Origin of the sequence: Geodermatophilus sp. TF02-6, from assembly GCF_003319115.1 — a bacterium.
Taxonomy (GTDB): domain Bacteria; phylum Actinomycetota; class Actinomycetes; order Mycobacteriales; family Geodermatophilaceae; genus Geodermatophilus.
Map to the genome: position 1 here is coordinate 1 of NZ_QOHF01000025.1, position 56525 is coordinate 56525.

Consider the following 56525-nt stretch of genomic DNA (forward strand, 5'->3'; position numbering starts at 1 on the left):
GCTTGCGCGGGTCGGGCACCGCGGCCAGGGCCTGCAGCAGGCTGATCGACTCGGGCGCCGACAGCGGCCGGGCCGGCACTCCGGCGGCGGTGGCGGCATCGGCCAGGGCGGTCGGGGAAGATGAGCTTGCGGGCACGGGCCTTCTCGCTGGTGGTCAAGGATTTCGACACCCTCAGATCACCACACGGCCCGTGCCCGCCCTAACACCGCAGGTCAGCGACGCGCTTCACGACTTTGCCTCGACCCTGGGGACCTAGCACCTAGATGGACCGCTCCGGGACGCAGACGGCAGTGCTACCGCACAAGATCCGCAGGACAGGCCCCAGCAGGTCGCGTCGCCGTGTGGACGAGGGCGCTCGCCGAGGTGCTCCACGCCGGACCCGGCGCCCTGACGGTGTCCTCCAGTACTTCGTCGGTACCTCTCCGGTGCCTCGCCCGGCCGGCTCCGGCGTACCGCAGGAGCACTGCAGGCTCGTGTCGGCTACGGGAGCAGGGTGAGGGCGGGCGTGTGCCGGGGGCGGACGACGGAGAAGTCCCGGTGGTTGAGGATGGCGACCTCAGGCAGCTCAAGCCGTTCGATGGGCGCGACGACCGAGGCATCCACCGTGCCCAGCGGCAGGTCGGCGTAGCGCTCGACGAGCTTGGCGATGCGCTCGAGGTCTGGCTCGACGTCCACCAACCGGAACCGCCTGGCCCGGACGTCGGGGAGGAAGGCCAGTTCCGCCCGCGTGCCGCGCCGGCGTTCCAGCAGCAGGCGCACCTCGGTGAGGACCGTGGCGGGGAGCAGGGGACCCGGGATGGGTCTCCAGGCACTCCCGGCAACGCTGGTGGTGGTCGTCGCGGTCGTTGACGAGGGCGACGACCGGACCGGTGTCGACGACGATCACGCGCTGGACGCGTCGCGCCCGCCGACGGAGTCGGGATCTCCATCGCTGCGCAGGACGTCCTCCGACCGCTCGGCCAGGTCGTGCTCGGCCGACAGGGTGCCGGTGCTGGCGAAGCAACGCCGTTCGGTCGGGTCGGTGTCCGCGAGGCTGGCCCGGAGCAGTCGTTCGACCGCCGGCAGGCGCGCCGCGGGCAGCGCGTCCACCAGGCGGTGGAGGTCCTCGCGGCTGGTCATGGGCGGAGTGCGGCAGAGCCGCCGGGCCTCGACCGCCACCGCCGGGGCGCCGGCTCGGCGTGCCCGTGGGGCCGTTTCCGGAATGGCCGGCCGCGCACTGCTGCGGACTGTCTGCGGACAGCTGGCCGGCCCGACACGCGGACGATCTTGCGGATGCGTACGAAACCGCAGGTCAGCGGCCTACTGTTGGGTGCGCCATCAGGGACTCGAACCCCGAACCCGCTGATTAAGAGTCAGCTGCTCTGCCAATTGAGCTAATGGCGCGCGTCGTCCGGCTCGGCCGGGCGACGGGAGACAACGATACCAGCGCCGTCCGGCCTCCCGGCGGGGAGGTCCTCGAACCCCCACGGGGCACCGTCTCCCTGCGTCCGGTGCGGACGCCGGGCGTTGCGGGTGGCTGTCATGGGGACGGCTGCCGATGAAGAGGGACGTGGAGACCACCGTTCGGCGGATGTCCGCGCTGCTCACGGCCGGGGCGCTGGCCCTGCTGGCCGGGTGCCAGGGGCACGGCGGGGACGGGAGGGCGGCCGGCTTCGCGACCGGGCAGGGCGCCGCGGCTTCGATGACCGTCGCGCCGGCCGACGGGTCGACCGACGTCTCGCCGACCGTGCCGCTGGAGATCTCCGTCACGGACGGCGAGCTGGCCGGCGTCACCGTCGTCGACGGCGCCGGCACCCCGGTGGCCGGGACGGTGGCCGACTCGCCCGACGACCCGGCCACCGACGTCTGGACGCCGGACACCCCGCTCGCCTACGGCACCAGCTACACGCTCACCGCGACCGCCGAGGGCGCCGACGAGCAGCCGGCCGAGGCCTCGACCACGTTCACCACGCTCACCCCGACCACGCTCGGCGCGCCGTCCATCGGCCCGCTCGACGGCACGACCGTTGGGGTCGGCATGCCGATCCGGGTGTACTTCGACCAGCCGGTGACCGACCGGGCCGCCGTCGAGAGCCACCTCGAGGTCACCAGCTCGGCGCCCACCGACGGTGTCTGGAGCTGGCTGTCCGACACCGAGGTGCACTTCCGCCCGTCCACGTACTGGCCGGCGCACACCGACGTCACCCTCCACGCCGACCTCTACGGCGTCGACCTCGGCGACGGCGTGTGGGGCGAGGAGGACCGCGCGGTCTCCTTCTCCATCGGTGACCGGCACGTCTCCGTCGCCGACGCCGCCACCCACACCCTCGAGGTCCACGACGGCGACCAGGTGGTGCAGACCTACCCGATGAGCGCCGGCAGCGACGCGAACCCCACGCGCAACGGCCCGCACGTGGTCACCGAGTCCCACCGGGACATCACGATGGACTCGAGCACCTTCGGCCTGGCCGTCGACGCCCCCGGCGGCTACCGCACCGACGTGGAGTACGCCGTCCGCATCTCGAACAACGGCGAGTTCGTCCACGCCGCGCCCTGGTCGGTGGCCCAGCAGGGCCGGGCGAACGTCTCGCACGGCTGCATCAACCTGTCCACCGAGCGGGCCGCCTGGTTCTTCGACTTCTCCCGGCCCGGCGACGTCGTGGAGGTCCGCAACTCGGTCGGCCCGCAGCTGTCGGCTGCCGACGGCGACGTCCACGACTGGGCGATCCCGTGGGAGCAGTGGCGGGCCGGCAGCGCCCTGAAGTGACCCGGCGGCGCAACCCGCCACTGAGTTCCGCGCCTCCTGAGAGTCTCCTCCCCGAGGGGCGCGCCCGCGCCCACCCGACCAGAGGGGGCCGCCATGACCGACCTGCTCGCCATCGGCACGCGCAAGGGCCTGTGGCTGGCCCGCAGCGACGACGACCGCCGCACCTGGACCCTCGGGGAGCCGCACCTGCTCGCCCAGGAGGTCGCCGCGGTCTCGGTCGACACCCGCCGCGGGCGGCCGCGCGTCCTGGCCGGCGTCCAGTACGGGCACTGGGGGCCGACCGTGGTGCGGTCCGACGACCTCGGCGCCAGCTGGCAGGAGACCGACTCCGGCGCCGTCCGCTTCCCCGCGGACACCGGTGCCGCCCTGGCCCGCGTCTGGCAGCTGCGGCCCGACACCACCGACCGTCCGGACGTCGTCTGGGCCGGGTGCGAGCCGCACTCGCTGTGGCGCAGCACCGACGGCGGGTGCCGCTTCGAGCTCGTCCGCGGCCTGTGGGACCACCCGCACCGCCCCACGTGGGCCCCCGGCGGCGGGGGCGGGGCAGTGCACACCGTGGTACCCGACCCGGCGTCCGACCGCGTCGTGGTCGCGATGAGCACCGGCGGCGTCTACGTCAGCGAGGACGGCGGCCGCGAGTGGGCGCCGCACAACACCGGGATCAGCGCGGTCTTCCTGCCCGAGCCGCCGCCGGAGTACGGGCAGTGCGTGCACAAGGTCGCCGTCGACGCCGCCGGCCCGGACCGGATGTACGCCCAGAACCACTTCGGCGTCTTCCGCACCGACGACGGCGGGCAGGCGTGGACGTCGATCGCCGAAGGCCTGCCCGCGGACTTCGGCTTCCCGGTCGTGGCCTCGCCGTCGACGCCCGGCACCGCCTGGGTGGTGCCGCTCGTCGCTGACGTGCAACGGGTGCCACCGCAGGGCCGGCTGCGGGTGCAGCGCACCCGGGACGCCGGGGCCAGCTGGACCGAGCTGGGCGCCGGGTTGCCCGACGCCGCCTGGACGGCGGTGCTGCGCGACGCGTGCTGCGCCGACGACGCCGACCCGACCGGGCTCTACGTGGGCACCCGCGACGGCTGCGTCTACGCCAGCGCCGACGAGGGCGAGACCTTCACCCTCGTCGCCGAGCACCTGCCCGACGTGCTCGTCGTCCGCGCCGCCCGGGTCGACTGATGGCCGTCCGGGTGGTGCTGCCGGGCGTGCTGGCCGACCTGACCGGCGGGAGCAGGCACCTGGAGGTCGACCCCGGCGGCGGCACGCTCGGCGACCTGCTCGACGCGCTGGCCGCCGTCCACCCCCGGCTGGACCGCCGGATCCGCGACGAGGCCGGAGCGCTGCGGCGGTTCGTCAACGTCTACGTCGACGGTGACGACGTCCGCCACGCCGGTGGGCTGGGCACCGTGGTGCCCGACGGCGCCGTCGTCCAGGTGCTGCCGTCGGTGGCCGGCGGGTGAGGGGCTACAGGGTCGCCAGGGTGGCGCACTCCGCGCACAGCTGCGAGCTGTCGTAGCCCTCCGGCGGCCAGAGCGTCTCCTCGTCCACGGCGACGTAGGCGCCGCACAGCGCCTTGCGGCTGCGGCCGGTGACCTTGCCGATCGTCGCGTGCGCCGGGCCGATCTGTCGCGGCGTCAGGCCCTCGGCGCTGCCCACCGACCCGACCATCACGACGGCGCGGGCGGTCCCGTAGGAGTAGGCGACAGTCATGGGGGAAGCGTCGCCAGCCCGGTCCCCAAGCGGCCAGCACCGCACCCTGCGTGTCCGTCCCAGGGGCCACTGGTGTCCCAGCCGGCCGGCCCCGTCGGCGCGGTCGGGGTCACCGAGCGCCCCGGCGGGGCCGGGCCGGGGGTGCGCCGAGGGAGTCGAGGGCGCGGCGGTAGGCCTCGACGTCGGCCGGCTGCTGGTCGTGCAGCGCCTGCCGCAGGAACTCGGCCGCCACGCGCATGAGCTCGTGGAGGACGTCGTGCCGGTCCGCGCCCGCGGCGAGCAGGCGCCGGGCGGCCTGCCAGGCTTCCGGCGGGTCGTCGTCCCAGAGCTGATTGGTCACCACCTCGTGCAGCGCGACGTGCAGGCGCGGATCGACCCCGTCGACGGTCCCGATCGAGGGGTCGGCGATCGCCGCGCCGTACTCGGGGTGTTCTGCGACGACGAGCAGGTGCCGGTCGTCGGGATCGCCCGGGTCCAGGTGCGCGAGGTCGTCGTTGCCGGTGCGGCCGGGGGAGCGAGGGACGGCGAAGACCCGGCGCAGGACCGCCTCCGCCAGGTCCCGCGGGTCGAGGTCGCCGTCTTCGAGCAGGTCCCCGGCGTAGGACGCCACCAGCTCCTCGCCGGCCTCTCCGGTGAGGTCGCCGGACGCGGTGCGCAAGGCCGTCCCGAGATCCTCGGCGGCGGCGACCAGCTCGTCGGCCGCCTCCGGCGGCAGGTCGGCCCACCGGCCCGCGACGCGCGCCCAGGCGACCACCACGTCGGGGACGACGGCGACCTCGTCGTCGTCCAGGTCCTCCTCGGGCAGCCGGTCCAGGACCAGCCGGGTCAGCCGGCCCGGGCCGGTGCCCACCCGTCCGTCGGGGGAGCGGACGGCGGTGCTGCCGACGACGAGGCGGGCGATCCGCTCGACGCCGGGTCCTCCCCGCAGGGCCGCGGCCTCGGCCGAGGCGAGGAACTCCGCGGTGACGGTGGCCACCGCCTGCTCGTCGAGGAGCTCGGCCCCGGTGACCGGCGGCCCCGGCGGCAGCGTGCGCAGGCGTGCCAGCGCCAGCCCGTGCGTGGGCCCGTAGTCCTCCCCGACCTCGGCCCGCGAGTCGGCGTCGGTGGCCGCGAACGCCGCCGCGAGGAGCGCCTGGGCGTCTGCCAGGTCGACGTCCTCGAGGACGTCGAGCGGTCCGGCCGTGTCGTCGTCCTGGTCGGCGCGCAGCTCGTCGGGGTCGTCGGTGACGAAGGCGTCGGCGGCGATCCCGCCGGAGGTGTGGTCGACGAGGACCACCAGGGCGTGCCGGTGCCCGGCACGCTCGAACTCGACCGCCACCGTCGACGCGTCGCCGAAGACGTCCCGGCTCCGCCACGCCCGGACCGGGCGGACCGCGCCCAGGTCGCGGGCCCACGGCGGCGCCGCGACGCCCGCGGTGTCCAGCCGTCGGGCGGTCCGGTCGGCGAGGGCCCGCTGCTGCGGGCTGCCCAGGAGCCCGATGCACCGGAGCAAGCCGAGCACCTCCGGCGAGCGGATCGTGCCCAGGGCGGTCACCAGGTCGAGGACGGGGTCGCCGGGTGCAGAACCCGGGGAGTCCGCGCCGCTCTGCTCGGACAGGTCGTGCAGGAGCGCGGAGACGAGGAGCTCGGCGTCCAGCGGAGCGGCGCCCCGGAGCTCGCGGGCGACCTCGCGGAGCAGCCCGGCCGTCGGCGACTCCGGCTGTGCGGCCGGTCGGCGTCCGTCGTGCCGCCGCTTGGTGGTCTTCGGCTTGCGACCGCGGCTCTTCGGGCTCACGGGTCCACGGTGCCAGGAGCGGCGGGTCGGCGTCAGGGGGACCGTCCGGCGCGGGGTCACCGTGCGTCCGCTCGTCCGGCTCGGGCCGACGGGTCGAGATCGGCCGGCCACCACCGGATCGGCGGGGAACCTCCCGCGAGGGGGCCGGAACGGCAGAGGCCCTGGTCGCGAACCTGACCAGGGCCTCTGCCGCGGAGGGTGAGTGACGGGACTTGAACCCGCGACACCCAGGACCACAACCTGGTGCTCTACCAGCTGAGCTACACCCACCACGTCTCCCGGCCGGCCGCTCTCGGAGCGGGACGGCGGGGGACCGGGTCAAGGATACCGGAGGGCCTCAGGCGTCCGACGCGGCCGGGGGTGCCTCGCCCGGGGAGCCGGCGTCCTCGGCCGCGAACACCGCGGCGAAGGAGTCGGTCACGCGGGCCGCGGCCGCCTGCGCCGCCGGGGTGGACGGGCCGGGGGCGTCGACGAAGAGGGTCTGGCGGTAGTAGGTCAGCTCCCGCACCGACTCGATGATGTCGGCCAGCGCCCGGTGGGCCAGGCCCTTGACCGGCTGGGCGAAGTAGACCCGCGGGAACCAGCGGCGGGCCAGCTCCTTGATCGAGGAGACGTCGATCATCCGGTAGTGCAGGTGGTCGTCGAGCTCCGGCATGTCCCGGGCGAGGAAGCCCCGGTCGGTGCCGATCGAGTTGCCGCACAGCGGGGCCGTGCGCCGATCGGGCACGAACCGCTTGACGTAGGCGAGCAGCTGCTCTTCGGCCTCGGCGACGGTGAGGGTCGAGGCCCGCACGGCGGCGGTGAGCCCCGACCGGGCGTGCATCTCGGTGACGACGTCGACCATGGCGTCGAGGTCGGCGTCGTCGGCGGAGATCACCAGGTCCAGCCCCGGGTCGAGCACGGTGAGCTCGGAGTCGGTGACCAGGACCGCCACCTCGATGAGCTTGTCCCGGGTGAGGTCCAGGCCGGTCATCTCGCAGTCGATCCAGACCAGGTGCCCTGCACTGTCCGCCACGACCGACGACCCTACGTCGCGGCCGCCCCGTCCGCCCCGGGTGTGCAGCCCTCTCCGCCGCGCCACTCCGCCGCCCCTCGACGGCCCGCACCGGGCCGGTCCACCGCTACTCTCGCCCGGACCCCCGCGAGACCAGGAGTCCTCCCGTGTCCCACGCCGCCCCCGTCGGAGCCGACCGAGCGGCCCCTCCGGCACCCGGGTCGCTGACCGCGGCGCTCCGGGACCCCTCGGCCACCCTGCGCTGGCTGCGGCTGGTCCACCTGACCCCGGGGCGTCCGGGCCGGCCCACCGGCCAGCGGGAGCTGCGCTGGGTCTACACCGCCTGGCTGGGCGCGTTCCTGCTCAAGGTGCTCGGCTCCTCCTGGGACGTCTCCTGGCACTTCCGCTGGCTGCGCGACGACCTGGCCCCGCCGCACCTGCTCAACTCCGCGGGCACCGCGGTGGTGGTCGCGCTGGTCGTGTTCCACAGCTACACCGGCTCCGGCGTCGACCGGCGCGCCCTGCGCCTGGTGCAGGTCGGCATCACGACCTTCCTCGTCGCGATCCCGGTCGACATCGTCAACCACCGCATCAACGGGCTGGACATCACCAGCTGGAGCCCCAGCCACGCGCTGCTCTACCTGGGGACGGCGGTGGTGCTGGTCGGGGTTCTCCGCGGCTGGTGGCTCTACGCCGCGCCCGGCCGGGTCCGCGACCTGGTGTCGCTGGGCCTGTGGCTGGCCTTCCTGGAGAACGTGCTCTTCCCCAACCTGCACCAGGAGTACGGCGTCCTGTCGCTGTCGGCCTACGAGGCCGGGCGGACGACGGCCGAGACGCAGCTGCTGGACTTCGCCATCGCCCAGGGGCGGTCGCCGACGGCCTTCATGCTGCCGGTGCCCTCCTGGGTGCACCCGGCCTGGCTGCTGTGCGCGGGGGTGCTGACCCTGGTGGTGGCCCGCCGGGTGATCGGCCTGCGCTGGACCGCGACCGCGCTCGCCGCCGCCTACCTGGCCTACCGGGGGCTGGCCTGGCTCGGCCTGGTGGCCCTGGGCTTCCCGCCGTCGGTCCTGCCGCTGGTCCTGCTCGCCGGCGCGGTCGCTGTCGACGTCGCCGTCACCCTGCGCCTGCCCGGCGGGCTGGCCGGGCCGCTGGTGGCGGCGGTCACCTACGCGGCGGGCGCGCTGCAGGGCGCCGCCGGGCTGCTGCCGCCGTGGGACTGGCGGCCGGCGGTGGTCCTGGCGACCGGGGCGGCGTTCACCGTCCTGTGGACGGCGGTCGACCGGGTCGCCCGCGGCCGCTGGTGGGCCTCGTGGCGGGAGCCGGTGGGCGGCGCGCCGACGTCCTGAGCGTCCGGACCCGACCCGGTGCATGACGTAGCGTCGGGCTCCCGCCCCGGCCGGGAGGGCGCCGGCCCCCCGCCCCCGGCCGGTGCGAGCGCGGCCGCCGCGCCGCCTCCCGCTCCCTGCGACTCCGCCCGGAGGACGACGTGCTGGCCCTCACCCCCGTGCCGCTGCAGACGGCAGGGGAGCGCGCGCTGTTCGCCGAGCTGACCCGCTGGGACACCGGCGGGTCGGTCCGGGGCGCGGTCGTCGCCTCCCTCCCGGTGGTCGACGGGCCGAGGGAGCGGCGGCTCTGCGACGCGGTGCTCTTCGTCCCCGAGGGGCTGGTCGTCCGCGTGGTCGAGGTGGTGCGCCAGAGCGGCGTGGTCACCGCGCTGCCGGAGGGCGCCTGGACCATCGGTCCGGACGCGGGCCGGCCCGGTGACGTGCTGCAGCTGGCCGGCGGCGGCTCCACCCCGCTGGCCGGGCTCGTGCGCGCCGGCACGGACGCCGCCGTCCGGCTGCGCGACGCCGGCCTGGAGCCCGGCCGCATCGCCCGGCTCACCGTGCTGGTCGGCGACCTCACCGGCCTGGTGCCGGCCGACGGCGACCTCGGGGAGGGCGACCAGGTGGCGCTCCTCGACCCCCGCTCGCTGCTCCTGGGCATCGCCCGCACGGCCCGCCACACCGCCGTCGACGACCCCCGGCTGTGGACGACGGCCGACGTGCGCACCGCGCTCGAGGCGCTGGGGCTGGCCGGCCGGGTCCCGACGGTCCAGCAGCTCAACGGCGAGGGCTTCCCCTACTCGCCCTACGTCCTGCGCACGCCCGAGCTGCTGGCGCCGGCGGCGATGGCGGCCGCGCCGCGCTCCGCCGTCCCCGAGCCGGCCGTCGCCAGGCTCCCGACCCCGCACCACCCGACGCCGTCCGCCGCGCCGCCGGAGGCCCCGCACCACCCGGTGCGGCCCGAGCCGGGAGCCGGTGCCGACGCCGGCCCCCGCGACACCCTCGTCGGGCCGACGGTGGGTGTGCCGGCCGACGAGACCGGGGGCACCGGCGGCCTGTTCGCCGGCGCCGGACCCGCCGACCCCGAGCCGTCCGCTCCACTCCCGCCGGCTGCCGACCGGGTGTTCCGGCCCGACGGCGCCCCGCTGGCGGGACGGCGCCGGCCCGGCTCGTCGCGGCGGATCCCGCTGGTCCTGCTCGCGGCGCTCCTGGCGGTCGCCGTCCTCGGCACCGCCGGGGCGCTGCTGCTCGGCCGGGACGACGGGCGGGCGACCCCCGCTCCGTCGGCGGCCGGGGGCACCGCGGTGCCCGGCGCGGTCGGCGGCCCGCAGCCCGGCGACCGCGAGGAGGTCGACGGGCGGACCTTCGTCGCCCAGCAGGTGCAGGTCGACCCCACCTGTGTGGGCAACGCCTACGGCGCGGTGGCCGACTTCTTCACCGACACCGACTGCCGGGGCCTGGCCCGGGCGCTGTACTCCACCGATGTCGGCGGCCGGCCGGTGGTCGTCTCGGTGTCGGCCGTGGACACCGGCGACCCGGCCGGCGCCCGGGCGCTGCGCGCGCTGGCCGACCGCAACGGCAGCGGCAACGTCAGCGACCTGTTGCGCGAGGGCGTCCGCTACGCCGGGGGCCCCGAGCGGCTCGCGGACGCCGAGTACGCCAGCGCCGTCTCCGGGAGCACCGTGACCATCGTCGAGACCGCCTGGGCTGCCTCCGGGTCGACCGGCGGCGCCGCCGACCTCGACGTCCTCGCCTCGAGCGCGCTGGTCCTGCCGATGCCCCACCCCACCGCCGGCTGACCCCGGGCATGGGAAGCGATACACCCGTTCTCGGCGCCGGAACGCAGGTATCGCTTCCCATGCCCGGGGCGCTCAGGCGGTGGCGGCGGCCTCGGCCATCGCGGCGAGCAGCCGGGCGGTCTGCGCGCGCGGCAGCCGCCCGGCGCTGTGCGGCGTGGAGTTGACCAGCCCGAACACCGCGTGCGCCCGGGCCCGGTTGGTCGCGACGTCGGCCTGCGCGTGCAGCCGACCCAGGACGCCGACCCACACCTCGACGTAGCGGCGCTGCAGCCGGCGCACCTGGGCGGCGTCGGCCTCGGCCAGCGAGCCCAGGTCGCGGTCGTGCACGGTGATCAGCGCCGGGTTGTCGAGGGCGAAGTCGACCTGGAAGGCGATGAGCGTGCGCAGCTGGGCCAGCGGGTCGTCCCCGGCGGCGGCCACCCGCGTCGTCCCCCCGGCCAGCAGCCGCTCGCTGATCCGCAGCAGCATCTCGGCCAGCATCGCGTCCTTGCTGGCGAAGTGCCGGTAGATCGCCGGACCGGTCACGCCCACGGCCGCGCCGACGTCGTCCACGCCCACCGCCCGCGACCCGCGCTCGGCGAACAGCTGCGCCGCCGCCCGCAGGATCTGCTCGCGGCGCGAGGGCCGGGCCGCGTCGGCGTGCAGGGCGGTGTCGACGTCGGTCACGGTGCGGATGTTAACGGTCGTTGACCCAGCGGGTGAACCATCGTTAACATGCCGGCTGTGGACGCTCCCGTGCTGGACCGCAGGCCGACGACCGACGCCGCAGCCACCGCGCGCAACGCCGAGGTCCACGCCGGGCTCGCCGCCGACCTGGCCGAGCAGCTGCGCCGGGTGGCTCTCGGCGGCGGGGAGCGGGCGCGGGCCCGGCACGTCGAGCGCGGCAAGCTGCTGCCGCGCGAGCGGGTCGACGCCCTGCTGGATCCGGGCAGCCCGTTCCTCGAGCTGTCGCCGCTGGCGGCGCACGGCATGTACGGCGGCGAGGCCCCGGCCGCCGGGATCATCACCGGCATCGGCCGCATCGCCGGCCGCGAGTGCGTCGTGGTGGCCAACGACGCCACCGTCAAGGGCGGCACCTATTACCCGATGACGGTGAAGAAGCACCTGCGCGCCCAGGAGGTGGCCCTGGCCAACCGGCTGCCGTGCGTCTACCTGGTCGACTCCGGCGGGGCGTTCCTGCCGATGCAGGACGAGGTCTTCCCCGACCGGGAGCACTTCGGGCGGATCTTCTACAACCAGGCGACGATGTCCAAGGCCGGTATCGCGCAGATCGCCGCCGTGCTGGGCTCGTGCACCGCCGGTGGGGCGTACGTGCCGGCGATGAGCGACGAGTGCGTGATCGTGCGCGAGCAGGGCACCATCTTCCTCGGCGGCCCGCCGCTGGTGAAGGCGGCGACCGGCGAGGAGGTCAGCGCCGAGGAGCTCGGCGGGGGTGACCTGCACTCCCGGGTCAGCGGGGTGACCGACCACCTGGCCGAGGACGACGCGCACGCGCTGGCACTGGTCCGCCGGATCGTGGCCACCCTGGGGCCGCGCAGCCCCCGCCCGTGGGACGTCGAACCGAGCGAGGAGCCGCTGTTCGACCCGGCGTCGCTCTACGAGGTGGTGCCGCCGGACCCGCGCACCCCCTACGACGTGCGCGAGGTGATCGCCCGGCTGGTCGACGGGTCCCGGTTCACCGAGTTCAAACCGCTCTACGGGCCCACGCTGGTCACCGGGTTCGCCCGGCTGCACGGCCATCCGGTCGGCATCGTGGCCAACAACGGCGTGCTGTTCGCCGAGTCGGCGCTCAAGGGCGCGCACTTCATCGAGCTGTGCGACCGGCGGGCCATCCCGCTGCTGTTCCTGCAGAACATCACCGGGTTCATGGTGGGCCGCGACTACGAGGCCGGGGGCATCGCCAAGCACGGCGCCAAGATGGTCACCGCGGTGGCCTGCGCCCGGGTACCGAAGCTGACCGTGGTCATCGGCGGCTCGTTCGGCGCGGGCAACTACTCGATGTGCGGGCGGGCGTACTCGCCCCGGTTCCTGTTCACCTGGCCCAACGCGCGCATCTCGGTGATGGGCGGGGAGCAGGCGGCCAGCGTGCTGGCCCAGGTGCGCCGGGACGGCTACGAGGCCCGCGGCGAGCAGTGGCCGGCCGCGGCCGAGGAGGCGTTCAAGGCGCCGATCCGCGAGCAGTACGAGACCCAGGGGCACCCCTACTACGCCACCGCCCGGCTGTGGGACGACGGCGTGATCGACCCCGCCCAGACCCGCACCGTGCTCGGCCTGGCCCTGTCCGCCTGCGCGAACGCCCCGTTGGAGGAGGTTGGCTATGGCGTCTTCCGCATGTGAAGAGGGCCTTTGTGGCCACGATGGCCCCTTGTGGGGCGCGGGGGACCGGTGAGCGGCGTGTTCGAGACAGTCCTGGTCGCCAACCGCGGGGAGATCGCCGTCCGGGTGATCCGCACCCTGCGGTCGATGGGCATCCGCTCGGTCGCCGTCTACTCCGCGGCGGACGTCGGGGCGCTGCACACCCGCCTCGCCGACGTCGCCGTCCCCATCGGCCCGGCGCCCGCCGTCGACAGCTACCTGTCCATCGACCGGGTGCTCGACGCCGCCGCCCGCACCGGCGCGCAGGCGGTGCACCCCGGCTACGGGTTCCTGTCGGAGAACGTCGAGTTCGCCCGCGCCTGCGACAAGGCGGGCGTCGTCTTCATCGGCCCGCCGGTGGCCGCGATCGAGGCCATGGGCGACAAGATCCGGGCCAAGCAGACCGTGATGGCCGCTGGCGTGCCCGTCGTCCCGGGGCGCACCGAGCCGGGCATGGACGACGACGCGGTGGCCGCCGCCGCGGTCGAGGCCGGCTTCCCGGTGCTGCTCAAGCCCAGCGCCGGCGGCGGCGGCAAGGGCATGCGGGTGGTGCGCTCGGCGGACGAGCTGGACGCGCAGATCGCCGCCGCCCGCCGGGAGGCCCGCGGCTCGTTCGGCGACGACACCCTGCTGGTCGAGCGCTACATCGGCGCGGCGCGGCACGTCGAGGTGCAGGTGCTCGGCGACGCGCACGGCACCGTCGTCCACCTCGGCGAGCGCGAGTGCAGCCTGCAGCGCCGGCACCAGAAGGTGGTCGAGGAGGCGCCGTCCCCGCTGCTCGACGCCGCGCAGCGGGCGCGCATGGGCGCCGCCGCCGTCGAGGCCGCCCGCGCGGTCGGCTACACCGGCGCCGGCACCGTGGAGTTCATCGTCGACGCGGAACGGCCGAGCGACTTCTTCTTCCTCGAGATGAACACCCGGCTGCAGGTGGAGCACCCGGTGACCGAGATGGTGACCGGCCTGGACCTGGTCGAGCTGCAGGTGCGGGTGGCCGCGGGGGAGCGGCTGCCGCTGACCCAGGACGACGTCCGCCTCGACGGGCACGCCATCGAGGCGCGGCTCTACGCCGAGGACCCGGCCCGCGGCTTCCTCCCGCAGACCGGCACCGTGCTCGGCCTGCGCGAGCCGACCGGCGCCGGCGTCCGGCTCGACAGCTCGCTGGCGGTGGGCTCGGTCGTCGGCACCGACTACGACCCGATGCTGGCCAAGGTCGTCGCGCACGGCCCGGACCGGGAGACCGCGCGGGCCCGGCTGGTCGGCGCGCTCGGGCACACCGCCGTCCTCGGGGTGCCGACCAACACCGCGTTCCTGCGCGCGCTGCTCACCGACCCCGACGTGGTCGCCGGTCGGCTGGACACCGGCCTGATCGAGCGGCGCGGCGAGGCGCTCACCTCGGCCGAGCCGCCGTCCCCGACGGTGTACGCGGCCGCCGCGCTGGCGCTGCTGGTCGAGGCCGAGCCTCCGGGGCCGGGTGTCGACCGCTGGGACGTCCCCGACGGCTGGCGGCTGGGCGAGCCGGCCTGGACGGTGCGCCGGCTGCAGGCGGCCGGCGGGGAGCCGGTGACCGTGCGGGTGCGCGGCCGTGCGGCGGACGCCCAGGTGCAGGTGGGGGACGGCGACCCGGTGCCGGCGAGCGCGCGGCGGGACGGCGGCGAACTGACGGTGACCCTCGACGGCGTCACCGCCCGGTACGCCGTCGTCTCCGCCGGGGGTGAGGTGTGGCTGGCCGCCGACGGCCGGGTGACCGCCTTCCGCGAGCACGAGCGGCTGCACTCGGCGGGCGAGGGCGGCGCCGGCGACGGCGTGGTCACCGCGCCCATGCCCGGGACGGTGACCGTGGTGCAGACCGCGGTCGGCGACCAGGTGGAGGCCGGCGCCCCGCTGCTGGTCGTCGAGGCGATGAAGATGGAGCACGTGCTGACCGCCCCCGTCGCGGGGACGGTCACCGAGCTCGCCGTGACGGCCGGCCAACAGGTCCGGCTCGACGAGCAGGTGGCCGTGGTGACGGCCACCGGGAGGGACTGACCGGTGCTGGACTATCGGCTCGACGAGGAGACCGAGGCGCTGCGCAAGGTCGTGCGGGAGTTCTCGCTCGACGTGGTGGCCCCGCAGATCGGGGATTTCTACGAGCGCGACGAGTTCCCCACCGCGATCGTGCGGCAGATGGGGGAGCTGGGCCTGTTCGGCCTGCCCTTCCCCGAGGAGTACGGCGGCTCGGGCGGCACCTACTTCACCCTCTGCGTGGCCCTGGAGGAGCTGGCCCGGGTCGACTCGTCGGTCGCGATCACCCTCGAGGCCGGCGTCTCGCTGGGCGCCATGCCCATCTACCGGTTCGGCACCGAGGAGCAGAAGCAGCGCTGGCTGCCCCGGCTGTGCGCCGGGGAGGCGCTGGCCGCGTTCGGGCTGACCGAGCCCGGCGGCGGGTCGGACGCCGGCGCCACCCGCACCACCGCGCGCCTGGAGGACGGGCACTGGGTGGTCAACGGCGCCAAGGCGTTCATCACCAACGCCGGCACGGACATGACCGACCTGGTCACCGTCACCGCGGTCACCGGCACCCGGCCGGACGGGTCGAAGGAGATCTCCGCGATCGCCATCCCGACCGGGACTCCGGGGTTCAGCGTCGGCAAGCGCTACTCCAAGGTCGGGTGGAACGCCTCGGACACCCGCGAGCTGTTCTTCGACGACTGCCGGGTGCCGGAGGAGAACCTCGTGGGGCAGCGGGGCCGCGGCTACGCGCAGTTCCTCTCCATCCTCGGCGAGGGGCGGATCGCCATCTCCGCGCTCGCCGTCGGCCTGGCGCAGGGCTGCGTGGACGAGTCGGTCGAGTACGCCGCGCAGCGGGAGGCGTTCGGCTCCCCGATCGGCCGCAACCAGGCGATCCAGTTCATGATCGCCGACATGGAGGTGCGGGCCTCCACCGCGCGGCTGGCCTACTACCGGGCGGCGGAGAAGATGCTGCGCGGGGAGCCGTTCACGCGCGAGGCGTCGATCGCCAAGCTGTACAGCTCCGAGGCGGCGATGGACAACGCCCGCCACGCCACCCAGGTGCACGGCGGCTACGGGTTCATGAACGAGTTCCCGGTGGGCCGCTTCTACCGCGACGCGAAGATCCTCGAGATCGGCGAGGGGACCAGCGAGGTGCAGCGGATGCTCATCGCCCGCGACCTCGGCGTCGGCTGAGCAGCCATCGCTCGTCCATGATCATGGAGTTGGGGAGCCGACATGCGGACGAGCACCGGCATGTCGCCTCCCAACTCCATGATCGCGCTTCGGGGAGCCCGAACTCGGGTGTCGGAGCCGCCATTCAGCAACTCCACTGGAGGTCGCCGACCGTTACGGTCAGTGGTACAGTTTCTTGTACCACTGACCGATGGAGGTCCCGTGTCCGTCACCGCCAGCGAAGCGCGCCAGCGGCTGTTCCCGCTGATCGAGCAGGTCAACGCCGACCAGGCTGCCGTCGAGATCGTCTCCAAGAAGGGGACGGCGTTCCTCGTGTCGGCCGACGAGTACCGCTCGTTGCAGGAGACGGTCTACCTCCTGCAGTCCCCGGCGAACGCCCGGCGACTCCGCGAGAGCCTCGCCGAGGCCGCGGACGGGCGTGCTGAGGAGCACGAGCTGGCCGAGTGAGGATCGCCTTCACTGCTCACGGGTGGGAGGACTACACGAGCTGGGCGGGAGACCGGAAGGTCCTCACCCGGATCAACCGGCTGATCACCGAGGCCGCACGCGACCCGGGCGTCGGCACCGGGAAGCCGGAGCGGCTCAGCGGTGATCTCTCCGGCTGCTGGTCCCGACGCATCGACCACGAGCACCGCCTCGTCCACACCATCGAGGCGGACCAGCTCGTCGTCCTCCAGGCTCGCTACCACTATTGAGGGCTGCCCACTCGCCCGCATCAGCGAGCTGGTTCCGAGGAGCCAGTCAGGCGGTGACGTCGATGAGCACCTTGCCGACGGCGCCGTCCTCGACCGCCCGGTGCGCCTGCGCGGTCTCGGCCAGCGGGAAGACGTGCAGCGGCAGCCCGGCGTCCTCACCGACGCGGACCGCGCCGTCGAGGACGGCGGCGTTGACGTCCTCCACGCCGATGGCCTTGGCCCGCTCCGGCTCGGTGTAGACGAGGACGAACTGCCAGCGGGCGTTGGCGGTCATCTGCGCGCGGACCGGGACGGTCATCGTCTCCTCACCCGTGCCCGCGTAGACCGCGACGGCGCCGTGCGGGGCGACCAGCTGGGCGTCGACGGCGGCGTTGGTCGCGGCCGAGACCTCGACGATCGCGTCGACCCCGTCGGGGGAGATCTTGCGGACCTCCCGGACGACGTCCTGCTGCCGGTAGTCGACCACGTGCGACGCCCCGGCCGCCGCCGCGAGCTGGGCCTTCTGCGGGCTGCTCACCGTGGCGACCACCGTGGCGTCGGCCCAGCGGGCCAGCTGGACGGCGGCGTTGCCCACCGCGCCGGCCCCACCCTGCACGAGCACGGTGTGCCCGGTCAGCGACCCGGGGCCGAGCCGGTCGGGCAGCGGCTCGGCGACGGTCAGGCAGCGGTGCGCGGTCAGGAACGGGATGCCCAGCGCCGCGCCCAGCTCCAGGGACGGCGCGGCTCCGAGCAGCACCGCCTGTCGCGCCGGGACGACGGTGTACTCGGCCGCCGTCCCGTGCGGGCGCTGCCAGGCCGCCTCCCACACCCACACCCGCTCGCCGACCAGCACCCGGTCCACGCCCTGCCCGACGGCGTCGACGGTGCCCGCACCGTCCTGGTTCGGCACCTGCTCGCCGGACGGCGGCGGGGTGGTGCGGCGGGACTTCCAGTCGGTCGGGTTCACCCCCGACCAGGCCAGGCGCACGCGGACCTCGCCGGGGCCGGGCTCGGGGACGGGGCGGTCGACCAGCCGCAGGACGTCGGGGTCGCCCTTCTCGGTGTAGACGATGGCTCGCACACCCTCCCCGTACCCAACCGGCGCGCCGTCCGTCACCTCGGGACGGACGGGCACACTGGGCGCCACGAGCCCGGACCGATGCGGGGGTGCTGTCGATGGCGCTGACCGACCTGGAGCGACGGGGACGGGAGCTGCTGGCCGCGGCCCGCGAGCACGGCAGCGGCCGGGCGGCCGACACCGTCGTCGGTGGGGCCGACCAGGCGCTGCGGCAGACGCTGCTGGCGCTGGTCGCCGGAGCCCGGCTGGCCGAGCACGAGAACCCGGGCGAGGCGACCCTGCAGGTCCTGGAGGGTTCGGTGCGCCTGGTCGCCGGGGCCACGGCGGAGGACGGCGAGCGCGGCGACCTGCTCGCCGTCCCCGAGGAGCGGCACGCCCTGGAGGCGGTCACCGACGCGGTCGTCCTGCTGACCGTGGTCAAGCGCTGACGCGCCGACCCCGTTACCCCTGCGCGGCCTCGCCGTCGGCCACCGGCGCGAGGTGCGCCACGCACAGGTCCGGGCGCACGAAGGGCAGCAGCCGCTGCGCGGTGACCGGCGCCCGCATCTCCGCCAGCGCGCCCTGCATCAGCCCCAGGTGGACCGCGCAGACGACCTCGCGGTGGGTGGCGGCCAGCTCGCGGAACGGGCAGTGGGTGATCTGCACCTCCCGTGCGTCGTCGCGCGCCAGACGCGGGCGGAAGCCGATGCCGCCGAGGAGCTCCAGCATGCACCGGACCGCCTCCGGCTCCGGCGTGCGCCGGTACGGGGCCGGACGCCGGGCGAGGTGGGAGCCCCAGGCGCGGCCGGCCTCGACCGCCGCCGCGGACGGGTCCTCGGCCGTGCCGCTGAGGTGGCTGGTGAGCATCTCGGCGAGCAGCCGGTAGTTGCGCCCGTCCCGGTCGCCGTCCCCGTCGGGGTCCGGCTTGGCGGTGAACAGCCAGGGTGGGCGGCCGGGTTCGCCCCGTTCCTCGCGCCACCGGTCGACCAGCCCCTCGCCGATGAGCCGCTCGAGGTGGAAGCGGACGGTGTTCGGGTGCAGGCCCGTCCCCGCCGCCAGGTCCTGGACGCCGAGCCCACCGACGTTGGTCCTGAGCAGGTCCAGGACGCGCTGCCGGGTCCCGCCGGAGCGTGCGGAGGCCTTCTTCGCACCGGCCACCGCCGCACCCATCCGCCCAGTCTGACGGACGCCAATCGTGTTGCGCACCACCGGTCCGAGTGCCCGGCGTCCAGCCGGTCGGATCCCGATGATCCTCTGAGATCCGACCGGGAGAAATCCGACTTGTTCTGATAGAAACCGAGTTGTCCTGATCGTGGCCCAGCCGACGGCCGGCGAGTCAGCCGGTCGGGACGCCGCAGTCCGCCATGGAGAACGCGCCGCACCGCCGCGGGCCCGCCCCGGTACAGCCCCGCGACGCCGGACCGGCCGGTCCGGCGTCGCGGAGCTCCCCGGGAGGCTCCGGCGCCGGCCGAGGACGCAGGGGGAGTCGTGACCAGCACCCGCACCGGGGCACCGACGACGTCGGACGGAGGTGCCGGCTTCGACGGCGAGCTGTCCGAGGCCCTCGTCCGCACCTCGCGCTTCTTCCGCAAGGGGGACGTCAGCCCGGACCTGCGGGCGCTGTACCAGATCGGCGGCCGGGACGCCGACAGCTTCTACCGGGACCGGTGGAGCCACGACAAGGTCGTCCGCTCCACGCACGGGGTCAACTGCACGGGCTCGTGCTCGTGGAAGGTCTACGTCAAGGACGGGATCATCACCTGGGAGGCGCAGCAGACCGACTACCCGTCCACCGGCCCGGACCGGCCGGAGTACGAGCCTCGCGGCTGCCCCCGGGGAGCCGCCTTCTCCTGGTACACCTACTCGCCCACGCGGGTCCGCTACCCCTACGTCCGCGGCTCGCTGCTGCAGATGTACCGCGAGGCGAAGCAGCGCCTCGGTGACCCGGTGCTGGCCTGGGCCGACGTCGTCTCCGACCCGGAGAGGGCGCGCACCTACAAGTCCCAGCGGGGCAAGGGCGGACTCGTCCGGGCCAGCTGGGACGAGGCGACCGAGATGATCGCCGCCGCGCACGTGCACACCATCAAGGAGTACGGCCCGGACCGCATCGCCGGCTTCTCGCCGATCCCCGCGATGTCGATGGTGTCGCACGCCGCCGGATCGCGGTTCATGGCGCTCATCGGCGCTCCCATGCTGTCGTTCTACGACTGGTACGCCGACCTGCCGGTGGCTTCCCCGCAGGTGTTCGGCGACCAGACCGACGTCCCCGAGTCCGGCGACTGGTGGGACGCCGCCTACCTGGTCCTGTGGGGCTCCAACGTGCCGGTCACCCGGACGCCGGACGCGCACTGGATGACCGAGGCCCGCTACCGCGGCCAGAAGGTCGTCGTCATGAGCCCGGACTACTCCGACGCGACCAAGTTCGCCGACGACTGGCTGGCCCCGCACCCGGGTACCGACGGCGCGCTGGCGATGGCCATGGGACACGTCGTCCTCAGGGAGTTCTTCGTCGACCGGCAGGTCCCGCGCTTCACCGAGTACGTCAAGCGCTACACCGACCTGCCGTTCCTGCTCACCCTCACCCCCCGCGGGGACGGCTACGCGCCGGGCAAGTTCCTCACCGCCGCCGACCTCGGGGACGTCGGCGAGCACAGCGAGTGGAAGACGGTCCTCATCGACTCCGGCACCGACCGGCCGGTGGTGCCCGGCGGCTCGCTCGGCTTCCGCTTCGGTGAGGACGGCAAGGGCCGCTGGAACCTCGACCTGGCCGACGTCGACCCGCTGCTGTCCCTCTACCGGGAGGGCGCCGAGACCGCCCCGGTCGACTTGGCCCGCTTCGACACCCCGCGCGGCGAGGGCGCGACGATGCGCCGCGGCGTCCCGGTGCGGCGCATCGGCAAGCACCTGGTGACGACGGTCTACGACCTGCTGCTCGCGCAATTCGGCGTCGCCCGCGCCGGGCTGCCGGGGGAGTGGCCGGCCGGCCTCGACGACCCGAGCCAGCCCTACACGCCGGCCTGGCAGGAGCAGTTCACCGGTGTCTCCGCGGCCGCGGCGGCGCGGATCGGCCGGGAGTTCGCCCAGAACGCCGCCGACTCCGGCGGTCGCTCCATGATCATCATGGGCGCGGGGACCAACCACTGGTTCCACTCCGACACGATCTACCGGGCCTTCCTCACCCTCACCACGCTCACCGGCTGCCAGGGCGTCAACGGCGGCGGCTGGGCGCACTACGTCGGCCAGGAGAAGTGCCGGCCGGTCACCGGGTGGATGACGCTGGCCTCGGCGCTGGACTGGGCGCGCCCGCCCCGGCAGATGATCCAGACCGCCTACTGGTACCTGCACACCGACCAGTGGCGCTACGACCGGACCACGCTCGACGGGTTCGCCTCGCCGCTGGGAGCGGGGCGGTTCGCCGGGCGCACGCCGGCCGACGTGCTGGCCTCGTCGGCCCGGATGGGCTGGATGCCGTCGTACCCGACCTTCGACCGCAACCCGCTGGACCTGGCCGACGAGGCGGCCGCGGCCGGCAAGGAACCGACCGCGCACGTCGTCGACGAGCTGCGCGCCGGGCGGCTGCGGTTCGCCTGCACCGACCCCGACGCCCCGGAGAACTTCCCCCGGGTGCTCACCGCCTGGCGGGCCAACCTGCTCGGCTCGTCGGCGAAGGGCAACGAGTACTTCCTCGAGCACCTGCTGGGCACCGACTCCTCCCTGCGCGCGCAGGAGGCTCCCCCGGAGGCGCGGCCGCGGGAGGTCGTCTGGCGGGAGGAGGCGCCCCGGGGCAAGCTCGACCTGCTGCTGGCGCTGGACTTCCGGATGACCAGCACCACCGTCTTCGCCGACATCACCCTGCCGGCCGCCACGTGGTACGAGAAGCACGACCTCAACACCACGGACATGCACCCCTACGTGCACTCGTTCAACCCGGCCATCGCACCGCCGTGGGAGACCCGCACCGACTTCGACGCCTTCGGCAGCATCGCCCGGGCGTTCAGCCGGCTGGCCGCGACCCACCTCGGCGTGCGGCGCGACCTGGTGGCCGTGCCGCTGCTGCACGACACCCCCGACGAGATGGCCAACCCGCGCGGCGTGGTGCGCGACTGGGGGGCCGGCGAGTGCGACCCGGTGCCGGGGAAGACGATGCCGAAGGTCATCGTCCAGGAGCGGGACTACGCCGCCGTCGCGGACAAGTGGGCCGCGCTCGGCCCGCTGGTGGAGGAGCTCGGCCTGCAGGTCAAGGGGGTCACGACCAGGCCGGACCGGGAGGCCGACTACCTGCGGCACAAGAACGGCGTCGTCCGCGCCGGGGCCGCCGAGGGGCAGCCGGCGCTGACCCGCGATGTCCACTGGTGCGAGGCGATCCTCGCGCTGTCCGGGACGACGAACGGGCGGCTGGCCACCCAGGGCTTCCGCTTCTCCGAGCAGCGCACCGGCACCCGGATGGCCGACCTGGCCGCCGAGAACGAGGGCAAGCTGGTCACCTTCGCCGACACCCAGGCGCGGCCCACGCCGGTCATCACCTCGCCGGAGTGGTCGGGCAGCGAGACCGGCGGCCGTCGCTACTCGCCGTTCACCATCAACGTCGAGCGGCTCAAGCCCTGGCACACCCTCACCGGGCGGATGCAGTTCTTCCTCGACCACGACTGGATGACCGAGGCGGGGGAGAACCTGCCGGTGTTCCGCCCGCCGCTGGACATGCACACCCTCTTCGGCGAGCCGCAGCTCGGCGCGACCGGGGAGCTGGGCATCACGGTGCGCTACCTCACCCCGCACAGCAAGTGGTCGATCCACTCCGAGTACCAGGACAACCTGTTCATGCTGTCGCTGTCGCGGGGCGGGCAGAGCATCTGGATGAGCACCCAGGACGCGGCGAAGGTCGGGATCCGGGACAACGACTGGGTCGAGGCGGTCAACCGCAACGGGGTCGTCGTCGCCCGCGCGATCGTCAGCTCGCGGATGCCCGAGGGCACGGTCTACATGCACCACGCCCAGGACCGGCTCATCGACGTCCCCCGGGCCGAGACCTCGGGCAAGCGGGGCGGCATCCACAACTCGCTGACCCGGCTGTTCCTCAAACCCACCCACCTGATCGGGGGCTACGCGCAGCTGTCCTTCGCCTTCAACTACCTCGGGCCCACGGGCAACCAACGCGACGAGGTCACCGTGATCCGCCGCCGCAGCCAGGAGGTGCAGTACTGATGCCCCCGAGCGACAACACTCCGCGGTCCGGGGCCGAAGTGGCCACGAAGGCCGCTCGGAGAGGGGCCTTCGTGGCCACTTCGGCCCTCGGGGGTGGGTGCTGATGCGCGTCATGGCCCAGATGGGCATGGTCATGAACCTCGACAAGTGCATCGGGTGCCACACCTGCTCGGTCACGTGCAAGCAGGCGTGGACCAACCGCTCCGGCGTCGAGTACGTCTGGTTCAACAACGTCGAGACCCGCCCGGGGCAGGGCTACCCGCGCACCTACGAGGACCAGGAGAAGTGGAAGGGCGGCTGGGAGGTCGGCCGGGGCGGGCGGCTGCGGCTGCGCACCGGGAGCCGGCTCAAGCGGCTGCTCACCATCTTCGGCAGCCCCGTGCAGCCCTCGATGCGGGACTACTACGAGCCCTGGACCTACGACTACGAGACGCTCACCAGCGCACCGGTGCAGGAACACACCCCGGTGGCCCGGCCGCGGTCGCTGCTGACCGGCGAGCCGATGAAGGTGGAGTGGAGCGCCAACTGGGACGACAACCTCGGCGGCGCCCCCGAGCTGACCCGGGCCGACCCGGTGCTGCGAAAGGTGTCCGCCCAGGTCACGGAGAAGCTCGAGCAGACCTTCCTGTTCTACCTGCCGCGCATCTGCGAGCACTGCATCAACCCCTCGTGCGCGGCGTCCTGCCCGTCGGGGGCGATCTACAAGCGGGCCGAGGACGGCATCGTCCTGGTCGACCAGGACCGCTGCCGCGGCTGGCGGATGTGCATCACCGGCTGCCCGTACAAGAAGGTCTACTTCAACCACCGCACCGGCAAGGCCGAGAAGTGCACCTTCTGCTTCCCGCGGGTCGAGGTCGGCATCCCCACGGTGTGCTCGGAGACCTGCGTCGGCCGGCTGCGCTACATCGGCATCGTCCTCTACGACGCCGACCGAGTCCTGCAGGCGGCCGCGACGCCGGATCCGAAGGACCTCTACGCGGCGCAGCGCTCGCTGATCCTCGACCCGAACGAGCCCGAGGTGATCCGGGCCGCACAGCAGGCCGGCATCCCGCGGGACTGGATCGACGCCGCCCAGCGCTCCCCGATCCACGCGCTGATCAACCGCTACGAGGTCGCGCTGCCCCTGCACCCGGAGTACCGGACCATGCCGATGGTCTGGTACATCCCACCGCTGTCGCCGGTCGTCGACGCCCTCACCGAGACCGGCCACGACGGGGAGGACGCCGGCAACGTCTTCGGCGCGATCGAGGCGCTGCGGATTCCCGTCGAGTACCTCGCCGAGCTGTTCACCGCCGGCGACACCGCCCGGGTCACCGGCGTGCTCCGGAAGCTCGGGGCGATGCGGTCCTACATGCGCGACCTCAACCTGGGCCGGCCCGCCGACGAGTCGATCGCCGCCGCGGTCGGCATGACCGGCCGCGACATCCAGGACCTGCACCGGCTGCTGGCCGTGGCCAAGTACGACGAGCGCTACGTCATCCCGACCGCGCACTCCGAGGCCGGCCCCGGGATGGAGGAGCTCGACGCCGGCTGCTCGCTGGACTACGAGGGCGGCCCGGGCATGGGCGGCTCGGGCCCCTTCGGTGAGATGTCGGGCGGGGCCACCCCCATCGCGGTGGAGAACTTCCAGATGCTGGCCAGCCGGCAGCTCAGCGACACGCCGGCGACGCCGCAGGACAAGGAGCAGCGGGTCAACCTGCTCAACTGGGACGGCAAGGGCTCGCCCGAGGGGATGTTCCCGCCCCGGCCCGAGCAGACCCCCGTGCTGCACGGTCCGGACGGCGGCGGGGACCAGCCGGGCGCGCCCAGCGTCACGGAGCCCAAGCCGTGAGGCGCCGTCCGTCCGCGACGGCGGGGTCCGCGGCGCAGCTGGCCGCCGCCCGGCAGGCGGCGTCCCTGCTGCTGGGCTACCCGGACGAGGAGCTGCTCGGTCGGCTGCGCCTGCTGCGCGCCGCCGTCGCTTCGCTGTCCCCGGCGCTGGCCGGGCCGCTGGGCCGGTTCCTCGACCACCTGGAGACCACGCCGCTCTGCGACCTGCAGGCCGACTACGTGGAGACCTTCGACCTGCGTCGGCGCTGCAGCCTCTACCTCACCTACTACGCCTACGGCGACACCCGCAAGCGCGGCATGGCGCTGCTGCAGTTCAAGCACCTGTACGGCCGCGCGGGGATGCAGCTGGTCGACGGGGAGCTGCCCGACCACCTGGCGGTCGTGCTCGAGTTCACCGCGGTCGGTGACGCGGCGCGCGGCGAGCGGCTGCTGACCGAGCACCGGGCCGGGGTGGAGCTCATCCGGCTGGCGCTCGAGGAGCGCGGCTCGCCCTACGCGCGGGTCCTGCAGGCGGTCAGCGCCACGCTGCCACCGGTCCGGGCCGAGGACCGGGCTGCGGTGCTGCGCCTGGCGCAGGAGGGCCCGCCGACCGAGGAGGTCGGTCTGGACCCCTACGGCGCCACCCCGTTCGCGCCGCCCGACTACATCCCGCACCCGCCTGCTGGAGCGCCCGCATGAACTCACCCCACGACGACGTCCCGCTGACGCGCCACGTCCCCGCTGGAGCGCCCGCATGACCACCACCACCGAGATCCTGCTCTGGGTCGTCCTCCCGTACGTGAGCCTGGCGATCTTCATCGGCGGCCACGTCTGGCGGTACAAGTACGACAAGTTCGGCTGGACCACCCGGTCCAGCCGGCTCTACGAGGACAGGCTGCTGCGCTGGGGCAGTCCCCTGTTCCACTTCGGCATCCTGTTCGTGCTGTTGGGGCACATCTTCGGGCTGGGCATCCCGAAGTCCTGGACCAACGCGGTGGGGATCAGCGAGGAGCTGTACCACCTGTTCGCGATCGGCGTCGGCGCCGTCGCCGGCTTCTGCACCCTCGTCGGCCTCGCCATCCTGATCTACCGGCGGCGCACGGTCGGCCCGGTGTTCTCGGCGACCACGAAGAACGACAAGTTCATGTACCTGGTGCTCACCGTGACGATCCTGCTCGGGCTCTCCAACACGGTGCTGGGCGCGTTCGGGCACGAGGGCGTCGACTACCGCGACACGGTCTCGCCGTGGTTCCGCAGCATCTTCTACTTCAACCCCCAGCCGGAGCTCATGGCCCGGGCCGGCCTGGGCTTCCAGCTGCACGCGCTGTCGGCGCTGCTGCTGTTCGCCATCTGGCCGTTCACCCGGCTGGTGCACGTGTTCAGCGCGCCGCTGGGCTACTTCACCCGGCCCTACATCGTCTACCGCAGCCGCAGTCAGCAGCTGGGCAACCGGCGCACCGCCCGCGGGTGGGAGCAGGCGGGCAGCACCAGCAGCCGCCGTCGCCGCGAACAGGTCGGGGGTGGTCGGCGGTGAGCGCCGCACCCGCCCGCAGGGGGACGGCGACCCAGCCGGCCGAGCGGATCCCGAGCCAGGCCTGGACGATGCTGGCGGTCGCCACGGTCGGCTTCGCGGTCAACTTCTGGGCGTGGGCGCTGATCAGCCCGCTCGGCGCCTTCTACACCGAGACCCTGGGCCTGTCCGCCGTGCAGAAGTCGCTGCTGGTGGCCGTGCCGGTGATCGTCGGCTCGCTGGGGCGCATCCCGGTGGGGGCGCTCACCGACCGCTTCGGCGCGCGGGTCATGTTCCCGCTGATCAGCCTGCTCACCATCGTGCCGGTGCTGTTCATCGCGCTGGTGGCCAGCGACTCCTACGCGCTCATGCTGCTCGGCGGCTTCGTGCTGGGCCTCGGCGGGACGACGTTCGCCATCGGCGTCCCGTTCGTCAACGCGTGGTTCCCCCCGGCCAAGCGCGGCACCGCGCTCGGCGTGTTCGGGATGGGCATGGGCGGCACCGCCATCTCGGCGTTCACCACCGTGCAGCTCAAGGACGCCCGCGGCCTGAGCTTCCCGTTCGTCCTGGTCGCAGTGCTCCTCGCCGCGTACGCGGTCGTCTCCTACCTGCTGCTGCGCGACGCCCCGGGGCGGCCGACGGCTCCCGGCGGGGTGGCGCGGCGCACCTGGGAGACGTTCAAGCTCCCGGTCACGCTGCAGATGTCGTTCCTCTACGCGGTCGGCTTCGGCGGCTTCGTCGCCTTTTCCGTCTACCTGCCCACCTACCTCAGGGACGCCTACGGCCTGACGCCGGGCGACGCCGCCTTCCGCACCGCCGGCTTCGTCGTCCTGGCGGTCATCGCGCGCCCGGTCGGCGGCTGGCTGTCCGACCGGCTGCACCCGGTCCCCGTGCTGGTCGCCTGCTTCGTCGTCGTGACCGTGTTCGCGGGCATCTCCGCGTTCGAGCGGCCGCTGGCGCCGACCGGCACCATCGCCTTCCTGGCGATGGCCGCGGCGCTCGGCGCGGCGTCCGGGGCGGTGTTCGCCCTCGTCGCGCTGGCCGCCCCCGCGGGCAAGGTGGGTGCGGTGACCGGCATCGTGGGAGCCGCCGGCGGGCTGGGCGGCTTCCTGCCGCCGCTGGTCATGGGCGCGATCTACGGCTACGTCGGCAACTACCGGCCGGGGCTGTGGCTGCTGTCCGCGACGGCGCTGGTGGCCGCGGTCTACACCGCCTGGGGCATGCGCGCGGTGGGCCGACCCGCTCCCGCGGAGGTGGGCAGCCGCCGGTGACCCGGGTCACGCGCGGCCGGCGGAACAGCTCCGCGGGCGGCCGCGCCGCTGTACCCGGTGACGGCCTGGACACCGCCCCGCGGGCGGAGGAGGGCCTGCCGGCGTGCGACCACTGCGGTTGCCGTGACCTCACCCCGTCGCCCGCCCGAGGGACGAGCACGACCGGCCGCGCGAGCTCTCCGGGCACATCCGCCGGCACCTGGCCGCCGGGGACGACCGGGACGCCGTGGACCGCTGGGAGCAGGAGCACCCGGCGCCGGCTCCGGTCACCGCCAGCTGACCGTCTCCGGACGGCGGCCGAGCACCCGGGTGACCTCCTCCACCGCGTCCTCGTCGGCGTCGACCAGCACCGGCCGGGGCGTGCCGGCGAACAGCGGCAGGTCCGAGGCGCTGTCGCTGTAGACCGCGACCCACGGCGGCGGGTGGCCGCGCTCGATCAGCATCGTCACCTTGGTCTCGCCCATGGCCCGGCGCACCCGCAGCGGCCGGAACGACCCGGTGGAGCCGACGACGTCGACGTCCCCGAGGCCGACCGCGGTGAGGAACCCGCGCGCCATCGTCTCCTCGCAGCCGGTCGCCACCACCACGACGTGGCCCTGCTGCCGGTGCCGCCGCACGCGGGCGATCGCGGCGGCGACGGCGGCTCCGGGCCGGTGCGCCAGCGCCGCGCGGTAGGCGTCGGCGACCGCGTCGACGTCCGCGGCCTGCTGTCCGCCGACGGCCAGGCGGGTCAGCAGGCGGGCGGCCAGCGGTCGGGTCCACGGCAGCGCCGCGCCGGCCAGCAGCACCGGCGCCGCGGCCAGCAGCGGCACGGCCCGCAGCGGCGACCGGCGCAACCGGCCGGACAGGAACAGCGTCGAGGCGTCCCCGGCCAGCAGCACCCGGTCCAGGTCGACGACGACGGTCGGGGTCATACCGGGGCATTACCGGACTGCCCGGATGCGGGAAACACGCACTGGCCTTGCCGGGACGCCCGGCGGCTGACGTGGTCGGGCCGCTCCCCGGCCGCCGCCTCGGTGCGCCGGTCCGCCGGTACCGGCAGGTCACCGGCCGGTTCCCGCCGCTGCCGCGCACCCGGGCCGAGCCCCGTAGCCCCGGAGCCGGCTCAGACCGGGGTGATGGACAGGGTGAGCGCGCGGCGGCCTTCCTCGGAGCGGGCGGTGGTCATCCGCTCGGCGGTGGGGGTGCCGTACTCGGTGGTGCGCTGGCGGGCGGGGCGGCCGATGGCGGCGGCGATGGCTTCGAGTTCGGCGATGGTCTTGCACGAGCCGTTGGTGCTGCCGGCCATCCGGCTGATGGTCTCCTCCATCAGCGTGCCGCCCAGGTCGTTGGCCCCACCTCGCAGCACCGCCTTCGTGCCGGCCTCGCCGAGCTTGACCCAGGAGGTCTGGATGTTGGCGATGCGCCCGTGCAGCAGCAGGCGGGCCACCGCGTGCACCGCCCGGTTCTCCCGCACCGTGGGCCCGGGGCGGGCCACGCCGGCCAGGTAGATCGGGGAGCTGTGGTGCACGAAGGGCAGCAGCACGAACTCGGTGAACCCGCCGGTGGCGTCCTGCACCGCGGCGATCGTGCGCAGGTGCGCCACCCAGTGCGCGGGGGTGTCGACGTGGCCGTACATCATCGTCGACGTCGACGGCAGGCCCACCCGGTGCGCGGTGGTGATGACCTCGATCCAGGTGGCAGCCGGCAGCTTGCCCTTGGTCAGCACCCAGCGCACGTCGTCGTCGAGGATCTCCGCCGCGGTGCCGGGCACCGAGTCCAACCCGGACTCCTTGCACCCGGTCAGGAAGTCCTCGAAGGACAGGCCGGTGCGCGCGGCGCCGTTGACGATCTCCATGGGGGAGAAGGCGTGCAGGTGGATGCCCGGGGCCCGCCGCTTCACCTCGCGGGCCAGGTCGAGGTAGGCCGTTCCGGGCAGGTCGGGGTGGATGCCGCCCTGCATGCAGATCTCGGTGGCTCCGGCCGCCCACGCCTCGTCGACCCGGTCGCCGACCTGGGACATCGACAGGGTGTAGGCATCGGCGTCGGTGCGCCGCTGGGCGAACGCGCAGAACCGGCAGCCGGTGTAGCAGACGTTGGTGAAGTTGATGTTCCGGTTCACCACGTAGGTGACCTCCTCGCCGACGACCTGGGCGCGCACCGCGTCGGCCAGCGCGCACAGCGCCGCGAGGTCCGCCCCGTCGGCGCCCAGCAGCGCCAGGTACTGCTCGTCGGACAGCCCGGCCGGGTCGGCCTCGGCGCGGCGCAGGGCGGCGTGCACCGCGGGGTCGCCGGCGGCCAGCGCGCTGGACCGGCCCGACCTCGCATCGATGGTGCGCTCGCGCAGCTCGGCCCAGTCGCCGTAGACGGCGTCGAAGTCGGACCGCCGGTCGTCGGTGCGCCCGACGGTGTCCACCTGCACGTGCAGGTCGACCCGGCCGGACGACGTCCAGGCCTCGTCCGGCTCCTGCCACGCCAGCCCGGCGGGCACGCGACCCTCCACCGCCAGCCCGTCCGGGCCGGCCAGCGCCGCCACGTGCGGGCGCACCCGCGGGTCGATCCACGGCTCGGGCTCCCGCACGTAGGGCGGCTGGGCGGCCAGCCGCTCGCGCAGGGTGAACCCGGCCTGCGCGGTCAACTCGGCGAGCCGGTCGGTGTGCGGCCAGGGCCGCTCGGGGTTGACGTGGTCGGGCGTCAGGGGGGAGACCCCGCCCCAGTCATCCACGCCGGCCCGGATCAGCAGGCCCAGCTCGGTGGGGTCGGACAGGTTCGGCGGGGCCTGCACCCGGGCCTTGGGGCCGAGCAGCAGCCGGGTGACCGCGACCGCGGCGAGGTACTCCTGCAGCACCAGATCCGCAGCAGCCGCCATCGCGGTGCGCGGCTTGGCCCGGAAGTTCTGCACGATCACCTCCTGCACGTGCCCGTACCGGCCGTGTACGGCCCGGATCGCGCCGATGGCATCCACCCGCTCGGCGGGGGTCTCGCCGATGCCCAGCAGCACGCCGGTGGTGAACGGCACGGCGCTGCGCCCGGCGTCCTCGAGCACCCGCAGCCGGACGGCGGGCTCCTTGTCGGGGCTGCCGTGGTGCGCACCGCCCGGCTTGGACCACAGCCGGGCGGCGGTGGTCTCCAGCATCATCCCCATCGACGCCGACACCGGCTTGAGCCGCTGGATCTCCTCCCAGGAGAGCACGCCGGGGTTGAGGTGCGGCAGCAGGCCGGTCTGCTCCAGCACCCCGATCGCCATCGCCCGCAGATAGGCCAGCGTCGAGTCGAAGCCGTGCGCGGCCAGCCACTCGGCGGCCACCGGCCAGCGGTCCTCCGGGCGGTCGCCCAGGGTGAACAGCGCCTCCTTGCAGCCGGCTGCCGCACCCGCCCGGGCGATCTCCAGCACCTCGTCAGGGGAGAGGAACGGCGCCCTGCCCTCGGCGCGCAGCGCGCCCGGCGTGGTCACGAACGTGCAGTAGTGGCACCGGTCGCGGCACAGGTGGGTGAGCGGGATGAACACCTTGCGGCTGTAGGTCACCACCCCCGCCCGCCCGGCCGAGGCCAGCCCGGCATCGCGCACCCGCCCGGCCGCGGCCAGCAGCCGCTCCAGCGGCTCACCCGCACCCAGCCCCCGGGCATGCAACAGGGTCTCGGCCTCGACGGCATCCAGGGTCACCCCCCGCTCGGCGCGCACCAGCGCACGACGGACCGCGGAGGCGGAGGGGTTCAGCGGCTCGGTCATCGCCCTTGACGCTAGTTGACGGACCCCTTGCCCCCCACCGGGGAAGGGCCCCGTCCTCCTCACCCCTCGCTCCGCGCGGAGCGAGCCTCGGGACGGGGCCGGCGGCGAGCCTCTGGACGGGGCCTGCCCGGGACGGGGCCAGCGGCGCGACCCTGCAGCGGGCCGTGGGGGAGGGATGGGGTCACTGCCGGCCGGCCGGCTCCCCGGACGCCTCGACGTAGCGGCCGCGCAGCCGCACCAGCGGGCTGCCGTCGCCGGTCAGCACGGGGACGTCATCGACCTCGAGCAGCGCCAGCACGTGGTCGCCGGCCGCGACCAGCCGCGCCAGCCGGCAGTCCAGGGCGGCCAGCCCGTCGTCGAGCACGATGGCGCCGCTGCCGGCCGCGCGGCGCCACGGCACCGACTCCAGCAGGTGGCGGGCGCTGGGCCGGCCCGCCGAGGAGAACCGGCTGGCCACGATCGCGTGCCGGGCGGCCAGCACGGTCAGCCCGCAGCGGCCCACCTGCTCGAGCACCTCGGCCGGGTAGCCGTCCGCGGCCAGCCCGACGGCGACCAGCGGAGGAGCGGGCGAGACGCTCATCACCGAGGAGACCGTGGTCCCGACGTCGTCGATGTCGTCCCGGACGGTCAGCAGGCACACCCCCGCGGCGTACTGGCGGAGGGCCTCGGCGAACGTCGGAGGGTCGACCGGCATGGCGGCCAGTCGACCACAGCCGGCCGGACCCGTCCCGGGCCGGCCGCGTCCAGAGGCTCGCCGCGGCCCCGTCCCGGGTCCCCGGCCCCCTGCAGGGTCCCGCCGCGGCCCCGTCCCGAGGCTCCGGCCCCCTCCCGGGTACCACCCCGAGCCTGCGAGGGGTGGGGAGGAGGGGGTCCTTCTCCGAGGGGTGAGGAGGACGCGGTCCTTCCCCGGTGGGGGGCAGGGGGTCCTTCTCCGAGGGGTGGGAGGACGGGGTTCCTCCTCAGGCCCGGTCGAGCAGCAGCAGGCCGTACCCGGCGAGGCTGGGACCGTCGGTGAACCGCCCGTCGCGGACCATCGCCCGCAGCTGCGACTCGGGCACGAAGGCGCAGCGCATGTCCGCCTCGGTGGCCTCGCGGGCGATCGGGCCGGCGGTCAGGTCGGTGGCCAGCCACACGTCGAACTCCTGGGTGGAGAGCCCGGGCGCGAGGTCTGCGTGCCCGAGGTGGCGCAGCGACCCGGCGCGCAGCCCGGTCTCCTCGGCCAGCTCGGCACGGGCCAGCTCCTCGGGGGTGCCGGTGGCGCCGGCCGTCCAGGTGCCCTGCGGGAACTCCCAGGAGCGGCGGCCCAGCGGGTACCGGTACTGCTCGACCAGCCAGAACCCGTGGTCGGCGTACGGCAGGACCAGCGCGAAGTGCGGCTTCTCCACCACCCCGTACACGCCGGGTGAGCCGTCCGCGAGCTCGACCCGGTCCTCCCGCACCCGGATCCACCGGTTGCGGTAGACCTCCCTGCTCTCCGTCGTCCGCACGCCGGGCAGCCTCTCAGACCGGCTGTGGGCGCGGTCACGGGCGCCCGTGACCACGCCGGCGCGCGCACCGTGCTGGAGTGGAGGGCGTGCACCTCCAGCCCACCCGCACCTCCTGGCGCCGTTACGTCGCCCTCGGCGACTCCTTCACCGAGGGGCTGGCCGACCCCGATCCGCAGCGGCCGGGGGAGTTCCGCGGCTGGGCCGACCGGCTGGCCGAGCACCTGGCGGCCGCGGCCGACGGCGAGCTGGAGTACGCCAACCTCGCCGTCCGCGGCCGGCTGCTCGGGCAGGTGCTGACCGAGCAGGTGCCGGTGGCGCTGGCCGCCGAGCCGGACCTGGTGAGCCTGGTGGGCGGAGGCAACGACCTGCTGCGCCCCGGCGCCGACCCCGACCGGCTGGCCGCCGACCTGGAGGACGCCGTCGCGCGGTTCCGGGCCGCCGGCGCCGACGTGCTGCTGGCGACCGGGGTCGACCCCCGCCAGACGCCGATCATCCGCCGCACCCGCGGGCGGGTCGCGGTGTTCAACACCTCGCTGTGGTCGATCGCCGCCCGGCACGGCGCCGTCGTCCTCGACCAGTGGGGCGCGGCCTGGATCCAGGACTGGCGGATGTGGGACGGCGACCGCATCCACCTCACCGCCGAGGGCCACCGGCGGACGGCGCTGGCCGCGGCCACCGCGCTCGGGCTGCAGGTGGACGACGGGTGGCGCACCCCGCTGCCCCCGCAGCCGCCCCGCCCGCTGCGGACCGCGGTGGCCGAGGAGGCGGCGTGGGTGCGCGGCTTCGTCGCGCCGTGGGTGGGCCGGCGGCTGCGCGGCCGCTCCTCGGGGGACGGCCGCGCCGCCAAGCGACCGGTGCCGCTGGCGCTGCCACACGGCTGACCGGCCGGCCCTCCTGCAGGTAGGAGGACCCCGTCCTGCCCACCCCTCGTAGAAGGACCCCGTCCTCCCCACCCTTCGCAGGCTCGGGGCGGGACCCGGGACGGGGCCGGTGGTGCCCTGGACGGGGCCGGGCGGGGGGCAGGAGGGCCCTCTCTCAGTCCGGCTCCGGGGGCAGGTCCTTGCCGCCGCCGCCGCCGCCGCCGGCGCCGGTGGACAGGTCCAGGTCCCGCGTGCCCGCCGGCTCCTGCTCACCGGGGCCGCCGGCGACGGCCGGTCCGCCCGGGCCCTCGACGACGGGCCGGGCCGGCTGGTCGTCGGCGGCCAGCACGTCCTGGACGGTGACGGTGCCGGGCGGGAGGGTCCCGGCCAGCTCGACGTCCGCGGTGGTCGGCGCGTGGTCGAGCAGCGGCGCGGGGCGGCCGAAGGCGTAGCCCTGCGCCATCGCACAGCCGTGCTCGCGCAGCCACTGCGCCTGGTCGAGGTCCTCGATGCCCTCCGCGATGACCTGCAGGCCCATGCCCAGGCCCAGCTGCACCAGGCCCTGCACCAGCGCCGCCGTCGAGGGCTCGGTGACCACGTCGGCGATGAACGACCGGTCGATCTTCACCGTGTGGATGGGCAGCCGGTGCAGCGCGGTGATCGCCGAGTACCCGGTGCCGAAGTCGTCGAGGGCGAGGGTGACGCCGGCCTCGGTGACCTCCGACACCGCCTGCAGCGTGGCGTCGGCGGCGAACAGCGCCGTCGACTCGGTGATCTCCAGCTCCAGCCGCTCGGGCGGCAGCCCCGACTCGGCCAGCGCGTCGGCCACCAGGTCGGCGAAGCCGGGCTCGGCGAGGTGGCGGGCGGAGACGTTGACGTGCACCCGTAACCCAGCCGGCCAGCCCGCGGCGTCGAAGCAGGCCTGGCGCAGCACCCAGGCGCCCAGCCTCGAGGTCAGCCGGTTGTCCTCCGCGGCGGCCAGGAAGGCCCCGGGGGGCAGCAGCCCGCGGGCGGGGTGCTGCCAGCGGATGAGCGCCTCGTAGCCGAGCAGCGTCTCGTCGGAGAGGGCCACGATGGGCTGGTAGAACAGCCGCAGCTCGTCGGCCTCCAGGGCGTGCCGCAGGTCGGCCTCGAGCTGCAGCTGGTCGACCTCGCTGTCGGAGAGCCCCCCGTCGTGCACCTCGATGCGCGCCCGGCTGCCGTCGGCCTTGGCGCGGGTGAGCGCGCTGTGCGCCTGACGCAGCAGGTCGTCGGGGGCGACGTCGGAGCCGAGGGTGAGCCCCACGCTGGCCGACAGCACGATCTCGCGGTCGCCGATGAGGAACGGGTCGTCGAGCACCGACAGCAGCCGGTCGGCCAGCGCGCGCAGGCCCTCGAAGTCCGCGACGTCCTCGGCGAGGATGAGGAACTCGTCGGCGCCCAGGCGCACGGCGGTGTCCTCCACCCGCGTGCTCCAGCGCAGCCGGTCGGCGACCTGGGTCAGCAGCTGGTCGCCGGCCTCGACCCCGAGGACGTCGTTGACCGCCTGGAACCGGTCGAGGTCCAGGTGCACCAGCCCGACCTGCAGCCCGCGCCGGCGGGACAGGGCGAGGGCGTGGTCGAGCCGGTCGGAAAGAGCCCGGCGGTTGGGCAGGCCGGTCAGCGGGTCGGTGAAGGCCCGCCGGACGGCGTCCTCCTCGGCGCGGCGGCGGTCGGTGACGTCGACCAGGGAGAGGACGACGAACTGCGGCGCGCCGGTGCTGGTGTGGACGACCTCGTGCGACTGCACCACCCACAGCTCCGAGCCGTCGGCCCGGCGCAGCCGTCGCTCGCCGGCCACGCACAGCCACGGGTCCAGCGGGCCGTTGGTGCGGTCGGGGACCGGCGCCTCGTCCGGGTGCGCCAGCAGGTCGACGTGGCGACCCACCAGGTCCTCGGGTGGCCGCCCGGCGAGCTCGACGAGGGCCTCGTTGACGACGAGGAAGTGCCCGTCGAGCGCGACGAGGGCCTTGGGGACGGGCGCGGCGAGGAACAGGGCGCGGAAGAGCTGGCCGCGGTCGGCCAGCAGCGTGTCGATGGCCCGGAGCCTCGAGCCGGCGGCGGCGCCGGGGGTCCCCGCCCGAGGCCGCGGGACGTCGGGAGCGCTCAGGTTCACCGGGACAGGGTGGCCGACCCGGGCTGTCGAGTGACGCAACCGGAACCCGGAGAGTCGTGGTCGCTCGACGACTCGCCGTGGTGAGCCGGTTCCGGTGCGACGCGGGTGACGGGTGGGGCACGCGGGTGAGCGGTCCCTCCGGGAATCCCGTGCCGCCCGGACGTGCTCAACCCCGAGGAACGGACGGAGGGGTCCAGGATGGACGTCGGCAAGCGGATCGGGTTCTTGTCCTTCGGGCACTGGCAGCCGGTCCCCGGCTCGCAGGTGCGCACCGGGCGCGACGCCCTGGTGCAGAGCGTGGAGCTGGCCGTCGCGGCCGAGGAGCTGGGGCTCGACGGCGCCTTCGTGCGGGTGCACCACTTCGCCCGCCAGTTGGCCTCCCCGTTTCCGCTGCTGGCGGCCATGGCGGCGCGCACCCACCGGATCGAGGTCGGCACCGGCGTGGTCGACATGCGCTACGAGAACCCGCTGTACATGGCCGAGGAGGCGGCGGCGACCGACCTGCTCAGCGGCGGCCGGTTGCAGCTGGGCGTCAGCCGCGGCTCACCGGAGACGGCGCTGCGCGGCGCGGAGGCCTTCGGGTACGTGCCGCCGGAGGGGTCTTCGGACGCCGACCTGGCCCGGGGGAAGACCGCGCTGTTCCTGGCGGCGATCTCCGGGCAGCCGGTGGTCGACGCCGACCCGGCGATGACCGGGGGCGTGTCCGGCCGGCTGGCGGTGCAGCCGCAGTCGCCGGGGCTGCGCGACCGGATCTGGTGGGGGTCGGGTACGCGGGCCACGGCGGAGTGGACGGCGCGCCAGGGGCTGAACCTGATGAGCTCCACCCTGCTGGTCGAGGACACCGGCGTGCCCTTCGACGAGCTGCAGGCCGACCAGATCGCCCGCTACCGCGCCGCCTGGGCCGAGGCCGGCTGGGAGCGGACCCCGCGGGTGTCGGTCAGTCGCAGCGTCATCCCCGTCGTCACCGACCTCGACCGCCGGTACTTCGGGGAGCGCTCCGGCGAGGACCAGGTCGGCCTGCTCGAGGGCGTGCGGGCCCGGTTCGGCAAGAGCTACGTCGGCGAGCCCGAGCAGCTGGCCGAGGAGCTGGTCAAGGACGCCGCCGTCCGCGAGGCCGACACGCTGCTGCTCACCGTGCCGAACATGCTGGGCGTCGACCACAACGTGCACCTGCTGCAGACCATCGCCGAGCACGTGGCCCCCGCGATCGGCTGGGTGCCCCTGGGCGAGCGCTGACTGGTCGGGGTACGGCCTGGTCGAGACCCTGTCGCCCGGTTCCGCTCGACCGCCACGCGGCGGCCCCACCCGGTCGATGGCTGCACATCGTCGGCCTCATCGCCGCCACCGGCCACTCACTGGAGGGATCCCTCGTCCCGGCCGATCCCGCGGCGCCGGCGCCCCTGTCCGGTCCGTTCGGGCGACGGGTGCGCCGACACCGTCGACGGATCGAGGACGTGGCCGCCTCCTACGGAGCCGGCCACGTCCGCGTCTTCGGCAGTGTGGCCCGCGGCGTCGAACGGGCCGACAGCGACACCGATCTGCCCAGGTCGGAGACCGCCGGGATGCGTGACCATCCGGCGCACCGCTGCTTCGGCACGACCCATGCGATCGTCGCCAGCACCGTGGCGCAGGACCTCCCCGACTGAGCGAAGCCGTCGGACGCCTCCTCGCGATCGCCGGAGCCGACTGACAGGGAGGGCAGGTCGGTCTGCTGGAGGCGGTGCAGGCGTAGGAGTCCAGCTCGACTCGGTGGAGGCGCGCCCGGCAGGGATCGAACCTGCGACCAAGTGCTTAGAAGGCACCTGCTCTATCCGCTGAGCTACGGGCGCTCGGCACCCGATCATCCCACTCCCGCGGGGACGCCACGTGCTGCCGCGGGCCGTCGTCGCGCGCCCGGCGGCTGGACGTCGACTGCCGGACCGGCGCGCTCCCCGCGGAGGTGCTCCGCGCGTGCTCACCCGCGGCCGTGCTGGGCGTGGACCCCTCGGCCGCCTTCGTCACCCGGGCCGCGACGCACGTGGACGACCCGCAGGCCGCACGTGCGGTGGGTTCCGCGCAGGCGCTGCCCGTGGCCGACGCGTCGGTCGACGCGGTCGTGTCCGGACCGGTGCTCGACTTCCTGCCGAACCGGCCCGCGGCCCTCGCCGAGATGCGACGGGGGGTGCGCCCCAGCGGGCCGGTCGCCGCCTGCGTGTGGGACCACGCCGGCGGCATGCAGCTCATGCGGCGGTTCCGCGACGCCGCCGCCGAGCGCGACCCCGCCGCCCATGGGCTGGACCAGGGCGTGTACTTCCCGGGCTGCCGGCCCGAGCTGCTGCGGACCAGGCTGCCCACCGCGGACGACGGGACGATCCACCTGACCGCGCGTGCCTGGACGGTGTGCGGACGACGTCGCTGAGCAGGTCGCTGAGCAGGTCGCTGAGCAGGTCATGGTGCCGAGGCGACCACCGGGTGCGGACGGGGACGGTGCTGCCGTCCACAGGCGACAGCACCGTCCACAGATGTCCGTCCCGACTCCCGCGCCGGTCGTTCGGCGCCCATGGTCTCGGTGGGCCGGCACCGCGCCGGCTGCCGCCGGCACCGGCGGAGCAGACCCGAGGAGCACCGTGAACGACACCTACGTCACCGTCATCGGCAACGTCGTCGACGCGCCCCGCCGCTACAGCCCCGACGGCAGGAACCCCGTCACCAACTTCCGCATGGCCTCGACCGCCCGACGCTTCGACAACCGGACCCAGGAGTTCGTCGACGGCGGCACCTTCTGGGTCGACGTCGAGTGCTGGAACGAGCTGTCCGGCAACGTCTCCGGCAGCATCAGCAAGGGCGACCCCGTGATCGTCTACGGCGCGCTGACCACGCACAGCTGGGAGGGCGAGAACGGCCGGCGCAGCGTGCCGCGCATCCGCGCCACCGCCGTCGGCCCGAACCTGAACCGGGGCACGGCCCTGTTCAAGCGGAGCCGGTCGGCCCGCCCCGCCGAGGAGGGGGCGGTGCCGTCGCCGTCCTCCGCGGTTGACGACGCGTTCGCCCGGGAGCCCGGCCCACCCGTGCCGGCGCGGGACTACGAAGGCACCGGCGAGGCGTTGTACGAGACGGACACCGCCGATCTCGCCGCGGAACCCGCGCGCGTCTAGTCGCCCGGGGCTGGGAGGATCGGCGGGGAGACCGCACGGGGTGGGCCGGCACTCGGCCGGCCCACCCCTACTCGCGAACCGACGGACGGAAGGCCGCACCCCCCAGTGGCTCAGTACATCTACTCGATGGTGCGTGCGCGCAAGGCGCACGGTGACAAGGTGATCCTGGACGACGTCACCCTGGCGTTCCTGCCCGGCGCCAAGATCGGCGTGGTCGGCCCCAACGGCGCCGGCAAGTCGACGGTCCTCAAGATCATGGCCGGTCTGGAGCAGCCCTCCAACGGCGACGCCACCCTCTCGCCGGGCTACTCGGTGGGCATCCTGCTGCAGGAACCGCCGCTCAACGAGGAGCTCGACGTCCGGGGCAACGTAGAAGAGGCGGTCAAGCCGATCCGCGACGCGCTGACCCGCTTCGAGGAGGTCAGCGCGGCGATGGGCGAGCCCGACGCCGACTTCGACGCGCTGCTGGCCGAGCAGGGCGAGCTCATGGAGGTCATCGAGCACGCCGACGGCTGGGAGCTCGACGCCCGCATCGAGCAGGCCATGGACGCGCTGCGCTGCCCGCCCGGTGACGCCGACGTCACCGTCCTCTCCGGTGGAGAGCGCCGCCGCGTGGCGCTGTGCAAGCTGCTGCTCGAGGCCCCGGACCTGCTGCTGCTCGACGAGCCCACCAACCACCTCGACGCCGAGAGCGTCGCGTGGCTGGAGCAGCACCTGGAGAAGTACGCCGGCACCGTCGTCGCGGTCACCCACGACCGGTACTTCCTCGACAACGTCGCCGAGTGGATCCTCGAACTCGACCGCGGCCGCGCCTACCCCTACGAGGGCAACTACTCCACCTACCTGGAGACCAAGGCCGCCCGCCTGAAGGTCGAGGGCCAGAAGGACGTCAAGCGGCAGAAGCGGCTCCGGGAGGAGCTGGAGTGGGTCCGCTCCAACGCCAAGGCGCGGCAGGCCAAGAGCAAGGCCCGCCTGGCCCGCTACGAGGAGATGGCCACCGAGGCGGAGAAGACCCGCAAGCTGGACTTCGAGGAGATCCAGATCCCGCCGGGCCCGCGGCTGGGCACCGTCGTCGTGGAGACCGACGACCTCACCAAGGGCTTCGGCGACCGGGTCCTCATCGACGACCTGTCGTTCACCCTGCCGCGCAACGGCATCGTCGGCGTGGTCGGCCCCAACGGCGCGGGCAAGACCACCCTGTTCAAGATGCTCGTCGGCGAGGAGAAGCCGGACGAGGGCGACGTCCGGGTCGGCGAGACGGTCAAGGTCTCCTACGTCGAGCAGAACCGCAGCGGCCTCGACCCGAACAAGACGCTGTGGGAGGTCGTCTCCGACGGCCTCGACCACCTCCAGGTCGGCAACGTCGAGATGCCGTCCCGGGCCTACGTCGCCGCGTTCGGGTTCAAGGGCCCGGACCAGCAGAAGAAGGCCGGCGTGCTCTCCGGGGGCGAGCGCAACCGCCTCAACCTCGCGCTCACCCTCAAGCAGGGGGGCAACCTGCTACTGCTCGACGAGCCGACCAACGACCTCGACGTCGAGACGCTGACCAGCCTGGAGAGCGCGCTGCTGGACTTCCCCGGCTGCGCCGTGGTCATCAGCCACGACCGCTGGTTCCTCGACCGGGTGGCCACGCACATCCTCGCCTACGAGGGCGACTCGAAGTGGTTCTGGTTCGAGGGCAACTTCGCCGACTACGAGAAGAACAAGGTCGAGCGGCTCGGCCCCGAGGCGGCGCGCCCGCACCGCGCGACGTACCGCAAGCTGGCCCGGGACTGACGAAGGACCCTCCCGCCCCCCACTCCTCGCTCCGCTCGGATCGGGCCCCTGCGGGAGGGCCATTCCATGGCGTCACCACGGAGGGCCGGCCGGAGCACCCGCTCCGGCCGGCCGCCGGCGTCTGCGGTCGGCCACCGCACGGGGGGGTGAGCAGGCATCGCGTGGCCGATCGGTCCCCGTGGGCGGTCGGGCACCGCGTGCACGGCCGGGCACCCGATGCGGCAGGGTGGCGGCCGTGAGGCACACCGTGCAGGTCCCGATGCGCTGGTCGGACATGGACGCCTACGGCCACGTCAACAACGTGGTCTTCCTGGCCTACTTCGAGATGGCCCGCGTCGACCTGTTCTTCGACCGCGCCTCCCTGGAGGAGCAGACCGGGCTGCGCCGAGGCACGGTCGTCGCCGCGCACGAGGTCCGCTACAAGCAGCCGGTGGTGTACTCCCGCGACCCGCTGGACGTCCACATCTGGGTGTCGGGCGTGCGCGCCGCGGCCTTCACCTGCCACTACGAGCTCTTCGACCACGGGCAGCAGGCGGTGACCGGCAACACCCTGCTGGTGCCCTTCGACTTCGCGATCGACCGGCCCCGCCGGCTCACCCCGGAGGAGAAGGCGTTCCTCGCCCGCTACACCGACGAGCCGCCCACGGCCTGACCCGCGCCTGCCGTCCGAGTCGGTCGTCAGCGGGCGGGCGCGCCGTGCACCACGCCGCTGCCGGCGTGCAGCCAGTCCCGCGGGGGAGTCGTCTCGACCACCCGCTTGCCCAGCGGGAACAGCCCGACCGCGGCCAGCTTGAACGAGGCGATCCCGAACGGGATGCCGATGATCGTCAGGCAGAAGGCGATCCCGGCGGCGACGTGGACCAGCGCCAGCCACCAGCCGGCCACCAGGAACCACAGCACGTTGCCCACCGCCGAGGCGACCCCGGCGCCGGGGGCCCGCACCGTCGTCCGGCCGAACGGCCACACGACGAAACCGGCCAGCCGGAACGCGGCGATGCCGAACGGGATCGTGACGACCAACAGGCAGGCGATCACCCCGGCGAGGAGGTAGGCCAGGGCCAGCATCCAGCCGTGCAGGACCAGCCAGACCAGGTTGAGCAGCGCCTTCAACGTGTCCACACCTGTTCCACGGACCGGGAGGCCGCCGGGTTCCATCGGTCGTCGTGCTCTGCCCACCGTGGTGGGCAGAGCACGAGCACGCGCGGACCGACCCCAGGTCGGGCCGGCACGGGCTGGGGCGCCGTCGGCAGGGGAGGGCGCGGACGGCGGGTGCGGTCAGCCGTCGACGACCCGCGGCACCGGACGGTCGGCCCCGGTGGGTGCGCCGCGCCGCGCCGCCTCCTCCTCGGAGACCGCTCGCACCGGCGCGCCCGGCGCGATCGCGGCGCCGGCGAACACCGCCGCGTTGATCCCGCCGCGGTGCACCATCGCCTTGACCAGGCGGGCTCCGGTCAGCCGCTCGAGGTGGGTGCACGGCGGGCAGCGCTTCACCCCGAACAGCAGCGCGTCGCCGACCGCGAACCAGCGGCCCACCAGCGCCGGCAGGTCGATCCCGGTGGTCACCAGGTTGCGGCGGGTGTCGCCCGGGGTCAGCGGCACGCCGACCTGCGCGGCGACGGCGGTGACGTCCGCGCCGTCGATCAGCGTCACCTGCTTCTCCAGCTGCGGGTACCGCGCCCAGGTGCCGCCGCCGAGGGCGTAGCGGTCGCCCTCCAGCCCCCGCCCGGCCAGCAACCGCGCGGCCGGCACCCGTCGCATCGGCGCGGCCGCGACCGCGGTCAGCCAGATGTCGGTCAGCACGCCGTCCGCCATCACGCCCTCCCCGGGGAGGCCCGGCGCGCCGGCACGTCGTCGGCGCCGCGGGCGTCGAGGGCCTCGCTGAGCGTGTGCGCCAGCCGCAGCACCGCGATCAGCAGCGGCACCACCGCGCCCAGCCGCACCCGCTGCGCCCCCCGGGCGGCCTGGGCCTCCCGGATCCGGGCCGCCTGCTCGGCGACCAGCGGGATGAACCGCAGCGTCATGGCGATCACCAGGCCGACCCGGGCCGGGCGCACCCCGACCAGGCGCAGCGGCCGGGCCAGCCACTCCACCACGGCGACCAGCGCGGTCACCCGGGTGGTCGCGGTGACCAGCGCCGCGGCGAGCACCAACACCAGCAGGCGCAGCACCGCCACCGCCCCGGTCGCGGCGTCGGTCACCACCAGGTGAAAGCCGAACAGCACCGCCAGCAGCACCCACACCGGCCGCACCTGCGCCCACAGCACCCCGACCGGCAGCCGGGCGACGCCCAGCCCGAGCACCAGCACCCCGGCCAGCACGCCGGCCAGCACCTCGACCCGGGAGACCGCGAACAGCCCGACGCCCAGTCCGGCGAGCACCGCCAGCTTCAGCCCCGCCGGCGCCCGGTGCACCGGGCTGGTGCCCGGCACGTACAGCGAGAGCATCAGCCCATCCTCGCCACGTACCAGCCCAGCGTCTCGGCCGGCGTGCCGTCGGCGACCACCCGGCCGTCGGCGAAGACCAGCACCCGGTCGAAGCCGGCCAGCAGGTCCAGGTGGTGGGTGACCACCACGACGTCCTGCTCCAGCTCCTCGATCACCCGGGCCACCCGCCGGGTGTTGGCCAGGTCCAGCAGCGTGGTCGGCTCGTCGAAGACCACCCGCTGCGGTCGCATCACCAGCACCCCGGCGATAGCCAGCAGCTGCTTCTGCCCACCGGAGAGCAGGTGCGCCGGGTGGTCGCGGTGCCCGTCGAGCCCGTAGCGCACCAGCACCTCGGCCACCCGGCGGTCCCGCTCGGCGGCGGGCACGCCCTGGTTGGCCAGCCCGAAGGCGACGTCCTCGGCGACCGTGGGGTGCACGATCTGCGCGTCGGGGTCCTGGAAGACGAACCCGACCCGCCGGCGCACTTCGCGGCCCTGCGTGCGGGTGTCCAGCCCGTCGATGAGCACCGTGCCCGCCGAGGGCACCACCAGCCCGTTGAGCAGCCGGGCGAAGGTGCTCTTGCCCGAGCCGTTGGCGCCGATGACCCCGATCCGCGGCTCGGTCAGGCTCAGCGTGACGCCGTCCAGCACCGCGCGCTCACCGTAGGCGTGGGCGACCTCGCGCAGCTCGATCGCCGTCCGCGGGCCGGACGCGGCGACGGCGACCCCGGCGGCGCGCCGTGCGAAACGCATGCCTCAGCCGGCGGTCGCCCGCCGGGTCGGCGCCTCGATCACCGGATAGGCGCGGCGCACGGCCACCGCCACCACCGAGGCGGCTGCCGCCTTGACCAGGTCACCGGGGACGAACGCCAGCGCGCCGGTGGCCGACGCCGCCAGCGGCAGATCGCCGAACAGGCTGGTGAACGGAATGCCGATGGCGTAGACCACGACGATCCCGCCGAGCAGGTTGGCCACCAGCGCCCAGGCCAGGGTGTAGCGCCGCCAGCACAGCTGGGTCAGCCAGCCGATGACGAACGCGGCCACCGGCCAGCTGTACAGGTAGCCGGCCGAGGGGCCGACGAAGACCCCCAGCCCGCCGCGGCCACCGGAGAGCACCGGAACGCCCACGGCGACCACGGCCAGGAACACCAGCAACGCCAGCCCACCGCGACGAGCGCCCAACACCGACCCGGCCAGCATCACACCCAGCGTCTGCGCGGTGATCGGCACCGGCAGACCCGACACCGGCACCGGCGGGACCAACCCCAGCACAGCCACGATCGCCGCGAACAACGCGACATAGGCCAGGTCCCTGGTCCTCACGGTGCACTCCTCCCCGGGCGCGGCCCGCCCGCGCGGCCCCCGGCGCAAGGTACCCGAGGACGGACGGCCGGCCTCCCTGCAAGCGCCTGGCCCCGTCCCGGGCACCGCCGGCCCCGTCCCGGGTCCCGCCCCGAGCCTGCGAAGGGTGGGAGGACGGGGTCCTTCTACGAGGGGTGGGCAGGACGGGGACGTTCCTCAGACGCGCAGCCAGACCGCGGCGTCCGCCGGCAGGACCCCGCCGGAGACGTCGGCGCTGGCCAGCAGCACCTCCCCCTCGGGCAGCGGGACGCCGTCCCCCGAGGCGTTGAGCAGGCACACCAGCCCGCCCGGACGGCGGAACGCCAGGCACCCCTGCGGTGCGGGCAGCCACTCCAGCGCGTCCCCGGCGAACACCGGCGACGTCCGGCGCAGCGCCAGCGCCGACCGGTACAGCGCCAGCACCGACCCGGGGTCGGCCTCCTGCGCCGCCACGGTCAGCGGCCCCCAGCCCTCCGGCATCGGCAGCCAGGTGTCGCGGCGGCTGGAGAAGCCGTACGAGGGCTCGTCGCCCGACCACGGCAGCGGGACGCGGCAGGCGTCGCGGCCACGCTCGGTGCGCCCGGAGCGCTCCCAGATCGGGTCCTGCAGCACCTCGTCGGGCAGGTCGACGTCGGGCAGGCCCAGCTCGTCGCCGTTGTAGAGGTAGGCCGCCCCGGGCAGGGCCAGCTGCAGCAGCGCCGCGGCCCGCGCCCGGCGGGTACCCAGCTCGCCGCCGCCGTAGCGGGTGACGTGCCGCGGACGGTCGTGGTTGGACAGCACCCAGCAGGCCGGCGCCGGCGTCCCGGACACGGTGGCCAGCGAGTGGACGACGGCGTCGCGCAGCTCCTCGGCCGACCAGTGCGCCGTCAGCAGCTTGAAGTTGAACGCCAGCTGCAGCTCGTCGGCGCGCAGGTACTGGGCCAGCCGGTCGTCGTCGGAGACCCACACCTCGCCCACCGCCATGGCGCCGGGGTACTGGTCGAGCACCTTGCGGATGTGCCGGTGCACCTCGTGCACCCCGTCGTTGTCGAAGCGGTGGTCGCCGGGGCCGTGGTCGTCGAGCAGGCCGGTGTCCTCCATCGGCACCATGTCCGGCAGCCCCGCGGGCTTGGCCATGCCGTGCGCGACGTCGATGCGGAACCCGTCGACGCCGCGGTCGAGCCAGAACCGCATCGTCTCCTCGAGGTCGGCGATCACCTCGGGGTTGGCGAAGTCCAGGTCCGGCTGCTCGGGCGCGAAGATGTGCAGGTACCACTGGCCGTCGTCCACCCGGGTCCAGGCCGGCCCGCCGAACACCGAGGGCCAGTTGTTCGGCGGCTCGGCGCCGTCGGGCCCGCGGCCGTCGCGGAACAGGTAGCGCGCCCGCTCGGGCGAGCCGGGGCCGGCGGCCAGCGCCGTGGCGAACCACTCGCGCTGGTGCGAGCTGTGGTTGGGCACCAGGTCGACGGTCACGCGGATGCCCAGCGCGTGGGCCTCGGCCAGCAGCGCGTCGAACTCGGCGAGGTCGCCGAAGACGGGCTCGACGTCGCGCGGGTCGGCGACGTCGTAGCCGTGGTCGGCCATGGGGGAGGGGTAGAACGGCGTGATCCAGAGGGCGTCGACGCCGAGCTCGGCCAGGTACGGCAGGCGCGAGCGGATGCCGGCCAGGTCGCCCACGCCGTCGCCGGTGCCGTCGGCGAAGCTGCGGATGTAGACCTGGTAGAAGACGGCGTCGCGCCACCAGTCGGAGCCGGGGGTGCGGGCAGCGGGCAGGGACGGGTCCGGGCTCACCGGGCTCCTCGGAGGTGTCGTAGGGGAGTGCGGCCGCCTGCGGGTCCCGCCCCGAGCGTGCGAGTGGCGGGGGGCAGGGGGTCCTTCTTCAGACGACGGACAGGCCGCCGGGCGGTGGCCCTGTCCAGAGGCTCGCGCCGAGCGTGCGAGGCGTGAGGAGGACAGGGTCCTTCAACGGTTCTGCATGCTGCGCGCCGCCATCTCCAGGTACCCCCACAGCGTGGCGTCCTGCTCGGGGGACAGCTGCAGGGAGTCGACGGCGTCGCGCATGTGTCGCAGCCACGCGTCGCGCTCGGCCGGGCCGATCGCGAACGGCGCGTGCCGCATGCGCAGCCGGGGGTGGCCGCGCTGGTCGGAGTAGGTGGTCGGCCCGCCCCAGTACTGCTCGAGGAACGTGCGCAGCCGGGTCTGGGCCCCCACCCAGTCGTCCTGCGGGTACAGCGGCGCCAGCACGGGGTCGGCGCGCACGCCGGCGTAGAAGCGGGCCACGAGGCGGGCGAAGGTCGCGGATCCGCCGACCTCCTCGTAGAAGGTCCGCGCCGACGGCAGGGACGAACTCACGACACCGATGGTCCCCCAGTCGGAGCGCCCGGTGCCACGTGACCCTGGGTACGCACGTAGGAGGCCAGCGGCGCGACGACGGCGAGCAGGCCCACCCCGCCGACGAGGGCGACCACGACCCCCGGGCGGAGGCCCTCGGCGAGCAGGCCGGCGAGGAGCACCCCGACGCCCTGGACGGCGTAGAGCCCGCTGACCGCCACCCCGAACGCGCGGCCGCGGTAGGCCGCCGGCACCGTCTGCACGAACGCGACGTTGAGCGGGATCGTCCAGGCCGCGCCCAGGCCGGCGACGAACACCAGGACCAGGACCAGGACGTAGGCACCGCGCCCGGGTCCGCCCACCGCGGTGACCAGCCCGGCCGTCAGGACCGGTGCCAGCGACAGGACCACCAGGGCCGGCACCAGGCGTTCCCGGCGCGCCTGGGTGAGCACGCGGGCCAGCACCAACCCGCCCAGGGTGACCCCCAGGGGGTTGGCCGCCAGGAACAGCCCCACCTGGGTCGAGCCCTCGCCGAGGTCCTCGACGACCAGCGGCGCGGCGATCCCCTCGGCGGCGTTGGCGAAGAGGGTGCCCACCCAGGTGAGGGCGATGATCGCCCGCAGCCGCGGCGTGCGGGCGATCAGCCGCAGCCCCTCGCCGGCGTCCCGCCACACCGAGCGCGGCCCGCCGTCCTCCTCGCCGTCGGACGGCGCCGGGCGGCGCTGCAGCCGCCCCCACAGCCATCCCGCCGAGACGGCGAAGGTGGCCGCGTCCAGCAGCAGCACCGTCGACGGTTCGAGCACGGCCACCAGCGCCCCGGCGAGCGCGAAGCCGACCACCTGGGCCACCTGCGAGCCGACGTTGGTCAGCGAGGTGGCCACGGCGTAGCGGTCGCCGTCGAGGACGTCGGCCATGAGCGCGGAGCGGGCCGACTCGAACGGCGGTGCGCACAGCGAGACCACCAGCAGCAGGGCCAGCAGCGCCGGCAGCGGCGTCCCCGGGACCGCCATCCCCGTCACCAGCAGCGCGCGGGCGACGTCGGTGGCGATGAGGACGCGGTGCCGCGGGAACCGGTCGGCCAGCGTCGACAGCAGCGGCCCACCCAGCAGCCAGGGCAGGTAGCTGATCGCGAAGGTGACCGCCGACAGCAGTGGGGAGGAGGTGCGCTGGTAGACCAGCACGGTCAGGGCGACGCGGGCCAGCTCGTCGCCGATCGTGGAGAGCAGGTAGGTGGCGAACAGCGGCCGGAACTCCCGGACGGCGAAGACCTCGCCGAAGGTCGCCGGCCGGGTGGGTGGGTCGGGGGTCTCGGCGCCGGCCGGGCTGCGACCCGCCGACGCCCCGCCGCTCAGCGGACCCCCGCCGCGGCGCCCGCCACCGGGCCCAGCAGCGGCAGCGGGGTGCGGACGCCCTCGACGGCGAAGCGCTCCTTGACGATCAGCAGGATCCGCGCCGGCGTGGCGATCAGCGCCCGGGCGTTCTCGGCCGGCCAGTTCGTGCCCGACCAGTCGTAGACCTGCTGGCAGAGCCAGTAGTCGGCGCAGTCGGGGACGGAGCCGGTCGGGTCGCCGTCGGCCGCGAGCACGGACGGTGATGCGCTCATCACGGGAATACTGTCAGGTCGGCGGCGCCGCCGGGACCACCACCGGCTGCCGCGCCGGTCACGGCCCGGGTGGGGACCCGGCTCGGCCGGTCAGCCCGGTGTGCGCGGCGAGGAACGCCAGCTGGTCGGCGGCCAGGCCGACGGTCCGGCTGACCGCCCGCGCGCCGTGGCCCACCTCGGTCTCCCGGCGCAGCAGCACCGGCGCCGGGGCGCTCGTGGCGTGCTGCAGCGCCGCGGCCAGCTTGCGGGCGTGCAGCGGGTCCACGCGGGTGTCGGACTCGAAGGTGGTGAACAGCGCCGCCGGGTAGGCCGTGCCCGGGGCGACCCGGTGGTAGGGCGAGTAGCCCAGCAGCCAGCCGAGCTCGACCGGGTCCTCGGCGGTGCCGTACTCGTCGTTCCACGTCCGGCCCAGGCCGAACCGCTCGTAGCGGACCATGTCCAGCAGCGGCGCGGAGCAGACGACGGCGGCGGCGAGGTCGGGCCGCTGGGTGAGCGTCGCCCCGACCAGCAGCCCGCCGTTGGAGCCGCCCATCACCGCCAGCTGCTCGTGCGTCGTCCAGCCCTCGGCGACCAGGTGCTCACCGGCCGCGGCGAAGTCGTCGAAGACGTTCTGCTTGCGCTCGCGCATGCCGGCGCGGTGCCACTCCTCGCCGTGCTCGGAGCCGCCGCGCAGGTTGGCCACCGCCCACACCCCGCCGGCCTCGACCCAGGCCAGCGCCTGCGCCGAGTAGGCCGGGGTGAGGGCCACGTTGAACCCGCCGTAGCCGTAGAGCACCGTCGGCCGCGGCCGGTCGGGGGTGCCGGCCCGCGACAGGACGAACAGGTGCACCGGCGTCCCGTCGGCGGAGGTGGCGTGCGTCTCGACGACGCGCACCTCCGGGACCGCACCGGCCACCGGTGCCCGCTCCTCGTCGATCAGGGACGCCGGGTCGGTGGCGTCCCAGCGCAGCACCGAGGGCGGGGTCGAGTAGTCGGTGAAGCCGACCCACGCCGTCGTCCCGCCCTCCGGCGGCGCGCTCACCCCGGAGACGCTGCCGGGTCGCAGCGCGCTCACCTCGGCCACGCGCCCGGAACCGTCGCCGGCCCACAGCGACAGCCGGTCGGTGGCGTCGACGGAGTGGACGGCCAGCACCTGGATCCCGCCGTCGGCGCCGTCGACCAGGGCGACGTCGGTCAGCACGCCGTCCTCCTGCTGGCCGACGACGTCGAGCCACCGCTGCGGCGCCCACGTCGCCGGGTCGGCCGGGTCGGCGACGGCCAGCCGCCAGCGGGGGGTGCCGCGGTCGCTCATCAGCCACAGCCGCCCGTCGCGGGCCACCCAGGCCGCGGTCTGCGCGTCGACGCCGACCTGCAGCTCGCGGAGCGCGCCGTCCCCGGCGAGGTCGGCCAGCCAGACGTCGTCGCGCGGGGCGGTGCCGACCGAGGCCGAGACGACCAGCCAGCGGCCGTCGCGGCTGGTGCGGACGCCGAAGTAGGTGGCCGGGTCGCTGTCCTCGCCGTACACGAGCGTGTCGCCGTCGGGGTCGGTGCCGACGCGGTGGCGCCAGACCCGCCGGTGGAACTGCTCCTCGCCGGCGGGCACCCGCTCGGGGGCCAGCCGGCGGACGTAGAACAGCTCCTCGCCGCCCGGGAGCCAGGCGACGGGGGAGTAGCGGCAGCGGTCGACCGGCCCGTCGAGCGGCTCGCCGGTGGCGACGTCGAGCACGTACAGCCGCGACTCCTCGTCGCCCCCGGTGGAGAGCTGGTAGGCCAGCCGGTCACCCTCCCAGGACGGCGACCACGCGTCGAGGGTCGTGGTGCCCGACGGGTCGATGGCGATCGGGTCGACCAGCACGCGGGTGCTGCCGTCGGGCTCGCGCACCCGCAGGACGGCGTGCTCCTGGCCCGGGTCGCGGCGGGTGGAGAAGGCCCGGCCCGCCCGCACCACCGGGACGCCGACCGCGCCGGCGTGCACCAGCTCCGCCAGCCGCGCGGCGAACCGCTCCCGCAGCGGGAGGGCGGCCAGCGCCTCCGCGGTCAGGGCGTCCTGGGCCCGGGTCCACGCGACGGTGCGGGGGTCGGCGGGGTCCTCCAGCCAGCGGTACGGGTCGGCGACGGGGTGACCGTGCAGGTGCTCGACCAGGTCGAGCCGGGGGGCCTCGGGGTAGCGCACGCGGCCCACGGTAGTGACGCCGGCCGTCGTCCTCCGGCCCGTCCCGGGAGCGCCGGAGCGCCGTCGCAGGTCAGAATGGGGGCGCCCACGGGTCGCACTGCACCCGGCGCGCGGCCGAGGGCGCTCGGAGGTGCCCCGTGCCGCGTCCCGCGTCCGGGTCGTCCGCAGGCCAGCCAGGTCCGCGGCGCGACCCCTCTCCCCATCCGCTGACGCCTGCCCCTGCGCGGGGGACCACGTCGGCGACCCTGCTGCTCAACGCGACGTACGAGCCGCTGTGCGTGGTGTCCAGCCGCCGCGCCATCGTGCTCGTGCTGGCCGACAAGGCGGTCTCGGTCGACAGCGCGCCGGAGGAGGTGCACTCGGAGTCGGTGATCCTGCCGGTGCCGGTGGTGGTGCGCCTGACCCGCTACGTGCGGGTGCCCTACCCGGCGCAGGTGCCGCTGTCGCGGCGCGCGGTGTTCCACCGGGACGGCTCGACCTGCGTGTACTGCGGCGGCTCGGCGACCAGCATCGACCACGTCGTCCCGCGCAGCCGCGGCGGCACCCACACCTGGGACAACGTGGTGGCGGCCTGCCGGCGGTGCAACCACACCAAGGCCGACCGGTCGCTGGCCGAGCTGGGTTGGAAGCTGCCGCACCCGCCGCGCACCCCCAGCGGGGCCGCGTGGCGGCTGCTGGGCGCCCGCACCGTCGACCCGCGCTGGCGGGAGTGGCTGGGCATGCCGGAGAGCGTCAGCGCCTGACGAAGGACCCCGTCCTGCCCATCCCTCGCAAGCTCGGGGCGGGGCCCTGGACGGGGCCGGCCACGCGGGCATGGCGCGGGTACCGGGACGCGGCCCGGACACGACTCCCTCGGCGTTGTCGACCCTCGTCATGGTCCGCTGCGTGATGGCGAGATGACCCGGTGGTGGGTCGCTGTTTGGTGAGCACCTGACGTCAGCTTGACCATCTGCGCGTCCGTCGTTGGGCAGGAGCTGCCAGGTCTGGCGGACGTCCGGGTCACACCTTGGTCACACCTGGTCGCAGGTGACCCACGTTGCGTGTCGAGTACTCAGATGAGCTGAGCGGTGACTGTACGTTCCGCGCAGACGGCGCCGTCGGGGCGCTGCGGTCACCGGAAGGTGTCTCCCCATGCCCACCCCCACCCCGTTCCGCCGGCCGCAGGTGCAGCGCCTCGGCCTCGTCGGCATCGGTGCCGCCGTCCTCCTCGTCGGCATCGCGTCCTCCGCCGGTGCCGCGACCGGCGTCAGCATCCCGCTCGAGCCGACCGCGGTGGTGCTGAGCGCCGTGCCGGTCGACAGCCTCGGCTCCATGGACCCCATGGCCGACCCGACCTCGACCGTCTACGAGCCGACGCCGGTCCAGTACGGCGGCACGATCACCGTGGACATCCCCGCGGAGCTCGACGACTCCGCCGTCGGCGCCGAGCTGGTCTTCGACGACAACGGCGACGGCATCCCCGAGGCGACGTACTCCTCCAGCTTCACGCCGGCCAACCCCAATTTCCTGGTCGTGGCCGGCCAGGGCACCGGGAGCATCACGGTCACCCTGCCGGCCGACGACCCGATCGCCGGGGACGCCGCCACCCTGACACTCGAACCGCTCCCCTCGACCCTCAGCCCGGCGTTCACCTCCTACGACCAGGTGGTCTACGAGCTCGGGTTCGACGCCTCCGCACCCGCCGCCCAGACCGTGCAGCCCCAGCTGGTCGCCTTGTCGCAGGTGCCCTGTGACGTCTACTCCGGCACGCGGTGCCCCTTCCCGACCCCGGTCACGGCCGGCTCGACCGTCACGCTCGACCTGACCGACGGCTCGGTGCTCCGGGAGCTCGGCATCACCGACCTCACCGACGTGCAGGTCGGCCTGCAGCAGCTCGACGCGGACGGCCTCCCCACCGGTGCCGCGCCGGTGGAGCTCGCGGTCCAGGTCGACGGCGAGACGGCGAGCTTCGTGCTCCCGGCCGGCACGGCGGCCGGTTCCTACGGCCTCGTCGTCGTGCAGCAGACCCCGTCGGGCGGCATCTCGGTGTTCAGCGTCGAGCTCACCGTCGTCGCCGAGGAATCGCCGGCCGTCGTCCCGCCGGCCGTCCCGCCGACCGCGGCGCCGCCTGCCGCGACGACCACCCAGCCCGTGGTGGTCAACGCCGGGCTGCGCTCGAACACCGGCGTCGAGGTCGTCGAGACCGGCTCCACCGGGACCGTCACGGTCGCCACGGGTGCCGGCCTGCTGCTCCTCGCCGGCCTGGGCGGGGCCGCCGTCGTCCGCACCCGGCGCCGTCCGGCGACCGAGGGCGGCACGTGCGCCGACTGACCGGGCCGGGCCGGCGCACCGCCGCCGCGGCGGCGATCGCCGCCCTCGGACTCGCCGGCGGCACGCTGCTGGCGGTCGGGTCGTCCGACGACGCGCGGCCGGCCGCGGCCACCGGGTCCTCCGACCCGGTGGCCGCGGCTCCCGCCGCCCCGGTGGACGAGCCGCCGCAGCCCACGCTGCCGGCCGAGGGGACCGTGCTGCCGACCCCCTCGTCGGACGTCCACGTGACCATCCCGGCGGTGGGCCTCGACCTGCCGGTGCTGCCGCTGACCCCGCAGCACGGGGTGATCAACCCGCCGACCCTGACCGCCGCCTACTGGATCGAGCCCTACGGCGACCCGGTCGGCTCGGCGGGGCAGGCCGACAACACCCTCTACATCGCGGCCCACTCGACCGGCACCGGGGAGTACGGGTTCGACCCGCTGATGGCGTCCGACGGACAGGGCAGCAGCCTCGACCCGGGCGACGTCGTCGAGGTGAGCACCCCGCGGGGCACGGTCGACTACACCGTCGAGCGCACCGAGCGCTACGGGAAAGGCGAGCTGCCCGACGCGGCCGAGGTGTGGCAGGCCTCGCCCGGGCGGCTGGTCCTCCTCACCTGCTTCCAGCGCGGCGGCGGGCGGGCCTCGACCGAGAACCTGGTCGTCTTCGCCCAGTCCTGACCCCGGGAGCGGCCCTCGTGCAGGGCCCCGCCGCGAGCTCGCGAGTGGTGGGGGGCACGAGGGTCCTTCTTCAGGTCACCCGGGAGCGCTCGGTGGGGTAGGCCTCGTGGGCGCCGGTGGCCAGCACCTCGCGGATGCAGTCCATGGCGTCCCACACGTCGACGAAGCGGGTGTAGAGCGGCGCCGGGCCCAGCCGCACGCGGTCCGGCGTCCGGAAGTCCGGGACGACGCTGCGGTCGACCAGGGCCTGGGTGAGCTGCCAGGCCCGCGGGTGGGCGAGGGTGACGTGCGAGCCGCGGCGGGCGGGGTCGCGCGGGGAGGCCAGCGCCACCCCGTGCGGGGCGAGCCAGGTGTCGGCGAGGGCGACGACGAGCTCGCCCAGCGCCCGGCCCTTGGCGGCCAGCCGGTCCACCCCGGCCTCGGCCACGATCCGGGCGCCCACCTCGACCGCGGCCATGGCCAGCACCGGCGGCGTCCCGACGCCGAACCGCTCGATCCCCGGCGCCGGGTCGTAGGCCGGGCCCATGGCGAACTGGTCGCGCTGGCCGAACCAGCCCCAGATCGGCTGGCGCAGCTGGTCCTGCAGCTCGCGGCGCACGTAGAGAAAGGCCGGGGCACCCGGCCCGCCGTTCAGGTACTTGTAGGTGCAGCCGACGGCGAGGTCGGCGCCGGCCGCGGCCAGCTCCACCGGCACGGCGCCGGCGGCGTGCGAGAGGTCCCACAGCACCAGCGCGCCGACCTCCCGCGCGGCCGCGGTGACGGCGGCGACGTCGACGAGCGCGCCGGACCGGTAGGCCACGGCGGAGAGGACGACGACGGCGACCCGCTCGTCGAGCGCCGCGGCCAGCACCGCCGGGTCGAGCCCCTCGTCGACGTGGGCCGGCACCTCCCGCACGGTCATGCCCCGGGCCTGCGCCACGCCGGCCACGACGTAGCGGTCGGTGGGGAAGTCGTCGGCGCAGCAGACCAGCACGTCGCGGCCCGGCCGAGCGTCGACGCCGGCGACCAGCAGCTTGTACAGGTCCACCGTGGTCGAGTCGCCGACCAGCACCTCGCCGGGGCGCGCGCCCAGGACGTCCTCGGCCAGCTGGTCGCCGAGCCGGGCGGCCGCGCCCACCCACGAGGACCACGAGCCGACCAGCCCGCGGGCCCACTCCTGCTCGACCACCCGGGTCAGCGCGGCCGGCGTCTCCCGGGGCATGCGGCCGAGCGAGTTGCCGTCCAGGTAGAGCAGCCCGTCCTCCCCGGCGCCGGCGAACCGGGCGCGGAAGCCGGCCAGCGGGTCGGCGGCGTCGAGGGACTCGGCATGGGCGCGTGACAGGTCCACGGGGACTGTGTACCGCTGCGGACGCCGGCGACGGTGGGTGACCACGCCTCGGGCGCTCTCCCCGGTCGGGTGGTCAGGGCAACGAATCCGGAACGCGGAGGTGTGTCTCTGGCCGGGTCGATCATCCTGTGGCAACAGCAAGTAGTTGACTGCGCGCTCTCTGTAAAGGAGGTCACGGGTGCGCGTGGTTCAGCGGTCCCTGGGAGTCGTGTTCCTGGCCATGGCGGTCGGTGTGTCGATGGAGGGCGCCTTCGTGGTCGCCGCCGACCCCGCGGCCGCCGCGCCGGCCGGGATCGGGGAGCCGAACCGGGTCGCCGAGCAGGCTGCTGAACCGGTCCCGGTGTCGGACGAGGGGGACGCCGAGCCGCCGGCCGGCCTGCCGACGGAGCTGCTCGACGATCCGGCGTTCACCGCGGACAGCCCGCCGGACAGCGGCCTGGCTGATCTGTCGGCGCCTCCGCCGGTGGGTGACCTCTCCGGGGCCTCGGGCCCGGAGACGGGGTACGACCAGACGCTGGCGTAGGCGCAGGCCTCGGGCCAGCCGGCGGAGCTGACCTCGGAGACGACGGAGACGACGATCTCCCGGTCCGGCCCGACGGCGCCGTGGAGGTGCAGTCCGCGGCCGGTCCGGTGCGGACCCCCGTCGACGGGGAGTGGGTCGACGTGGACACCACGCTCGAGCTGACCGACGACGGCGTGCGCCCGGTCGCGGTGCCCGGTGAGATCACCTTCTCCGCCGGCGGGGATGCGCCGATGGCGGTGCTCGGCGACGGTGAGGGCACCCAGATCACCCTGGCCTGGCCCGACGAGCTGCCCGCGCCGGAGCTGGCGGGGGCCACCGCGACCTACCGCGACGTGCTGGACGACGTCGACCTGGTGCTGACGGCGACCCGGACCGGGTTCGAGCAGCACCTGGTGGTCAACTCCCGCCCCGATCGGGCCACGCTGGCCGCGCTGCGCGAGCTGGAGTTCCCGCTGACCTCCGACGGCGCGAGCGTCGAGGAGGGCGAGGGCGGCCAGCTGCAGGTCGTCGACGAGTCCGGGAATGTGGTGGGCAACGCCGCGGCGCCGCTGATGTGGGACGCGCGCACCGACCCGGCCACCGACGAGCCGGTCGCGGTCGACGAGATCGGGTTGGAGCTGGCCGAACCGTCGGAGGCCGGCACGGACGCCACGCTGGTGCTCACCCCGCCGCAGGAGTTCCTGACCGATCCGACCACGGTCTACCCGGTCACCATCGACCCGACGCAAGCGCTGGGCCTCATCGGTAGCACCTTCGTGCAGAACAACGTCAACACCCCGCAGGCCGGACCCAGCGAGCTGCCCGTGGGCACGTGGAACGGCGGTGGCCAGGTCAACCGAGCTCTGCTGCAGTTCGACCTCGGCGCGGCGTTCGACAAGGTGGTGCAGTCGGCGACGCTGTCGCTGTGGCAGTTCCACTCCTACTCCTGCTCCCCGCGGTGAGTGGACATCCGCGACGCCGGCGACTTCCATCCCGGTACCGTCTCCTGGGGCAACCAGCCGTGGATCGGTGGCATCCTGGCCAACGCAAACACCGGCGCCGGGTACAGCTCGGCCTGTCCGGATGCCTGAGTGAACTTCGACCTCAGTGGCTGGGTTGCCCACTTCTCCGACGCCCGCAACATGAACCGTCCTGGGGCCGATGGAGGGTGGCGATCAGGCCACCTCACGGCGTGAGGCGATGGAGCTAGCGTACTCCATTTCCTTCTCGATTGGTGGCATGTAGCCGATCGAGGAGTGGAGTGAGGTTTTCTCAACGGATTGGCGTGTGAGCCATTCTCCGGCCCGAGGATGTGCAGGTCGGCGGGCTGAAGGGAGTGTCACTGCATAGGCGCGGGGTCCTGCGAGAGGATCGGTTCTGCTCAAGGAA

52 protein-coding genes and 3 tRNA genes are annotated in these 56525 nt (G+C 74.6%); 28 read left to right on the forward strand and 27 right to left on the reverse strand.

The features are described 5' to 3' along the window. Positions 1–481: 481 nt before the first annotated feature. The 3 genes from DQ238_RS18995 to DQ238_RS19005 form a co-directional block, all read right to left on the reverse strand. Positions 482–760: a hypothetical protein gene (locus DQ238_RS18995; RefSeq protein ID WP_199506453.1), complete on the reverse strand. Its 279-nt coding sequence runs from the start codon at positions 758–760 to the stop codon at positions 482–484. Between the two features lie 123 nt (positions 761–883). Then, on the reverse strand, positions 884–1120 hold the full coding sequence (locus DQ238_RS19000) for a hypothetical protein (protein WP_147263134.1): 237 nt from the start codon (positions 1118–1120) through the stop codon (positions 884–886). A gap of 191 nt (positions 1121–1311) precedes the next feature. Continuing rightward, positions 1312–1384, reverse strand: a tRNA-Lys gene (locus tag DQ238_RS19005). Between the two features lie 187 nt (positions 1385–1571). Here DQ238_RS19005 and DQ238_RS19010 point away from each other — a divergent pair. From DQ238_RS19010 to DQ238_RS19020, 3 genes are all read left to right on the forward strand, one after another. Continuing rightward, on the forward strand, positions 1572–2747 hold the full coding sequence (locus tag DQ238_RS19010; protein WP_233496105.1) for an Ig-like domain-containing protein: 1176 nt from the start codon (positions 1572–1574) through the stop codon (positions 2745–2747). Between the two features lie 93 nt (positions 2748–2840). Next, positions 2841–3923, forward strand: coding sequence for a sialidase family protein (locus tag DQ238_RS19015; protein WP_113782817.1), 1083 nt, complete (start codon positions 2841–2843; stop codon positions 3921–3923). After that, on the forward strand, positions 3923–4204 hold the full coding sequence (locus tag DQ238_RS19020; RefSeq protein ID WP_113782818.1) for a ubiquitin-like small modifier protein 1: 282 nt from the start codon (positions 3923–3925) through the stop codon (positions 4202–4204). Before DQ238_RS19015 ends, DQ238_RS19020 begins: the two co-directional genes overlap by 1 nt. A gap of 4 nt (positions 4205–4208) precedes the next feature. On the opposite strand, the gene DQ238_RS19025 is transcribed toward DQ238_RS19020, so the two are convergent. The 4 genes from DQ238_RS19025 to orn form a co-directional block, all read right to left on the reverse strand. Then, the gene (locus DQ238_RS19025; protein WP_113782819.1) at positions 4209–4454 is read right to left on the reverse strand and encodes a hypothetical protein; all 246 of its coding nucleotides are present in this window, start codon (positions 4452–4454) and stop codon (positions 4209–4211) included. Between the two features lie 109 nt (positions 4455–4563). Further along, a complete protein-coding gene (locus DQ238_RS19030; RefSeq protein ID WP_113782820.1) occupies positions 4564–6228 on the reverse strand; it encodes a DUF1841 family protein in 1665 nt (554 codons plus the stop codon). A 197-nt stretch (positions 6229–6425) separates the two neighbouring features. Further along, positions 6426–6498 (reverse strand) — tRNA-His (locus DQ238_RS19035). A 67-nt stretch (positions 6499–6565) separates the two neighbouring features. Then, positions 6566–7243 carry an oligoribonuclease gene (gene orn, locus DQ238_RS19040; RefSeq protein WP_113782821.1) on the reverse strand — a complete coding sequence of 226 codons (678 nt, stop codon included), beginning with the start codon at positions 7241–7243 and terminating at the stop codon, positions 6566–6568. Between the two features lie 146 nt (positions 7244–7389). On the opposite strand from orn, the gene DQ238_RS19045 reads away from it, so the two are divergent. After that, positions 7390–8568 (forward strand): hypothetical protein, encoded by a 1179-nt coding sequence (locus DQ238_RS19045; RefSeq protein ID WP_113782822.1) that lies wholly within the window; start codon positions 7390–7392, stop codon positions 8566–8568. 140 nt (positions 8569–8708) lie between these two features. Next, positions 8709–10346: a hypothetical protein gene (locus DQ238_RS19050; protein WP_113782823.1), complete on the forward strand. Its 1638-nt coding sequence runs from the start codon at positions 8709–8711 to the stop codon at positions 10344–10346. 72 nt (positions 10347–10418) lie between these two features. Here DQ238_RS19050 and DQ238_RS19055 read toward each other — a convergent pair whose 3' ends face one another. Further along, a complete protein-coding gene (locus DQ238_RS19055) occupies positions 10419–11012 on the reverse strand; it encodes a TetR/AcrR family transcriptional regulator (protein WP_113782824.1) in 594 nt (197 codons plus the stop codon). Between the two features lie 57 nt (positions 11013–11069). On the opposite strand from DQ238_RS19055, the gene DQ238_RS19060 reads away from it, so the two are divergent. From DQ238_RS19060 to DQ238_RS19080, 5 genes are all read left to right on the forward strand, one after another. Next, a complete protein-coding gene (locus DQ238_RS19060) occupies positions 11070–12683 on the forward strand; it encodes a carboxyl transferase domain-containing protein (protein WP_233496106.1) in 1614 nt (537 codons plus the stop codon). A 57-nt stretch (positions 12684–12740) separates the two neighbouring features. Beyond that, positions 12741–14726, forward strand: a complete 1986-nt coding sequence (locus tag DQ238_RS19065) for a biotin carboxylase N-terminal domain-containing protein (protein ID WP_113782859.1) — start codon at positions 12741–12743, stop codon at positions 14724–14726. A 3-nt stretch (positions 14727–14729) separates the two neighbouring features. Next, positions 14730–15884, forward strand: a complete 1155-nt coding sequence (locus DQ238_RS19070; RefSeq protein ID WP_113782826.1) for an acyl-CoA dehydrogenase family protein — start codon at positions 14730–14732, stop codon at positions 15882–15884. Between the two features lie 201 nt (positions 15885–16085). After that, complete coding sequence (locus tag DQ238_RS19075) at positions 16086–16331, forward strand: type II toxin-antitoxin system Phd/YefM family antitoxin (RefSeq protein WP_113782827.1); 246 nt, start codon at positions 16086–16088, stop codon at positions 16329–16331. Beyond that, positions 16328–16579 carry a Txe/YoeB family addiction module toxin gene (locus tag DQ238_RS19080; RefSeq protein WP_113782828.1) on the forward strand — a complete coding sequence of 84 codons (252 nt, stop codon included), beginning with the start codon at positions 16328–16330 and terminating at the stop codon, positions 16577–16579. The genes DQ238_RS19075 and DQ238_RS19080 overlap by 4 nt, the downstream gene beginning before the upstream one ends. 46 nt (positions 16580–16625) lie before the next feature. Here DQ238_RS19080 and DQ238_RS19085 read toward each other — a convergent pair whose 3' ends face one another. Continuing rightward, entirely contained in the window at positions 16626–17639 is a 1014-nt protein-coding gene (locus tag DQ238_RS19085; RefSeq protein ID WP_113782829.1) for an NADPH:quinone reductase, read from the reverse strand. A gap of 95 nt (positions 17640–17734) precedes the next feature. Between DQ238_RS19085 and DQ238_RS19090 the strand changes: the two genes are divergently transcribed. Beyond that, positions 17735–18064 carry a cupin domain-containing protein gene (locus DQ238_RS19090; RefSeq protein WP_113782860.1) on the forward strand — a complete coding sequence of 110 codons (330 nt, stop codon included), beginning with the start codon at positions 17735–17737 and terminating at the stop codon, positions 18062–18064. Positions 18065–18077: 13 nt separating this feature from the next. On the opposite strand, the gene DQ238_RS19095 is transcribed toward DQ238_RS19090, so the two are convergent. Beyond that, complete coding sequence (locus DQ238_RS19095; protein WP_113782830.1) at positions 18078–18785, reverse strand: metalloregulator ArsR/SmtB family transcription factor; 708 nt, start codon at positions 18783–18785, stop codon at positions 18078–18080. A gap of 318 nt (positions 18786–19103) precedes the next feature. Here DQ238_RS19095 and DQ238_RS19100 point away from each other — a divergent pair, with 318 nt between their 5' ends. From DQ238_RS19100 to DQ238_RS19120, 5 genes are all read left to right on the forward strand, one after another. Next, positions 19104–22817 carry a nitrate reductase subunit alpha gene (locus tag DQ238_RS19100; RefSeq protein ID WP_113782831.1) on the forward strand — a complete coding sequence of 1238 codons (3714 nt, stop codon included), beginning with the start codon at positions 19104–19106 and terminating at the stop codon, positions 22815–22817. Positions 22818–22920: 103 nt separating this feature from the next. Further along, positions 22921–24648 (forward strand): nitrate reductase subunit beta, encoded by a 1728-nt coding sequence (gene narH, locus DQ238_RS19105; protein WP_113782832.1) that lies wholly within the window; start codon positions 22921–22923, stop codon positions 24646–24648. Continuing rightward, on the forward strand, positions 24645–25325 hold the full coding sequence (narJ, locus tag DQ238_RS19110) for a nitrate reductase molybdenum cofactor assembly chaperone (protein WP_113782833.1): 681 nt from the start codon (positions 24645–24647) through the stop codon (positions 25323–25325). Before narH ends, narJ begins: the two co-directional genes overlap by 4 nt. 55 nt (positions 25326–25380) lie before the next feature. Next, on the forward strand, positions 25381–26160 hold the full coding sequence (gene narI, locus DQ238_RS19115; RefSeq protein WP_113782834.1) for a respiratory nitrate reductase subunit gamma: 780 nt from the start codon (positions 25381–25383) through the stop codon (positions 26158–26160). Then, on the forward strand, positions 26157–27407 hold the full coding sequence (locus tag DQ238_RS19120) for a nitrate/nitrite transporter (protein ID WP_233496107.1): 1251 nt from the start codon (positions 26157–26159) through the stop codon (positions 27405–27407). Before narI ends, DQ238_RS19120 begins: the two co-directional genes overlap by 4 nt. Positions 27408–27673: 266 nt before the next feature. Here DQ238_RS19120 and DQ238_RS19125 read toward each other — a convergent pair whose 3' ends face one another. From DQ238_RS19125 to DQ238_RS19140, 4 genes are all read right to left on the reverse strand, one after another. Next, positions 27674–28321, reverse strand: a complete 648-nt coding sequence (locus DQ238_RS19125) for an HAD family hydrolase (protein WP_113782835.1) — start codon at positions 28319–28321, stop codon at positions 27674–27676. A gap of 191 nt (positions 28322–28512) precedes the next feature. Next, positions 28513–31116: a bifunctional FO biosynthesis protein CofGH gene (locus DQ238_RS19130; RefSeq protein WP_113782836.1), complete on the reverse strand. Its 2604-nt coding sequence runs from the start codon at positions 31114–31116 to the stop codon at positions 28513–28515. A gap of 181 nt (positions 31117–31297) precedes the next feature. After that, positions 31298–31810, reverse strand: coding sequence for a flavin reductase family protein (locus DQ238_RS19135; RefSeq protein WP_113782837.1), 513 nt, complete (start codon positions 31808–31810; stop codon positions 31298–31300). 265 nt (positions 31811–32075) lie between these two features. Then, positions 32076–32603, reverse strand: a complete 528-nt coding sequence (locus DQ238_RS19140; protein ID WP_113782838.1) for an NUDIX hydrolase — start codon at positions 32601–32603, stop codon at positions 32076–32078. Positions 32604–32689: 86 nt separating this feature from the next. On the opposite strand from DQ238_RS19140, the gene DQ238_RS19145 reads away from it, so the two are divergent. Continuing rightward, entirely contained in the window at positions 32690–33484 is a 795-nt protein-coding gene (locus DQ238_RS19145; protein ID WP_113782839.1) for an SGNH/GDSL hydrolase family protein, read from the forward strand. A 154-nt stretch (positions 33485–33638) separates the two neighbouring features. Here the strand turns inward: DQ238_RS19145 and DQ238_RS19150 are convergent, their stop codons facing one another. Beyond that, positions 33639–35597: a bifunctional diguanylate cyclase/phosphodiesterase gene (locus DQ238_RS19150; RefSeq protein WP_113782840.1), complete on the reverse strand. Its 1959-nt coding sequence runs from the start codon at positions 35595–35597 to the stop codon at positions 33639–33641. A gap of 198 nt (positions 35598–35795) precedes the next feature. Here DQ238_RS19150 and DQ238_RS19155 point away from each other — a divergent pair, with 198 nt between their 5' ends. Continuing rightward, positions 35796–36833, forward strand: coding sequence for an LLM class flavin-dependent oxidoreductase (locus DQ238_RS19155; protein ID WP_113782841.1), 1038 nt, complete (start codon positions 35796–35798; stop codon positions 36831–36833). A gap of 218 nt (positions 36834–37051) precedes the next feature. Further along, positions 37052–37243, forward strand: a complete 192-nt coding sequence (locus DQ238_RS19160; RefSeq protein ID WP_113782842.1) for a hypothetical protein — start codon at positions 37052–37054, stop codon at positions 37241–37243. Positions 37244–37353: 110 nt separating this feature from the next. On the opposite strand, the gene DQ238_RS19165 is transcribed toward DQ238_RS19160, so the two are convergent. Continuing rightward, positions 37354–37426, reverse strand: a tRNA-Arg gene (locus DQ238_RS19165). Positions 37427–37497: 71 nt separating this feature from the next. Between DQ238_RS19165 and DQ238_RS19170 the strand changes: the two genes are divergently transcribed. The 4 genes from DQ238_RS19170 to DQ238_RS19185 all read left to right on the forward strand — a co-directional run bounded on the left by DQ238_RS19170 (position 37498) and on the right by DQ238_RS19185 (position 41159). Further along, entirely contained in the window at positions 37498–37995 is a 498-nt protein-coding gene (locus DQ238_RS19170) for a methyltransferase domain-containing protein (RefSeq protein ID WP_113782843.1), read from the forward strand. A gap of 208 nt (positions 37996–38203) precedes the next feature. Next, positions 38204–38731 carry a single-stranded DNA-binding protein gene (locus tag DQ238_RS19175; protein WP_113782844.1) on the forward strand — a complete coding sequence of 176 codons (528 nt, stop codon included), beginning with the start codon at positions 38204–38206 and terminating at the stop codon, positions 38729–38731. Between the two features lie 105 nt (positions 38732–38836). After that, positions 38837–40507: an energy-dependent translational throttle protein EttA gene (gene ettA / locus DQ238_RS19180; protein ID WP_113782845.1), complete on the forward strand. Its 1671-nt coding sequence runs from the start codon at positions 38837–38839 to the stop codon at positions 40505–40507. A 235-nt stretch (positions 40508–40742) separates the two neighbouring features. Continuing rightward, complete coding sequence (locus tag DQ238_RS19185; protein WP_199506455.1) at positions 40743–41159, forward strand: thioesterase family protein; 417 nt, start codon at positions 40743–40745, stop codon at positions 41157–41159. Positions 41160–41185: 26 nt separating this feature from the next. On the opposite strand, the gene DQ238_RS19190 is transcribed toward DQ238_RS19185, so the two are convergent. The 10 genes from DQ238_RS19190 to DQ238_RS19235 all read right to left on the reverse strand — a co-directional run bounded on the left by DQ238_RS19190 (position 41186) and on the right by DQ238_RS19235 (position 50335). Then, the gene (locus DQ238_RS19190) at positions 41186–41626 is read right to left on the reverse strand and encodes a YccF domain-containing protein (protein WP_233496108.1); all 441 of its coding nucleotides are present in this window, start codon (positions 41624–41626) and stop codon (positions 41186–41188) included. 156 nt (positions 41627–41782) lie between these two features. Further along, positions 41783–42319: an MOSC domain-containing protein gene (locus DQ238_RS19195; RefSeq protein WP_113782864.1), complete on the reverse strand. Its 537-nt coding sequence runs from the start codon at positions 42317–42319 to the stop codon at positions 41783–41785. After that, positions 42319–42951 (reverse strand): energy-coupling factor transporter transmembrane protein EcfT, encoded by a 633-nt coding sequence (locus tag DQ238_RS19200; RefSeq protein WP_113782846.1) that lies wholly within the window; start codon positions 42949–42951, stop codon positions 42319–42321. The genes DQ238_RS19195 and DQ238_RS19200 overlap by 1 nt, the downstream gene beginning before the upstream one ends. Beyond that, positions 42951–43682, reverse strand: coding sequence for an energy-coupling factor ABC transporter ATP-binding protein (locus DQ238_RS19205; protein ID WP_113782847.1), 732 nt, complete (start codon positions 43680–43682; stop codon positions 42951–42953). The genes DQ238_RS19200 and DQ238_RS19205 overlap by 1 nt, the downstream gene beginning before the upstream one ends. Positions 43683–43685: 3 nt before the next feature. Next, positions 43686–44252 (reverse strand): biotin transporter BioY, encoded by a 567-nt coding sequence (locus DQ238_RS19210; protein ID WP_113782848.1) that lies wholly within the window; start codon positions 44250–44252, stop codon positions 43686–43688. Positions 44253–44447: 195 nt separating this feature from the next. Continuing rightward, on the reverse strand, positions 44448–46040 hold the full coding sequence (locus tag DQ238_RS19215) for a glycoside hydrolase family 13 protein (RefSeq protein WP_113782849.1): 1593 nt from the start codon (positions 46038–46040) through the stop codon (positions 44448–44450). 171 nt (positions 46041–46211) lie between these two features. Further along, complete coding sequence (locus tag DQ238_RS19220) at positions 46212–46601, reverse strand: globin (protein ID WP_113782850.1); 390 nt, start codon at positions 46599–46601, stop codon at positions 46212–46214. Continuing rightward, positions 46598–47932 (reverse strand): MFS transporter, encoded by a 1335-nt coding sequence (locus tag DQ238_RS19225; protein ID WP_113782851.1) that lies wholly within the window; start codon positions 47930–47932, stop codon positions 46598–46600. Before DQ238_RS19225 ends, DQ238_RS19220 begins: the two co-directional genes overlap by 4 nt. Continuing rightward, the gene (locus DQ238_RS19230; protein WP_233496109.1) at positions 47929–48183 is read right to left on the reverse strand and encodes a hypothetical protein; all 255 of its coding nucleotides are present in this window, start codon (positions 48181–48183) and stop codon (positions 47929–47931) included. The genes DQ238_RS19225 and DQ238_RS19230 overlap by 4 nt, the downstream gene beginning before the upstream one ends. Before the next feature lie 58 nt (positions 48184–48241). Further along, positions 48242–50335: a prolyl oligopeptidase family protein gene (locus DQ238_RS19235; RefSeq protein WP_113782865.1), complete on the reverse strand. Its 2094-nt coding sequence runs from the start codon at positions 50333–50335 to the stop codon at positions 48242–48244. 206 nt (positions 50336–50541) lie between these two features. Between DQ238_RS19235 and DQ238_RS19240 the strand changes: the two genes are divergently transcribed. The 3 genes from DQ238_RS19240 (at position 50542) to DQ238_RS19250 (ending at position 53307) form a co-directional block, all read left to right on the forward strand. Continuing rightward, positions 50542–51078, forward strand: coding sequence for an HNH endonuclease (locus DQ238_RS19240; protein ID WP_113782866.1), 537 nt, complete (start codon positions 50542–50544; stop codon positions 51076–51078). Between the two features lie 388 nt (positions 51079–51466). Beyond that, positions 51467–52645, forward strand: coding sequence for a hypothetical protein (locus DQ238_RS19245; protein ID WP_113782852.1), 1179 nt, complete (start codon positions 51467–51469; stop codon positions 52643–52645). Next, positions 52633–53307, forward strand: a complete 675-nt coding sequence (locus DQ238_RS19250; protein ID WP_113782853.1) for a class F sortase — start codon at positions 52633–52635, stop codon at positions 53305–53307. Before DQ238_RS19245 ends, DQ238_RS19250 begins: the two co-directional genes overlap by 13 nt. A 70-nt stretch (positions 53308–53377) precedes the next feature. Here DQ238_RS19250 and kynU read toward each other — a convergent pair whose 3' ends face one another. Further along, positions 53378–54634, reverse strand: a complete 1257-nt coding sequence (kynU, locus tag DQ238_RS19255) for a kynureninase (RefSeq protein WP_113782854.1) — start codon at positions 54632–54634, stop codon at positions 53378–53380. A 178-nt stretch (positions 54635–54812) separates the two neighbouring features. On the opposite strand from kynU, the gene DQ238_RS19260 reads away from it, so the two are divergent. After that, a complete protein-coding gene (locus DQ238_RS19260; RefSeq protein WP_147263136.1) occupies positions 54813–55157 on the forward strand; it encodes a hypothetical protein in 345 nt (114 codons plus the stop codon). A 140-nt stretch (positions 55158–55297) separates the two neighbouring features. Continuing rightward, positions 55298–56098: a hypothetical protein gene (locus DQ238_RS19265; RefSeq protein WP_147263139.1), complete on the forward strand. Its 801-nt coding sequence runs from the start codon at positions 55298–55300 to the stop codon at positions 56096–56098. The last annotated feature ends 427 nt before the right edge of the window (positions 56099–56525 follow it).

What these genes read in the sequence shown, in the direction of transcription:
- DQ238_RS19000 (WP_147263134.1), bottom strand. Translation starts at nt 1,120, where the DNA reads ATGACCAGCCGCGAGGACCTCCACCGCCTGGTGGACGCGCTGCCCGCG.
- DQ238_RS19010 (WP_233496105.1), top strand. Translation starts at nt 1,572, where the DNA reads ATGTCCGCGCTGCTCACGGCCGGGGCGCTGGCCCTGCTGGCCGGGTGC.
- DQ238_RS19015 (WP_113782817.1), top strand. Translation starts at nt 2,841, where the DNA reads ATGACCGACCTGCTCGCCATCGGCACGCGCAAGGGCCTGTGGCTGGCC.
- DQ238_RS19020 (WP_113782818.1), top strand. Translation starts at nt 3,923, where the DNA reads ATGGCCGTCCGGGTGGTGCTGCCGGGCGTGCTGGCCGACCTGACCGGC.
- DQ238_RS19025 (WP_113782819.1), bottom strand. Translation starts at nt 4,454, where the DNA reads ATGACTGTCGCCTACTCCTACGGGACCGCCCGCGCCGTCGTGATGGTC.
- DQ238_RS19090 (WP_113782860.1), top strand. Translation starts at nt 17,735, where the DNA reads ATGGCGCTGACCGACCTGGAGCGACGGGGACGGGAGCTGCTGGCCGCG.
- DQ238_RS19095 (WP_113782830.1), bottom strand. Translation starts at nt 18,785, where the DNA reads ATGGGTGCGGCGGTGGCCGGTGCGAAGAAGGCCTCCGCACGCTCCGGC.
- narH (WP_113782832.1), top strand. Translation starts at nt 22,921, where the DNA reads ATGCGCGTCATGGCCCAGATGGGCATGGTCATGAACCTCGACAAGTGC.
- narI (WP_113782834.1), top strand. Translation starts at nt 25,381, where the DNA reads ATGACCACCACCACCGAGATCCTGCTCTGGGTCGTCCTCCCGTACGTG.
- DQ238_RS19125 (WP_113782835.1), bottom strand. Translation starts at nt 28,321, where the DNA reads ATGACCCCGACCGTCGTCGTCGACCTGGACCGGGTGCTGCTGGCCGGG.
- DQ238_RS19130 (WP_113782836.1), bottom strand. Translation starts at nt 31,116, where the DNA reads ATGACCGAGCCGCTGAACCCCTCCGCCTCCGCGGTCCGTCGTGCGCTG.
- DQ238_RS19135 (WP_113782837.1), bottom strand. Translation starts at nt 31,810, where the DNA reads ATGCCGGTCGACCCTCCGACGTTCGCCGAGGCCCTCCGCCAGTACGCC.
- DQ238_RS19155 (WP_113782841.1), top strand. Translation starts at nt 35,796, where the DNA reads ATGGACGTCGGCAAGCGGATCGGGTTCTTGTCCTTCGGGCACTGGCAG.
- DQ238_RS19195 (WP_113782864.1), bottom strand. Translation starts at nt 42,319, where the DNA reads ATGGCGGACGGCGTGCTGACCGACATCTGGCTGACCGCGGTCGCGGCC.
- DQ238_RS19200 (WP_113782846.1), bottom strand. Translation starts at nt 42,951, where the DNA reads ATGCTCTCGCTGTACGTGCCGGGCACCAGCCCGGTGCACCGGGCGCCG.
- DQ238_RS19205 (WP_113782847.1), bottom strand. Translation starts at nt 43,682, where the DNA reads ATGCGTTTCGCACGGCGCGCCGCCGGGGTCGCCGTCGCCGCGTCCGGC.
- DQ238_RS19230 (WP_233496109.1), bottom strand. Translation starts at nt 48,183, where the DNA reads ATGAGCGCATCACCGTCCGTGCTCGCGGCCGACGGCGACCCGACCGGC.
- DQ238_RS19245 (WP_113782852.1), top strand. Translation starts at nt 51,467, where the DNA reads ATGCCCACCCCCACCCCGTTCCGCCGGCCGCAGGTGCAGCGCCTCGGC.